Raw genomic sequence first — 55,624 nt, forward strand, 5'->3', positions numbered from 1 at the left:
GCCCCTCAAAAGGGCCCTTTTTGCGTCTCCATAAAGACGCCCATGGTGACGCGGGGTGGAGCAGCCCGGTAGCTCGTCAGGCTCATAACCTGAAGGTCGTAGGTTCAAATCCTACCCCCGCAACCAAGCACAAAGCAAACACAACGCCCCGGCCGAAAGGTTCGGGGCTTTCTTGCGTCTTGGAACCGAACTTCGAACGGCGGGCAAAGGCAGTGACTGTCAAGGGCAGGTCAGGCTCGGTTGGCCGACGAAAGAAAAGGGGCGCCATTGCGGGCGCCCCTTTGTGCGCCGGCAATCAGGCATTGCAAAAAATGGGGGCGCCCAACCAATTTTTTTGAGTAAAATGGGCGAGGCAGGGGCATCCGTATTACCCGATAGCAATCGTTTCACGAATCTTGATGCGCCGCGCGTCGTCTTGTTGCTGGCGCCGATCGCAAGAGTGGCAGAAGCCAAGGGCAGTGCATGGTTTCAGTGGATTGCTTAACGCCTGAGTGCTGCGTGTCTTCGGTAACGATGGAAAAGTCAGGGTCCTTACCTGACCAATCATTCTCGCCAAAGTGTTAACGCTGAGGCAATTCCGTTAACTGCGGCCGGAGGGATTGCGGTAGCGGTTGTCGCGCTAGAGCTACGAACAACACCAGTGGAGTGAATGGTCGTGCTAACTTCCACCCTTGCCGATGCCCGCGTGAGCGAGCCAGCGTTGATTGAAATGGCGATTGAAATGGCGGTCGATCGCGGCGAGCTCGAGTTGCCGCAAGTTCGCATTTCGGGCGTGCTGCGCGGATTGCTTGTCGCAGCCCCCATGTCACTGCTGCTTTGGGCGGGAATCTTTGCCCTGATCTTCTGATGAGGGGATCGCGAGGTCAGCCGAACGGTGGCGCGCCAGCCCAGAGCCAGCCGGCAAGCATGAGAGCGGCGGCGAGGCAGGCCAGCGCTCGCCAGGCCGGAACCGGAACCATTCCCGAGCTGTCCTTGGGCATGGGACGACGGCCCGTCAGCATCGGCTTGACCAGGTTGTCTCGCTTGAACAGACGATAGAAGACGATTGCGGCGAGGTGTAGCCCGACGACGGCAAGGATCACGTTGAAGATGATCTTGGTATGCCACTCGGTGGCGTCGTAGGCGAGTTCATACCCCGCGATATCGTATAGCGGGCCAGCTGCGCCGTAATCGGGATCGCCGCTGATCAGACCAAGGCCGACCTGCAGCACCATTGCGCCGAGCAGGGCAAGCACGCTCCATCCGCCTGCGGCGTTATGGCCCGCGATCGGGACGTGTGGTTCCCTGCCAAGCGAGCGCAAGTAGCCAAGGACGGCTCCAGGCCCACGCACGAAAGAGGTGAACCGGGCTGTCGAACTGCCGAAGAAGCCCCAGAGGATGCGAAAGGCCAGCAGGGCAGCGAGGGTCATCCCCAGCCGCATATGCCAATGCATCTCGTCGTTTTCCGCCGTCCACCAAAGCGCCGGGATCAGGATCACGAAGCTCCAGTGGCACAGGCGAACGGGAAGATCCCAAAGCCGGATCGAAGTGGCAGTGGGATCTTCCATTGCGATCAGTCCTTGTCTTCCTTGCGGAACTCGTCGTGGCAGCCCTTGCAGGCCATGCCAGCCTGGCCGAATGCGGCCTTGGTCGCAGTGAGATCCTTGGCTTCGGCCGCTGTGCGCAGCGCCATCGAGGCGTCGATGAGCTTGGTCGAGGCCGCCTTGAAATCGTCGGGCTTCTGCCAGATCGTGGCCAGCGCTTCGGTCTTCTCGCCGGATTCGGGGCCGGTGCCGGCGGGGAAGAGGGCGGGAATCTTTTCCGCGTTCTCGACCATTGCGGTGGCGTTCTTGGCGATCGCGTCGAAATCCGGAGTGGACTTGTCGAGCTCGGCCTTGTTGGCCTTCATCGACTTGGCAATGGCCTTGAAGTTGTCTTCGCGGGCCTCGATCGTGTCACCGGCATCAACGGCGCCAATCGAGGAATCGACGACGGCGCCGGTGCTGGCGTCGGCTTCGGGCTTCGAGCCGTTGCAGGCAGAAAGCGAAAGAGCAAGGACAAGGGCGGAAGCGGCAAGTCCCGCTGAAGACTTCAAGGCCATGGATGGTTCTCCTGTTGCTATTTTTGCCGGGTTATACCGAAACGCCGAAACGAATGAACCTCGAAGATGTTGCACCTGCGAAGTTTATTGCGGGATCGCAAGAAGCACCACCGCGGAAAAGTGCCTGAGCTGGCGGCAGCCGCAACGGTCAGGTCACCGCGCCCTTGAGCAGGTTCAGCACGTCATCTCCACGCCCGGCCAGCACGGCCTTGGCGGAATAGAGCGCGGTCCCCAGCACCTGGGAGGTTTCGACTTTGGGCGGCATCACCAGTTCCATCCGGTCGGTCACCACGTCGAGCAGCGCGGGGCCGGGGGCTTCGAGCCATTTCGCCACGGCCAGTTCCAGCTCGCTCGCCTTTTCGACCCGGCGCGACCAGAATCCCATCGCTTCGCCGACCTTGGCGAAATCAGGGTTTTCAAGATTGGTATAGCTGTCGAGCAGGCCTTCGACCTTCTGCTCCAACTCGACGAAGCCGAGCGAGGAATTGTTGAACACGCACACCTTGATCGCGAGCTTCTCCTGCACGGCCGTGATCAGGTCGCCGAGCAGCATCGTCAGGCCGCCGTCGCCGCTCAGCGAAATGACCTGCCGATCGAGAAAGGCGCTCTTGGCGCCCAGAGCCTGGGGCATGGCATTGGCCATCGTACCATGGGTGAGCGAGATCACCCGCCGATTGCGGCCGGTCGATGGCACATGGCGCAGGCACCAGACCATCGGCGAACCACCGTCGGCGGTGTAGATCGCATCGTCGGAGGCGTGGCGCGCGATCGTTTCGGTGAGAAATTGCGGATGGATCGGGCGGCTGTCGTCGGCGATCGCGTGCCGGTCCTGACGCGCTTGCGCCTTGGCGTGATGCGCGCGGCATTCCTCCAGGAACGTGGTGTCGCTGCGGGGCATGACCCGGGGCAGGAGAGCTTCGAGGGTCGAGCGGACGTCGCCCACGGCGGCGTGGTGTACGGGATGACGGCGACCAATGTGACTGCCGTCGATGTCGACCTGAAGGATCGTCGCCTTCTCGGGATAGTACTGTTTCCAAGCGAAATCGCAGCCGAGCAGAAGCAGCGTGTCGCAGGACATCAGCGTGTGGAAGCCGGCTTCCGATCCGAAGATGCCGGTCATCCCGACATCGTAGGGATTGCCGTGCGCAAGGAAATCGGTCGCGCGCGAGGTGTGGGCGATGGGCGCCTTGAGCTTTTCGGCGAGAGCCATGAGGGGCGCGTGCGCATCCTCGCAGCCCGAGCCGCCGTAGATAGCAACGCGCTTGCCCTCGTTGAGAGCTTGCGCGAAGGCGGCAAGCTCGTCCTCGGCGGGCAGGACGCGCGGGGCAGTGCGGTGGACGGTGAAGGGCAATTCGTCGCCAGCGGGGGCGGCGGACACGTCGGCGGGCACGATCAGGACGGCGACGCCTTTCTTCGCCAGCGCCGCCTGAGCGGCCATCGCCGTCATCCGGCGGGCCTGTTCGGGCGTGCGGATTTCCTCGCAGAAGACCGAACAGGTCTGGTAGATCGGCTTGTAGTCGACCTCCTGCGGAAAATCGAAGCCGAGTTCCTCGCGCACGATCTGGCTGGCGATGAGCACGACCGGCGCACGGTTGCGGTGGCTTTCGAACAGGCCGTTGACGAAGTGGAGGCTACCCGGGCCACACGAGCCCGCACAGGCGGCCAGTTCTCCGGTGAGGAGCGCGTCGGCTCCTGCGGCGAAGCCACCGGCTTCCTCATGGCGCACGTGGATCCAGCGCATCTCGCTGCGGCGGATCGAATCGGTGACGTGGTTCAGGGTGTCGCCCGGAACGCCGTAGCAGCGGCGCACGCCCGCCTGTACGAGGGTTTCGACGATGACGTCGGCAGTGGTCCGCTTCGAACCGGGAAAAGGCTTGGGCAGGGGCATGGCAAATCTCCGTTTGCCCAATGCAAACCGCAGGAAGGCTTCGGGTTGCCTGCAAGCTTGGCAAGTCGAGGTGAGCGCCGCTCAACTTGCGGGCCTTGGCCGAAGAGCGTGACGTGTCGACCTCATGCGAAAGGGGGGCCACCTGTCCCGGCGTCCCCCCTCCTGCATTCCCCCTGGCGGGAGTACGTGATGGCTGCCAAGCTCGTTACAGGGCGATTACGCCGCCATCGTCCTTGGTGATGGCCACGATGGCCGAACGCGGGCGCGATGTGGCGCTGGCGTCGCTCTGCGAGGCCGGCCAGTGGCTCGTGATGTCCGAAGGCTCTCCGCCTTCGCCCGGGTGCTGGATGCCGACGAAGAGGGTGCGCCCATCGGGCGTCATGTCGATGCCGGTGATCTCGCATTCGGTGGGGCCGACAAGGAAGCGGCGCAAGTTGGCGGTGGTGGCCGAGGTACCCACCCAGGTTGCCTGTGTTCTGGTATTGGTGCCGTCGGTGTTGGTGACGGTGAAGGAGCCGCCGTCGCGCACGCCGCCGGGCATCGCGGCGAGCAGCATGCAATTGGTGACGTCGGTCATCGCGCCGTCGTCGGTTTCGATCCACAACACCGGGTTGAACTGGCCCGAGATGGCCGAGGCGCGCGAGAAATAGGCGCCGTCGGGGCTCGAGAAGTCGTTGCTCGTATCGAGGTCGGAGATGTTGATGTTGGTCTGTTCGAAGGCGGTGTCGCAGTCGAGCGTGTCGGCGCCGAAGAGATAGATGTCCCAGCTGAAGGTGGTGGCAGAGGTCGTGTCGCCATCCTCGCGCAGACGCACGATGTGCCCATTGGGGTTGCCCGCGTTCCAGTACGAGCGCGGGTTGGCCGCGTTGGTACCGGTGACGGGGCGGTTGGAATTGTTGGAGTTGGTGAGCGTCAGGTAGACTTCGCCGGTCACCGGATTGCCTGCAGTCCACTCGGGCCGATCCATCGGCGTCGCGCCCAGCGCGTCGGCGGCAAGGCGTGCGTTGATCAGGATGTCGGCCTGGTCGGCGAACGTGTACTCGGTGTAGCTGCCCGAGGCCGGGCGTGCGGGAACCTGGCCGTAGACGAGCGGGAGCCAGACCCCGGTGCCGTCGGCATCGAAACGCGCTACGTAGAGCACGCCCTCGTCGAGGTACTTGTCGCCCACCGACAGCCGGTCGGTGGCCGAGGCGTCGTCCGCGTCCCAGTTCTGGTTCGAGACGTACTTGTAGAGATATTCGCCGCGCGAATCGTCGCCCATGTAGGCGGCGACGGGCTGCCCTGCGACCACGCGGCAGAACGCACCTTCATGGCCGAAGCGGCCGAGCGCGGTGCGCTTGCGCGGGGTCGAGGCCGGATCGTAGGGGTCGATCTCGACCACCCAGCCGAACTGGAACGGCTCGTTGCGGAAGTCCTCGGTGGCCGAGGCGCCCGAGATCGTCGCGTTCCAGCGGGTGATCGTGGTGTCGGTGGACGAGGCGGTCGACCAGGCGTAGTTGCCGGTCGTGCTGGTCACGCCGTAGCGACGCAGCGAGTTCTGCTGTGCGGCCGAGCGCTGCGCCATGTCGGCGGCGTCGCGGCGGAAGTAGCCGGCCCAGTTTTCCTCGCAGGTGAGGTTGGTGTGCCAGCCGGTGATGCCGTTGGCGCAGTTGTTGATCGTGCCGCGACCCGCCGTGCCCTCGTTCGAAAAGGCGGTGAAGAGCCAGGCCGAACCCGCAGCGGGGCCGGCGAAATCCATCGGCGTGTTGGGCGTGATGCGGCGGTTGAAACTGCTGCCCTGCACGTACGACCAGCTGCGCTCGCCCGCATCGACGTATTCGCTGATCGAGACGCCGTGGCACTCGATTTCCTTCTGCACTTCGGCGAGCGGGCGCGCGCCGCCGACCGTGGTGGGGCCATCGACGTGGAGGTAGCTCTCGGTGATGTTCTCGTGGTTCTGGACCATGAGGCCGCGCGCGTTGGCGCTGTCGTCCGGATCGCCGGCGCTCGAGAGGCCGAAGAAATGCAGGGCATCGCCGTGGTCACCGATGCGGCTGGCGAAATCGGTGTCGGTGCCGTCGTTGGCGTAGGCGGCGGTGCCCGCGCTCAGCGGATCGCCGAGGCGCGTCATGACGGTGACCGAATAGCCCTCGGGAACGGTGACGATGTCCTCGAGGCTATGTTCGACGGCGGAGAAGCCGAGCACTGCGGGCGAGACACGGATCGTGGTCGTCGCGGTGACGGCCGATCCGTTCTGCGGAGTTACGCTGAACGTGAAGACGAGATCCTCGGCGCTCGCGACGGCGGGGGCGAGGAAGGTGACCGGGTTGCCGGTGCCGACCAGATCGACGTCCGTCCCGCTCGTCTGCGTCCAGACCATCGCCGCGCCCACGCTCGAGCCCGAAGTCACGCTGCCCGACAGCGTGACCCAGCGCCCGGCGCTCGTCGCGCCATTCGATCCCGCGCTGACGACGAGCGAGCCGTTCGAACCCGAATTTTCGTCGTCGCCACAGGCGGCCAGCATGCCCGTGCCCATCAGCGCCAGGCTGGTGGCCTTGGCGCCGCCGAAGATCGTCTGGCGACGCGAGAAGCGGTTCTCGGCAAGTACTTCCAGCGAAGGTTGGGTAGAGTCGTTGGTGTCGACATCGCCGTCGTCGTAGCGTGCGGCGGGATCGTAAGTCGTCATGAGAAGATGGCCCCCTGGGAAATTCGATGGGAGGCTAGCTACGTCTCGTTTGTGTCAACAACGCTGAGGTTTGAAGACAACTTGATGACGGTTGTATTTCTGTCGTATTTCTGGATCGCGATGAGTTTGTACTATTCGCGAGCGCATGCCTCCGCTCGGGAGGCATGCGCTCATCCGGCGGATCAGACTTGCGTGAAGCCTCCGTCCATCACCAGTTCGTCGCAGGTCATGAAGCTGGATGCTTCGCTGGCGAGGAACACCACGCCTCCGGACATTTCGTCGGCGCGGCCCATGCGGCCGATCGGATGCGCTGCGTTGTTGGCGGCGATGGCGGCCTCGACCGAGGGCGCGGCGCCCAGTTCGACGTAGCGCTCCATGATCGAGCCGAGCATCGGGGTATCGATCCCGCCCGGATGCAGCGAGTTGACGCGGATGTTGTAGCCGAGCGCTGCGAATTCGGCGCCCAGGCACTTCGAAAGCATCCGGATGCCCGCCTTGCTTACGCAGTAGGCGGCGTTGAAGGCGGCGCCGTTGATGCCGCCCACGCTCGACACGTTGATGACCGAGGCGCCCGAAGCGCGCGCCTTGCCGCCTGCCTTGAGCAGGTCGAGCAGGACTTGCGTGCCGATGATCGCGCTGTCGACGTTGATCGCGTTGAGCTTGTGGAACTGCTCGAGCGGGGTGTCTTCGAAGCGGGTTACGATCGACATGCCTGCGTTGTTGACGAGCACGTCGAGGCGGCCGTGGCGCTCGCGCACGAGTTGCGCGAGAGCCTCCCAGTCCGCGCGGCTCGTGACGTCATGTGCGAGGTAGTGATCGGCGCCTTCGATCGGTGCCTCGCCGATTGCGGCCTCGCTCTTGAGGTCGGTGGCAACGACGGTCGCGCCCGCGGCCTTCATCGCCTTGACGATCTCGCGGCCGATGCCGCCGGCGGCTCCAGTGACGACGGCGATGGTCTGGGGGAGGGCAATAGTCATGTGATTTCCTTGTCTTTCGTGTGCGTCGGACCCAGCAGCACGCTGTAACGAGCGCGGCGGGGCACCGGCGCGGGGGAGGGGCAGGTCGGGGGCGAACTGTCTTGCTCCAAGTGTCCAAACCTTCGGGCGAAAGATGGTTTCCATCCCTTGCAAGCCAATTTCACGGATTGACGAGGGCCTTGTATTGACTTGGAAATACGCTGTTTTTCGGGATTTTCTTGACTTGTGGGGCGCTTTGCCATAGGGGCCATCCTTTCAGGAAAAACAGTTTCTTACGGAGTGCCCATGGCGCGCGTTACCGTCGAAGATTGCGTCGACAAGATTCCCAACCGCTTCGATCTCGTTCTGCTTGCCGCACAGCGTGCGCGCGAGATTTCGGGCGGCGGCGAACTCACCGTCGACCGCGACCGTGACAAGAACCCGGTCGTCGCCCTCCGCGAGATCGCCGAGCAGACCGTCGTGCCCGCGATCCTCAAGGAATCGCTGGTGACCTCGATGCAGCGCGTGCTGCCCGACGACGATGACGAGATGGACGAGATCGGCTCGCTCAGCCAGTCGGCCGAAGCGCTGCGCATCACGGCTTCCGCGCCGACGCGCAACACCTCTATCGGTGGCGACTACGACGGCTGATTGGTCGCCTTGACCTTCTTCCCCTGAAGCGCGACACATGGTTGTGTGGCAGGGAAGAAAAAGATTTTGGCCCGCATCGCGGGAATGTCCGGGGGATCGCCTGTAGCAACGGGGGATCCCTCTGGCGTATCGGGCGCGACCATCGCCGTCTACAGCGTCAAGGGCGGGGTCGGGAAAACCACCTTCGCGGCGAACATGGCCTGGTGCTCGGCGCATGTATCGGGTCATCCGACGCTGCTGTGGGATCTCGACGCGGCAGGAGGTTCGGGCTTTCTCTATGGGCTTGAACCAAGGGGCTCGCGGCCGGCCGAGGATGTCTTCTCGCGCGAGCGCAGTCCCGAACGGTTGATCCAGAAAACCGCCTATCCGCGTATCGACCTCCTGCCGGCGGACGAATCCATCCGCTCGCTCGACGCGCACCTGACCGCGATCGGCAAGAAGCGTCGGCTGGCGAAGCTGACCGGCGCACTGGCGCAGGATTATGCGCGGGTGATCCTCGATTGCCCGCCGGTCATCAACGAGCTTTCCGCCCAGATCGTGCGCGCGGCCGACCTTATCATCGTGCCGCTGCCGCCTTCGCCGCTGTCCTCGCGCGCGCTCGATCTGGTGGTGCGCGAGATCGCGGGCAACACGCGGCGCCATCCTCCGATCCTGCCCGTTCTCTCGATGCTCGACATGCGACGTACGCTCCATCGCGAGGTGAAGGCGCAGCATCCCAACTGGCCCTGCGTTCCGTATGCGAGCGCGATCGAGCAATGCGCCGTCCAGCACAAGCCGGTGGGCGAGATCGCCTCCCAGAGCCCGGCTGCGCGCGCCTTTGCCAATCTGTGGGCGGCAATCGAGAAGAAACTTGCCGAGCGGCGTGGGTGAAATTGCGGGCAAATCGAGGTGAATCGATTGTACCCGCGCGCGCCGGTTCGGGCGCAGTAGGCAGGATCGCGCCAAGTGGTTAGACTTTGCCCCCTCTTGGTGGGGGTGAACGATGAACGGACTATCCGAAGGGCTTGGCGATTTGGTCACGGGGGCGGCGAGTGCACGCGCGCTGGAGAACCGGGCGGGCGAAGCGCCAGGCACCCTCGTGGACGAGGCGGCGGACGGGGACCATACCCACGAGAGCGCTTGCCTCAATTGCGGCACACGGCTTGTCGGGTCGCATTGCCATGCCTGTGGGCAGGCGGCGCATGTTCACCGAACCCTGGGCGCTTTCTTCCACGATCTGCTTCACGGCGTCTTCCACTTCGAGGGCAAGTTCTGGCGCACTTTGCCCCTGCTGGTCTGGCGTCCCGGCCGCCTGACGCGCGAGTACATCGATGGGCGGCGCGCAAGTTATGTCTCGCCGATCGCGATGTTCCTCTTCACCGTGTTCCTGATGTTCGCCGTCTTTCACGCGGTCGAGGAGCATGACGTTCTGCCCGAGGGCGTCGACCCTGCAAATCTGGAGGTCAGCATCGCGGCGTCCGAAAAGGCCCTCGAGACGCTGCAGGCCGAACGCACGAAGTTGCGCGCGCAGGGCCGCTCGGTCGAGGATATCGACAGCCGTATAGACGGGCAGCGCGAGGCCCTCGACCTCATGCGCGAGTTTCAGGAGGACGGCTCCGGCAAGCCGGCGGCGAAGGCTCCGCAGAGCGCCAAGCCCTACAGCGACATTCCCGCGATCGACAAGGCGGTGCGCAAGTTCCGCACGAACCCCGAACTCGCCGCCTACAAGCTTCAGACTTACGCCTACAAGTACAGCTGGGCACTGATCCCGATCTCGGTTCCGTTCCTTTGGCTGCTGTTCCCCTTCAGCCGGCGGTTCCACTTCTACGACCACACCGTGTTCGTCACGTATTCGCTGTGTTTCATGAGCTTGCTGGTGATCGCCGCGATGCTGGCCAATGCGGTGGGCGCGACCTGGCTGGCGGGCCTCTTGTTCTTCGTACCGCCTTTCCACATGTACCGACAACTGCGGGGTACGTATGGCGTGGGCACCTGGGGCGGTGTGTCGCGCACTTTCCTGTTGTGCCTGTTCGCGAGCACGGCGCTCATGATCTTCTTCATGATCCTGATGGCGCAGACCAGCTTGTGATCTGCCGCTGTGAGAGGCGGGCAGCAAAAAGGGGCGTCAGGATAACCCGGCGCCCCTCCTGCATTCCCCTCTCGGGAACCGATGTAGTGATCAGCGCGTGATCACGCCCCTTGCGGCGCGGTGCTGCTGGAAAAGCGCCGGCCCGACTTGGGGATCGAGGAGCCGGTCAGCGGGCGCGTCGTGGTGGGGCCACGCGGATCGCTGGGGCGCTCGATATGGCCCTTTTCCATAAGCTCGGTGATTTCCTCGCCCGACAGGGTCTCGTACTCGAGCATGGCCTGGGCCAGGAGTTCGAGCTGGTCGCCCTTGTCGGTCAGGATCTGGGTCGCACGCTGGTGTGCGTTATCGACGAGCGCGCGGATCTCGCTGTCGATCAGCTTGTTGGTCTCGTCCGAGGCCATCGTGCGCTGCGAGCCGCCCATGCCGAGGTAGCCTTCCTGGCTTTCCTCGTACTGGAGCGGGCCGAGCTTGTCCGACATGCCCCACTTGGTCACCATCGAGCGCGCCAGGCTGGTGGCGTACTGGATGTCCGAGGAAGCGCCCGAGGACACCTTGTCGTGCCCGAAGATCAGTTCTTCCGCGACGCGCCCGCCCATGGCGACCGAGAGGTTCGCCAGCATCTTGTCGCGGTGGTAGGAATAGCTGTCGCGTTCAGGCAGGCGCATGACCATACCCAGCGCGCGGCCGCGCGGGATGATCGTGGCTTTGTGGATCGGGTCCGAAGCGGACTCGTTCAGCGAGACGATCGCATGGCCCGCCTCGTGGTAGGCGGTCATCTTCTTTTCGTCCTCGGTCATGACCATCGAGCGGCGTTCGGCGCCCATCATAACCTTGTCCTTGGCATCCTCGAATTCCTGCATGGCAACGAGGCGCTTGTTGCGCCGCGCGGCGAGCAGGGCCGCCTCGTTGACGAGGTTGGCAAGGTCGGCACCCGAGAAACCGGGGGTGCCACGCGCGATCACGCGGGCGTTGACGTCGGGGGCCAGCGGCACCTTCTTCATGTGCACGGCCAGGATCTGCTCGCGGCCCTCGATGTCGGGCACGGGCACGACAACCTGGCGGTCGAAGCGGCCCGGGCGCAGCAGCGCGGGGTCGAGCACGTCGGGGCGGTTGGTCGCCGCGATGATGATGATGCCCTCGTTGGCCTCGAAGCCGTCCATTTCGACAAGGAGCTGGTTGAGCGTTTGCTCGCGCTCGTCGTTCGAATTGCCCAGGCCATGGCCGCGGTGGCGGCCGACCGCGTCGATCTCGTCGATGAAGACGATGCACGGCGCGTTTTTCTTCGCCTGTTCGAACATGTCGCGCACGCGGCTGGCGCCGACGCCTACGAACATCTCGACGAAGTCGGAGCCCGAGATCGTGAAGAAGGGCACGCCCGCTTCACCCGCGATGGCGCGGGCAAGCAGGGTCTTGCCGGTGCCGGGCGAGCCAACGAGGAGGGCGCCCTTCGGGATCTGGCCGCCAAGCTTGGAGAAGCGCGTGGGGTCCTTGAGGAATTCGACGATTTCCTCCAGTTCCTCGCGCGCCTCGTCGATCCCGGCGACATCGTCGAAGGTGACGCGGCCCGAACGTTCGGTCAGCATCTTGGCCTTGGACTTGCCAAAGCCCATCGCGCCCGAACCGCCGCCCTTCTGGACCTGGCGCAGCGCGAAGAAGGCGATGCCGATAAGGAGCAGGAAGGGCAGGGTGTTGGCAAGGATGTAGAGCAGCATGCTGCCCTGTTCGGGGGCCTTGCCCGAGACCTGCACGCCCTTGTCCTCGAGCAGCGGAAGCAGCGAGGTGTCGGTGCCGATCGGAACGGTCGAGAAGCTGTCGCCATTGCGCATCTTGCCGTCGATCCGGTCCTGCCCGATCTCGACCTGCGACACGCTGCCGGCGGCAACCTTGGCGCGGAAATCGGAGTAGGGGATCGTCGTTCCGGTGGTCTCGCGGGCACTGAACATGGATACCACCATGAGCAGGGCCAGGAAGATGCCGCCCCATACGAGAAGGCTCTTGACCCATGGATTGCCGTTAGGCTGGTCGTCGTTCATTATCGCAGTACCTGTCCTTTCCTCCCCAATGTAGGCGAGCGGGGGTGAATCGCAAGTTGGCGAGGGGGCACAGATTGATCGAATGCGCAGATAATCCGCCCGGTTGCCGGAAAGGGCTGCGACCATTGCGGCGGGCCGAGTGCCGGGCGCCCTAAAATATCCGACACGTGGTCAGGTTTTTGGCGTTTGACTTGCGCGGGCCCCGCCTTGCAGCATGCTGTCGCCAACAAGGCCAAGGACAGGTGGGGAAACGTGGCAAACGCTCAGCATTCGCTCTGGAACGAGGATTTGGCGCCGAGCGGCGCGCACCAGCGCAACTGGCGCTGGTACCATTTCGCGGCACTCTGGGTGGGCATGATCGTCGCGGTGCCGACCTGGATGCTGGCGGCCGGGCTGATCGAGCAGGGGATGTCCGCGCTCCAGGCGACCTCGGTGGTGCTGCTGGGCAATCTCATCATCCTGGTGCCGATGTTGCTGATCGGGCATCCCGGCGCGCGCTACGGCGTGCCTTTCGCGGTGCTGGTGCGCGCCTCGTTCGGGACCATCGGCGGGCGGCTTCCGGCGGCCGCGCGCGCGCTCGTCGCCTGCGGCTGGTACGGCATCCAGACCTGGATCGGGGGCGAGGCGCTGCTCACGCTGCTGGGCATTTTCCTCGACACCGACATGCGCGGGAGCCCGCTGCCTTTCTTCGGCATAGGCATCGGCGAACTGGTCGCGTTCCTGGCCTTCTGGGCGATCCAGCTGCTCTTCGTGCGCAAGGGCATTCTGACGATCCGCCGCCTCGAGACCTGGACCGCGCCGCTCAAGGTGCTCGCCTGCATCGGGCTGATGTGGTGGGCGATCGATGCGGCGGGCGGCGTTGGCCCGATCTTCTCGAGCCCTTCGGCCTTCGCGCCGGACGGTGCGAAGGAGGGCCAGTTCTGGGCGGTCTACCTGCCTTCGCTGACGGCCATGGTGGGCTTCTGGGGCACGCTGGCGCTCAACATTCCCGACTTCACGCGGTTCGCGAAGAGCCAGAAGGACCAGGTCCTGGGACAGACGCTGGGCCTGCCGCCGATGATGGGCATCATCGCGCTCATCAGCGTGATGACGACTTCAGCTACTGTGGTGATCTACGGCGAGGCGATCTGGGACCCGGTCAAGCTGGCGGGAACGCTCTCGGGGCCGTTCGTACTGCTCGGGCTTATCGTGATCGCGGTCGATACCGTCTCGTGCAACATCGCCGCGAACCTGGTGTGCTCGGCCTACGATTTCGCCGCGCTCAACCCGAAGCGGATTTCCTACCGAACCGGGGCGCTGTTCACCGCCTTCATCGGGCTGTTCATGATGCCCTGGAAGCTGCTCGAGAGCACCAATGGCTACATCTACACCTGGCTGACGGGGTACGGCGCGCTGCTGGGGCCGATCGCGGGCATCCTCATCGCCGACTACTGGCTGGTGCGTGGCACCAGGCTCGATGTGGAGGGGCTCTACGACGAGAACGGGCCCTATCGTTATTCGGGCGGCTGGAACGTGAAGGCGCTGGTTGCGCTGGCAGCGGGCATTGCCCCCAACGTGCCCGGGTTCCTCGAGGTGTCGTTCCCGGCAAGCTTCGCAAACCTCGGCTGGATCTGGGGGCAGATCTACACTTACGCCTGGTTCGTGGGCGTGCTGGTGGCGTTGGGCGTCTATGCTGGCCTGATGCGGCTTCCCTCGCGCATGGAGGGCGAGGAAGCACAGGCCCTGCCGGTCTGAACGAGGCAGGGGGCGGGGCCGGGGTGAAAGCCCCGGAGCCGGCTCAGTCGTCGTCGAAAGCCGCGCGCATGTCGTCGGGCGCGAGGTCGGAGAACTTGGTGATGCGCGCCTCGAACTTCAGGCGCACGCGGCCGGTCGAACCGTGGCGCTGCTTGGCCACGATCAGTTCGGCAAGCCCGGTGACCTGCTCCATCTTCTGGCGCCAGGCTTCCCACTTGTCGATCACGTCCTGCGGGTCGCCCTCGGCAGGGTACTTGGGTTCGGTCGCGTTGACGTAGTAGTCCTCGCGGAAGACGAACCAGACCATGTCGGCGTCCTGCTCGATCGAGCCCGATTCGCGAAGGTCGGAGAGCATCGGCTTCTTGTCCTCGCGGCTTTCCACCGCGCGGCTGAGCTGCGAGAGCGCGATCACCGGAACCTCAAGCTCCTTGGCGAGCGTCTTCAAGCCGCGCGAGATTTCCGAGATCTCGTTCACGCGGTTGTCGTTGGCGCGGCCCGAGCCCGAAAGGAGCTGGAGGTAGTCGATGATGATGAGGCCGATGTTGTAGCGGCGCTTGAGGCGGCGCGCGCGGGTGCGCAGCGCGGCGATCGAGAGGCCCGGCGTATCGTCGATGTAGAGCGGCAGTTCGGCGAGGCGCTGGCTCGCGAAGGAGAGCTGCTGGAAGTCCTCGCGGCTGATCTTGCCCATGCGCAGCGCTTCGGAGCTGATGCCCGACTGCTCGGCGAGAATACGCGTCGCGAGCTGGTCGGCGCTCATTTCCAGGCTGAAGAAGGCGGTGGGGGCGCCCACCGACTTGGCGTGCTCGATACCGTCGCGCACGGTGTCGTCGACGTAGCGCTGCGCGGTGTTGAAGGCGATGTTGGTGACCAGCGAGGTCTTGCCCATGCCGGGGCGTCCGGCCAGGATGATGAGGTCGGAATCGTGCAGGCCGCCGATCTTCTGGTTGACCGAGGTGAGGCCGGTGGTCTTGCCCGAGACGTTGCCGCCCGAGTTGAACGCCTTCTCGATGTTGAAGATCGCGGTGCGCGTGGCGGCCGAGAAGGTCTTGGCCTCGTTGGCCGAGGCGGCACCTTCGGCGACCTGGTAGAGCGCGGCTTCGGCCTGTTCGATCTGCTGCTGCGGATCGACCGATTCGGAGGTGTCCATGGCCCCTTCGACGAGGCCGCGGCCCACCGTGATCAGCTCGCGCAGAAGCGCGAGGTCGTAGATCTGGTCGGCGAGTTCACGCGGGGCGAGCAGGCCCTGGCCGTCGGCAGTCAGGCGCGCGAGGTAGGCAACGCCGCCCAGCGCCTTCAACTGCTCGTCGGCCTCGAAGTAGGGGCGCAGCGTGACCGGGGTGACCACCGCCTTGCGGTCGAGCAGGTTGAGCACGCGCTCGTAAATGCGCGCGTGGACCGGTTCGAAGAAGTGCTGGGGCCCCAGCTGGGTCTGGAGTTCCTCGATGACGCGGTTGTCGATCAGCACCGCACCCAGGAACGCGGCCTCGGCCTCGACGTTCGAGGGAAGGGTGCGCGCGGCTTTCGCGCCATCGTCCGATACCTCGGCGAGTCTGAGTACGTCCTGCTGTGCCATAAGCTGCCTTCAATGGGCTCCTCCCCGCGATGCGACAAGGGGCCAGCGGCGTGAATTTTTTCCCCAGCTTGTGGATGGTGGCACCGCGCCCTCCAAAGCTCAGGGTTGCCCGGCAATGCCGCAAGCGCGTAAGGCCATTGAACCATGGCGGACCCGCGCATCTCTCATATCGAACTCGACGATACCACGATCCTGTGGCGCAACGCCGATATCGAGCAGGAGCGCCGGATCGCGATCTTCGACCTGATCGAGGACAACCTGTTCAAGCCGCTGCGCCCCTTCGAGAGCGGCCATGAGGGACCTTACCGGTTGCTGCTTTCGGTGCGCGACGGGCGCCTGTCGATGGAAGTTTCCGACGAGGCGGGCACCGAACTCGAGACCCTGGTCCTTGGCCTCGCGCGTTTCCGTCGCCCGATCCGCGAGTACTTCGCGATTTGCGAGAGCTACTATCAGGCGATTCGCAAGGCTACCGCGCAAGAGATCGAGACGATCGACATGGCCCGGCGCGGTATACATAACGATGCGGCCGAACTTCTGATCGAGCGACTCGAGGGGAAGGTGGAAACCGACTTTCCCACCGCAAGGCGCCTGTTTACCTTGATCTGCGTCCTGCATATACGCGGTTGAACAGCCAGAGTACCGGGACGCAATTTACCATGACAGCGCGAACGAAGAAGGGCACGGCCGTATCCGTCGGCTGGCTGCTGCGGTGCATCGCGGTGTTGCTGGCGATGGCGCTCGCGGGTGGGGGCTGGGCCTGGTACCACGTCCATCACTGGCTGCCCGACCGCGCGATCTACCCTACACAAGGCGTCGAGATCGGCGCGCAGGACGGGAACGTGAGCTGGAAGTCGCTGAAGGCAATCGGCGCGGACTTCGCCTATATCGATGCCAGCGCGAGCGCCAGTGGACGCGACCCGCATTTCGTGGCCAACTTCGAGGCGGCGCGCAGTGCGGGCATGCAGGTGGGCGCGGTCCACCGCTACGATCCCTGCCAGCCGGCCGAGAAACAGGCGGCCAATTTCGTGACTATCGTCCCGCGCGAGGCAGACTTGCTGCCGCCCGCCGTCGAACTCGACGAACTGGCCGACGATTGCCCGCAGAACGTCTCGGACGCGCGTGTCGAGAGCGAGTTGATGACCTTCCTCAACCAGGTCGAGGCGCATACCGGCAAGCCGACGATCCTGAAGGTCACCGCGCGCTTCCAGGCGCGCTACACGATCGCGCGCAAGCTCGATCGCAACTTGTGGCTGGTGCGCGACCGTTTCGTGCCCGACTACGCCGGACGGGCCTGGACCTTGTGGACCGCGAACGGGGCGCTGGCGACCGAGATCGCCACGAGCGATCTGCGCTGGCTCGTGCTAAGGCCCTGACCATGAGCGAAATGACCGATTCCGAGTTGGCGGACCGCCGCGAGAGCCTCCTGGAAAGCGCGCGCGAGGCGGCTGGCGGGGCCTATGCCCCCTATTCGAAGTTCCACGTCGGTGCCGCCCTGCTGATGGCCGACGGCACGGTGGTGACCGGCGCCAATGTCGAGAACGCGAGCTATGGCCTCTCGCTTTGCGCCGAGACCGTGGCGGTGGCCAAGATTCTCTCGGCAAAGGGCGAGGCTCGCCAGTTGCTCGCCGTCGCGGTAACGGGTGGGGCACCCGGCGCGCCGGGGCAGGGGATGACGGTGACGCCATGTGGCCGGTGTCGCCAGATGCTCAACGAAGTCGCGCAGCTTGGCGGCACCGATCCGGTGGTCTGGAGCGACGGCGCGCAGGGTATTCTCGAAGAGCGCCTTTCGACGTTGATTCCCCACGCTTTCGGCCCTGCGAACCTCGCCTGACAGGCGTATTCCCGCCCAACCGCGCGGCTTCCGACTGGCTTTCGAGCTGATCGCTTGGCCGCAAACACATTGTCTACTTTTTGAATTGATAATATGGCTGTCCCCAGTCGGGACGTATACCGAGTCGACCGGCGAATCCCCTTTCAACAGGATGGAGATTCCAATGACTCCTTATCGCCATTCCGCTTTCGATCCGCGCCGCACCGACGTGGAGGTGCTGCTCATCCCCGCTCGACCGCTGACGCCCGCGCACTGGATGTGGCACTGGGCCCAGCGCAACCGGCACTGCCGCATCGTCGAACTGGGCATGTGGGACGAGCCCCATCGCAACACCTGGGTCAACAAGCTCAACCTCGCCATCGGGCGCAGCGAGCGACCGGTCGTCCTCGTCACCGAGGACGTCGCCGCGCTCGCGCTCGCCTGGTGGGTCGAGTACGAGAGGGTCGGATCGCAGAGCCCCGTGGTCGGGGCCTTCGTGGTCAATCCGCCCGATGTCGACCGGCCTGGCCTCGACCCGCGCGTCGCCCGCTTCGGCGCCATCCCGCGCCAGGAAATGCCCTTCCGCACGTTCGTGGTCGCGCATGCTCTGGGCGACAACTACTACCAGCGCGCGATCATGCGCCTGACCCGCGACTGGGGCGCCTGCCCGGTGTGCGATTTCGCGCAAGGGCCCTGGCCGCGCGGCTGGGCGATGCTGCAGTCGGTCCTCGGTTTGTCGCTCGACGAGCCCGAAAATGCGATCGTGCGGCCGCGCCCCGTCCGCGAGGCGCCGCTGCGACCGGTCCATGCGCGCACCCGCGGGCGGGCCGGACTGCCCGACCCGCTCGCGCACGTGGTGTGGTGCTGATGCGCTGAAAGCGTGGTTCGTGACGTCGCCGGGTCAGGCGGCGTCACGTTCCTCCAGCCATTCGAGCAGCGTGGCCAGGCAATCGCGACCCAGCTGCATCGAGCGTTCGGGGCTCCAGCCCTGGCGCGCGTCGGCGGCGGGGGCATGGTCCTTGAACGGCATTTCCAGCGTCATCGCGACGGCGCCGAAGCGTTCGGCGACCTGGTTGGTCGACATCGCAAGGTTGCCCTTGCCCGCCGGTGCCACCGGGTAGCCGAGCTTGCGCTGGAAATCGGGCGTGCGTCGGTCGAGCAGCTCGCCAAAGCGGTCGTAGCCCGCCTTCTGCTCGGCGGTCAGCGAGGGGATGCCTTCGAAGCCGGCGAGGAACACCGCCGGGATCGCCTCGTCGCCGTGGACGTCCATTGCGAAGTCAACGCCGGTCTCGTCCATCGCCCCCCGGATCGCGAGCACTTCGGGCGATTTTTCGGGAGTGGGCTGGGCCCATTCGCGGTTGAGGTTGGTGCCCACCGCGTTGGTGCGCAAGTGGCCACGGGCCGAACCGTCGGGATTGCAGTTGGGCACGATGTGGAGCGTTGCGCGCTTGCGCAGTTCGCGGCCCGTCGAATTGGACGAATCGGTCAGCAGGTCGAGCGCCCCTTCCATCCACCATTCGGCCATCGATTCGCCAGGGTGCTGGCGGGCGTAGAGCCAGACGCTGACGGGGCCTTCGCCCATCTCCAGGCAATCGATCGGCTGGCCGTCGAGCGTCGTGCCGAGCGTGCGCAAGGTCACGCCATCACACTGCGCGGCGTCGGCGACGAGGTCGTGGTGCCGCTCCATCGAATAGGGAGCGAAGTAGGCGAACCAGGCAAGGTCGTCGGTGGGCGTATAGCGGATCGTCAGGCTGCCGCCGTCGTCCTGCTCGCTCCAGGTCGAGGGGGTGCGGGTCCACAGCGCCCGGTCTTCCGAGACGCAGGCGTCGTAGCCGGGCCAGCCCATCGGATAGGCCGAGCCGTTGAGGCCGGTGATCGTCAGTGTCAGTTCGCGCCCCGCGGCGCCCGAGACGCGAAAGTGGAACCACTGCGCGAAATCGGACTGGTGATCGCGCCGAATTGCCAGGCGAGCGCTGGCGCCGTCGATCGAGAGGACCTCGATGTTGCCGGAATCGAAGGCGGAGTGGATCTGGATGTCGCTCATATTCAACTTTTCTGTCATTTCACGAGGATGGTCTGGCCCGATTGTCCGGGAAAGCCTTCAAGCAGGGCATGCGCCATGCGCGCGGCGCTGGCGTCGGGCTGCGCCATGGCGGACTTGCTCGAGACGACCTGCTGCGCGCGGCCTTCCCAAAGGCGTTCGCCGCTCGCGGCATCGTCGATGGTGAGCGAGAGGCGCGTGGCGATCTGTTCGGCGGGCGGTCCGGAAAGGTCGATGCTGAGGCCGAGGCCCACGCCCGAGCCATAAGTGCCGGTGGTGCCCGCTCCGCCCACCGCGACGCGCGAGCCGTTGCGCTCGGGCCGGTGGCGCTCTTGCAGCAGCGTTAGGCGCGCCACGCGCGTGGTCGTGGTGTTCGCGGCGGGCAGGATGCGAAAGCCGATGCGCTCCAGCTCGTGAGCGACGGCTTGCGCGTAGATGTTGTCCTGCGGACCAGCTTCCGGGGTCTCGGCGATCACCAAGCGTATCGTGCCCAGGTTCGCGGCCGGTGCGCTCATGCGGTGAAAGCGTGTCACTTCGACCGGGCCGGGGGCAGGCGTCGTCGCGCAGGCGGAGAGAAGGGCGAGAGCGCCACCCGCGCTCAGCGAACGGAAGAAAATAGGCAGCCTTTGCATCGCGTTCGTGCTTCCGCTCGAGGAATGGGCGCACCGCTCGAATGGAAGCGGTGGTCTCCTCGATGTGGGGGAAGCGGGCAGGGGATGCAAGTCGTGTCAGTCGTGCCTGGCGGCCTCTGCGGGGATCTCCTCGGGGCTTGCGCCGAAGTCGTCGCCCTGCGCCCGGGTCTGCGGAGGGATGCCGATCTCGGTGACCGGCACGGTGACCGGCTGGCCATCGGGGAAGCCGTCGAGAAGGGCATCGGAAAGCTTGGTCGCGATCGCCGCATCGCTCCACTTGTCGTCACCTTCGTAGGTGGCGATTTCGGCATTGCCTTCCCACAGGACCTTGCCGTCGGCGCGGTCGCGGATGCGCAGGTCCATGCGGGTGGAGACGAGCGCGGTGCGTGGCTTGGTTAGGTCGACGTTGACGGCCAGGCCATAAGACTGCCCGTACGTGCCCACCGACATTGCCGCCGCGCCGCTGACCGGATTGCGCTTGCCCTCTGCAGGGACGAGGACGCGCTGGTGAATGGTCACTTCGGCGACCTGGGTATCGGCGCCGGCGGTGTTGAGCGTGTCGTAGCCCGCGCCGACCAGCGAATTGACGACGGCCGCCTCGAAGCGCGAACGCCGGTCGGGACCGACCCAGTCGGTTTCGGGGCCATCCTTCTGTTCGGAAACGACCTTGATCGAGCCGTGGCCGAGAATTTCGGCGGCGCCGTCCGCGCGCACGAAGCGGCTGACCTGGACGCGGCCGTCGCGCGGATCCCGGGAACTGGCGGACGAGCGGGGCATCGGCATCGGCGAATCCCAGGCCGATCGGCCCCAGCCGCCGCGTCCTCCCCATCCCGATCCACCCCAGCCACCCCAGCCGGGCTGGGCCAGGGCGGGCGTGCAGGCCAGCGTTCCCAGCGCCAGGGCCAGGCCCGTACGGGCAAGGCGGGGCAGGCGGCGGCGCACGGTCTTGTCTTCGACCCGGCGATTCGTATCTGGCACGGAAGGTTCTTTCCTTGGCTTGGCCAATGTTCGGCTTGTGGAGGCACCCGAAGGTGGCTTAGCATCGATCCGCCTTGATGGCCGATGAATAAGCCCCGGCGCGACGGTTTTGCGACAATTTCATCGCTGCTGGGCTCTCGCGGGCGTGGCGTCAAGCTTGACTCCGCGCCAGCCAGCCAGTAACGGGCCGACTTCAAATTTCCGGCGGTCGGTAACCGCCTGACCAACCTGGACGAGACAAGACATGAAGATTCGCAACAGCCTCAAGTCGCTCAAGGGCCGTCACCGCGACAACCGCGTGATCCGTCGCCGTGGCCGCACCTACGTCATCAACAAGACGCAGCCCCGCTTCAAGGCGCGCCAGGGCTGATTCGAATCGCCTGACCCCGCTGCAGTCCTGCGGCGGGGATTTCACGGCGGTCGGTCTATGCGTTGACATATCAGGCCCCCGCCATCGCGCGGGGGTTTTGTCGTGTCGCAAGTTCGTGTTTCCATCGATGCCGTCGTCTTTGACGTCGGTCGCGTCATCGTCCAGTGGGACATGCGCCTTCTGTTCGCGCAATTGATCGCGGATCCCGAAGAACTCGACTGGTTCTGTTCGACGGTGATCACCGAAGCCTGGCACCACCAGCACGACGAAGGGCGCGAGCTCGCCGAACTCGTCGCCGAGCGCAAGGCCGAGTTTCCCGGCTACGATCACCTGATCGACGCTTACGCGACCCGCTTTCTCGAGACGATACCCGGCAACGTTCCGGGCACCCACGCCATCGTGCGCGAACTTGCCGCGGCGGGGCTGCCGCTCTTTGCGATCACCAATTTCGCTTCGCCCTTCTGGCGTGAATACCGTGCGGGCGAACCGTTGTTCGATCTCTTCGGTGACATCGTCGTCTCGGGCGACGAGAAGATCGCCAAGCCCGACCGGCGCATCTTCGACCTTGCCGCCGCGCGCTTCGGGCATGCACCCGAGGCAATGCTGTTCATCGACGACAACCCGCCCAATATCGCCGCTGCCGCCGCGCTCGGCTGGAACGTGCACCACTTCCGCGATGCGCCCACGCTGCGCGCCGACCTCGTCGCGCGCGGGCTGCTGGGCTGAGTTCCCGCAATTCCCCGACCTTCGTCCGGAACCCGTTCCGGCCTCGCGTTTTACCCTGTCGCTGCGCCTGCGGAATTTTAATTTCGCACGCGCAGCGAGGGTCCTTGGCAAGTCCCGTTCGATGTTGCATCACATGGTCAAACGGGAGTCACGATGTCGACGACGAACGCGCCGAAATTTGACGAAATGCTCAATGAGGATGGAACAGTTCGTTCCGCCTATGCTGATTTTCGCAATTGGTACGATGCGCAGGACAAAACTTGGCTAAGACGTCAGGACGGCGAAGCCGAGCGTTTCTTTCGTCGTATTGGCATTACTTTCAATGTTTACGGTGAAGCCGACGCCGAAGAGCGTCTAATACCTTTCGACATGATCCCCCGGATCATCACGGCACGCGAATGGCGCAAGCTCACCAAGGGCATCGAGCAGCGCGTTCGGGCCATCAATGCCTTTCTCCAGGACCTCTACCATCGCCAGGAGATCATTCGCAGCGGACGTCTGCCGATCGAGGCGCTGCGCAACAACGAGGCGTTCCTCTCGCAGATGATCGGCTTCACGCCGCCGGGCGGGGTCTACACGCATATCGTGGGCATCGATCTGGTGCGGACCGGGCCCGACGAATTCATGGTGCTGGAAGACAACGCACGCACGCCCTCGGGGGTCTCCTATATGCTGGAGAACCGCGAGACGATGATGGCGATGTTCCCCGAGCTTTTCACCAAGATCCCGGTGCGCCCGGTTTCGGACTACCCGCGTCGCCTGGCCCGCTCGCTGCGTGCCTGCGCCCCGGCGGCCTACAAGGGTGCGGGTGGCAAGCGGCCGGTGGTGGCGGTGCTGACGCCGGGCATCTACAATTCGGCCTATTTCGAACACGCCTTCCTGGCCGACCAGATGGGCGCCGAACTTGTCGAGGGCAGCGACCTGCGCGTCATGGACGGGCGCGTCGCGATGCGCACGACGACGGGCTACAAGGCGATCGACGTGATCTACCGCCGCGTCGACGACGACTATCTCGATCCGCTCACCTTCAATCCGGATTCGGTGCTGGGCGTGGCGGGTATCATGGATGTCTACCGCTCGGGCGGCATCACCATCGCCAACGCGCCGGGAACCGGCATCGCCGACGACAAGGCGATCTACAGCTACATGCCCGAGATCGTGGAGTTCTATACGGGCGAGAAACCGATCCTCGACAATGTGCCGACCTGGCGCTGTTCGGAAGCCGATTCGCTCGCCTATGTGCTCGACAATCTCAAGGATCTGGTGGTCAAGGAAGTCCACGGTTCGGGCGGCTACGGCATGCTGATCGGACCGACCTCCTCGAAGAAGGAGCTGGCTGCATTCGAGGAGAAGCTGCGGGCGCGTCCGGCGAACTACATCGCCCAGCCCACGCTCTCGCTCTCGACCGTCCCCATCTTCACGCGCGAAGGGCTGGCCCCGCGCCATGTCGACTTGCGCCCCTTCGTGCTGGTTTCGCCCGATGGCATCGACATCACGCCTGGCGGGCTGACGCGCGTCGCGCTCAAGAAAGGATCGCTGGTGGTCAATTCGTCGCAAGGTGGCGGCACCAAGGACAGCTGGGTGCTGGAGGACTGATGCTTGGTCGTGCAGCCAATGGCGTCTACTGGATGGCCCGCTACCTCGAGCGGGCGGAGAACACCGCGCGCCTGATCGACGTCGGCTTCCATCTCGCGCTGACCAGTTCAAGCAAGGATTCGCAATACGACGAGTGGCGCTCGGTGCTTACCACCGCAGGCCTGATCGAGGGTTACGAGGCGAGCCATTCGGACTTTTCCGGCGCGCAGGTGTTCAACTACATCCTGCGCGACCGCGACAACCCCGGCTCGGTGCTCAACATGCTCGAATACGCGCGTACCAACGCGCGGGTGGTGCGCACCAGCATCACCAACGCGGTGTGGGAGGCGACCAACGAAGGCTGGATGACGCTGCGCGACATGCTCTCGCGCCCGGTGCGCGAGACGAACCTGGGCGAAGTGCTCTCCGCGATCCGCCAGACCGGACAGATGGTGCGCGGCGCACTCGACGGCACGATGCTGCGCAACGAGGTCTACAACTTCGCGCGCATCGGCACCTTCATCGAGAGGGCGGACAACACCGCGCGAATCCTAGATGTGAAGTACTACGTGCTGCTTCCCTCCACGGCCTGGGTCGGCTCGAACCTCGACAACCAGCAGTGGGACACGCTGCTGCGCTCGGTCGCCGGCAACCGCGCCTTCTCGTGGCTCAATGCAGGCTCGATGGACCCGCGCGAGATTGCCCGCTTCCTGATCCTCGACGCGCAGTTCCCGCGTAGCCTGGTGTTCTGCGCGGAGAACCTCCAGGCGAGTCTCGCGGGACTGGCCAAGGAATATGGCTGCGAGACCTCGGCGCACGAACTCCTGCGCGATTCGCTGACGCGGCTCCACCAGCTCGACGTCGACAAGATCTTCGAACAGGGGCTCCACGAGTTCCTCCAGGAATTCATTACCGCGACCAACGCGGTCGGCGCCGTGATCGCGGCCGACTACCGCTTTACCGAGTAAGGAGACCCGTGCTTCTCAGTGTTTCGCACAAGACCCGTTACCTCTTCGAGGAACCCGTCGCTCACGGCCTGCAACGCCTGCGCCTAAAGCCCAAGTCGACGCACGGGCAGGAGATCCTCGAATGGTCGATGGAGCTCGTCGGCGCTACGGTTGAGGCCGAGTACGACGATCAGCACAACAATCATGCCGCACTCGTCGCGCTGAAGCCGGGTGTGCAGGAAGTCGTCGTGACCTGCCAGGGCCTGGTCGAGACCTCGGGCAACGACGGGGTCATCGGCCCGCATACGGGGCTCGTTCCCTTGTGGTATTTCCTGCGTCCGACCGCACTGACGAAAGCCGGGAGCAAGCTGAGGCAGCTCGTCGCCTCGGTCGATGCCGACCGCGCCGATCCGCTTGCCTTCCTGCACGCGCTTTCGCGGGTCGTGGCCGATCAGGTCGCCTACGTCCCCGGTGCGACGGACAGCGCGACCACGGCCGAGGACGCGCTCGCGGCGGGCAAGGGGGTGTGCCAGGACCACGCGCACATCTTCATCAGCGCCGGTCGCCTCGCCGATATCCCGATGCGTTACGTCGGCGGCTATCTGAAGATGGATGACCGCGAGGAGCAGGAAGCCGGGCACGGCTGGGCGGAAGGCTACGTCGCCGGTCTCGGCTGGGTGGGCTTCGACATTTCCAACAAGGTCTGCCCCGACGAAAGGTACATTCGCGTAGCTTCGGGTTGCGACTATGGCGAGGCCGCCCCGGTTACAGGTATTTCGCGTGGCGGCGGTGCGACGAGTCTCGATGTGCATTTGTCGGTCGCGGAGAAGCTGCTAGGGAGTCAGCAGCAGCAGCAATCCAGTGATGGGTCGCAGCGGCAGGCGGGTTCGGGTCCTCTATGATGGGCTTGCGCGCCCGTTGATACGAACAGGGGCGTAAGCTTCGCCGAAACCTCGGCGAGGACTTGAAAACAATGCAGGATCAAGACGTTCGATGACCTATTGCGTGGGCATGATGCTGGAGCGTGGGCTCGTGTGCATGAGCGATACCCGCACCAATTCGGGCGTCGACAACATCTCGACCTTCCGCAAGATGTACCACTGGCAGGTTCCCGGCGAGCGAATCATCTCGATCATGACCGCGGGCAACCTCGCCACCACGCAGTCGGTGATCAGCCAGCTCGAGGAGCGCAACAAGGCGCCCTGCGAGCGGCACAATTCGTTGCTCGATGCCGACACGATGTTCCAGGTCGCGACGATCGTGGGCAATCTGCTCCAGGAGACGATTGCCAGCCGGGTCGAGGACACCGGCCAGCGCGCCGCAGCGGGCACCTTCAGCGCGACGATCATCGTGGCGGGGCAGATCGCCGGCATGGAGCCGCGCCTTTTCATGATCTACCCGGAAGGCAACTTCATCGAGGCGAGCTTCGACACGCCCTTCTTCCAGATCGGCGAGACCAAGTACGGTCGCCCGATCCTGCTGCGCGGCTACCAGCGCGACATGAGTTTCGAGGCTGCGGTCAAGTTGCTCACCGTCTCGTTCGACTCCACGCTCAAGGCCAATCTTTCGGTCGGCCTCCCGCTCGACCTGCTGGTGATCGAGCGCGACCGCTTCGAGCCGCTTCACGAGCGCCGCATCGAGGCGGGCGACCCTTATCTGCAGGCCGTTTCGGACGGTTGGGGGGAGGCGCTTCGTCAGGCGCTCGACGCCTTGCCCGACTATCGCATGGACCCGCTCCTGCAGGACATCGCGTCCTGACCAGGTCGTTCGCGGGTCTCGTTTCGATCCATTTTGGCTGCGAAGACGTTTAACTGCGTAAACTAATTCCTTGTCAGGGCTGCTAACCTGCCGTCTTCACTCCAGATGGGAAGGGGACGCAGGATGGGCCTAGGTCTGTTTCGGTTGGCACGGGGGAGGAGGCACGCGCCGACGGCGGCCCCGGTCTGTTTTCTGGGGGACGTGCAGGGCAAGGGAAAAGGCTATTTCCTCAACGGGCGTGGGCAATACACCCACGAGGTCGTCTGCCTCGAACGACGCCATCCCGCGCTCGCCTGTGGCGAAGGGGTGGGGCGGGTTCTTGTCGGTGGTTCGGGCCTGGGGGAAGGGCCCGGCGTGCTGGGGCGCGATTTTCTCGCCCGGCTTGTCGAGACGCGGGGCGACAGCCTCTGCCGCAACCGGATCGCCGTTCATATCGCGGGCGACTGTATCGGCTATCTGCCTCCCAGCCTCTCGACGATCTACGCCGAATGGGCCGAGGACTGGCGCCTGATCGACACCCTGATCCTGTGCCGGGCGCGGGTCATGATCCGAACGCGTCCCGCTTGCCGCGCCAAGGCGACGGCGCAAGTCATGCTCGACATCGCCCGCCCGTTCCAGTTGCGCGCGTTCGGCAGCTGACCCGGACCTTCTGGCCGCAGCCCGAGCGATCAGCGGCAGTAGCTGCCGCCGCTCGCCTCGAGATGGAAGTGGTTGGTGTGGGCCGAATTGTAGTCGGGGCCGAGCACCATTCCGAAGCGCTTGCAGGCACTTTCGTGCACAACGCGCAGGAAGCGCTTCTCGGCCGGGGTACCGCCGTTCCAGTCGTTGAGGACGGTTATCCGGCGTCCGTCGTCGAGCACGAAACCCGAGACATCGATGGCGTTTGCGGTCGCGTGGCCCGAGCGCTTGCTGGTGCCGGCCACGTTGCGGCAGTTGTAACTGCCGAAGGTCTCGATCCGTGCGATCCGGCTGCCGAGGATCTGCTCGGCGGCGCGGTCGACCCCGAAACGCGCCCAGCCGGCGAAGCCGGTCGCCATCGAGCAGGTGACGGGGCCTAGGTTGGTAAGGCCGAGCGAGGCGGTGTCGCTGGCCAGGCTGGAAAGGCGCACCGCATTCACATTCGAGCAGCCATTGCCGAAATACTGGTCGGGCAGGGGCTGGTAGCTCACGTGTTGGGCGCTCAGCGAACTGAGGCACTGGCCATAGGCAGGACTGGTGCTGAACGTGCGCGTCGCCTCGTGCGCGGTCTTGCGCGTGGGCGCCGGCGCTTGCGGGCTGCCGATGCAGGCGCTGAGCGTCGCCACGAGAGGCAGGATGAGCAGATGTCTGCGCATGGCCGCAGGGTATCGCATCGAGGTGGTTAACGCGAGGTTACTTCGTGTCTGGGAAAATCATGAAAATCAGCCCCTTGGTATTCGGTTCGTCCGGATGAACTTTCGTCCGGGCGCGGGAATCGTTTGACAAGATCGCCAGACCAACTAGATGCGGCTGCGGGCCACGCGGTCCCAACGCCGCGCGTGCTCTCTGTGAGGAGAGTCTTAAATGACTGATATTACGGTTCCGGCGCGCAAGCCTGCGCGTCCGCATTTCTCGTCGGGTCCCTGCGCCAAGGCGCCGACCTTCGCCCCCGAAAAACTCGCTATCGAATCGCTGGGCCGCTCGCACCGCGCCAAGATCGGCAAGACGCGCCTTCAGTACTGCATCGATCTGATGCGCGAAGTGCTGCAGCTTCCCGATACGCACCGCATCGGCATCGTCCCGGGTTCCGATACCGGCGCCTTCGAGATGGCCATGTGGACCATGCTTGGTGCCAAGCCGGTGACCGCGCTGGCCTGGGAAAGCTTCGGCGAGGGCTGGGTGACGGACGTGGCCAAGCAGCTCAAGTTCGATCCCACCGTGATCCGCGCCGACTACGGCCAGCTGCCCGACCTGACCCAGGTGGATTGGAGCAACGACGTGCTCTTCACCTGGAACGGCACCACTTCGGGCGTGCGCGTTCCGAACGCCGACTTCATTCCCGCCGACCGTGAAGGCCTCGCCTTCGCCGACGCGACCTCGGGCGTCTTCGCCTATGACATCGACTGGTCGAAGATCGACGTCTGCACCTTCTCCTGGCAGAAGGTGCTGGGCGGCGAGGGCGGCCACGGCGTCCTGATCCTCGGCCCCCGTGCGGTCGAGCGCCTGGAAAGCTATACCCCCGATCGTCCGCTTCCCAAGATCTTCCGCATGACCAAGGGCGGCAAGCTGATCGAGGGCATCTTCAAGGGTGAGACGATCAACACCCCCTCGATGCTGGCGGTCGAAGACGCGATCTTCGCGCTTGAATGGGCCAAGGATCTGGGCGGCCTGGAAGGCCTCAAGGCGCGTTCGGACGCCAACGCCGCAGCGCTCGACAAGATCGTCGCCGAGCGCGACTGGCTCGGCCACCTGGCCGCCGATCCGGCAACCCGTTCGAAGACTTCGGTCTGCCTCACCGTCGAAGGCGCGGACACCGACTTCATCAAGAAGTTCGCGGCCGCCCTCGAGAAGGAAGGCGCCGCCTTCGACGTCGCCGGCTACCGCGATGCGCCCGCCGGCCTTCGCATCTGGTGCGGCGCCACGGTCAATACCCAGGACATCGAGGATCTCGGTCCCTGGCTTGACTGGGCCTACGCCACCGTCAAGGCCGCTGCCTGATTTTGTCGCTGTGTCCCGGCCCTCCGTGCCGGGACCGCTTTTCCGCAGGCACTGCACGATGCGGCCTGTGTTCCCTGCCAGCCGTCCGCTTCAGGACGCGCGGGACGACGACAAGGAATTTGTAAAATGACCAAGCCCAAGGTTCTCATTTCCGACAAGATGGACCCCAACGCCGCGCGTATCTTCGAAGAGAACGGCTGCGACGTCGACGTCATCACCGGGGAAACCCCCGAGCAGCTGATTGCCCGCATCGGCGAATACGATGGCCTTGCCATCCGTTCCTCGACCAAGGTCACCAAGGAAATCCTCGACGCCGCGACCAACCTCAAGGTCATCGGCCGCGCCGGCATCGGCGTCGACAACGTCGACATCCCCTACGCTTCGGGCAAGGGCGTGGTCGTGATGAACACCCCGTTCGGCAACTCGATCACCACCGCCGAGCACGCCATCGCGATGATGTTCGCGCTGGCCCGCCAGATCCCCGAAGCCAACGCGCAGACCAAGGAAGGCAAGTGGCCGAAGAACGCCTTCATGGGCGTCGAAGTCACCGGCAAGACGCTCGGCCTCATCGGTGCGGGCAACATCGGCTCGATCGTCGCCAGCCGTGCGCTCGGCCTCAAGATGAAGGTCGTCGCCTACGATCCGTTCCTGACGCCCGAGCGCGCCGTGGAAATGGGCGTGGAGAAGGCCGACCTCGACACGCTGCTTGCCAAGGCCGACTTCATCACGTTGCACACGCCGCTGACCGAGCAGACCCGCAACATTCTCTCGGAAGACAACCTGGCCAAGACCAAGAAGGGCGTGCGCATCGTCAACTGCGCGCGTGGCGGCCTGATCGACGAGCACGCGCTCAAGACCCTGCTCGACAGCGGCCATGTTGCCGGTGCCGCGCTCGACGTGTTCCAGACCGAGCCTGCCAAGGAATCGCCGCTGTTCGAGTGCGCGAACTTCATCTGCACTCCGCACCTGGGCGCCTCGACCACCGAAGCGCAAGTCAACGTGGCTCTGCAGGTTGCCGAGCAGCTCTCGGATTACCTCGTCAACGGCGGCGTCACCAACGCGCTCAACATGCCCAGCCTCTCGGCCGAGGAAGCGCCCAAGCTCAAGCCCTACATGAAGCTCGCCGAACAGCTCGGCAGCCTCGTCGGCCAGCTGACCCGCGATTCGGTTCCCCGTATCTCGATCCACACCGAGGGCGCGGCGGCCGAGCTCAACATGAAGCCGATGGTCGCGGCGGTTCTCGCCGGGTTCCTGCGCGTCCAGTCGGACTCGGTGAACATGGTCAACGCCCCCTACCTCGCCAAGGAGCGCGGCCTGGAAGTGCGTGAAGTGAAGACCGAGCGCGAAGGCAACTACCACACGCTGCTGCGCGTTTCGGTCAAGACCGATGCGGGCGAGCGTTCGGTTGCCGGCACGCTGTTCAACAACACCGACCCGCGTCTCATCGAGCTGTTCGGCATCAAGGTCGAGGCCGAGCTCACCGGCGACATGATGTACATCGTCAACGAGGACGCGCCGGGCTTCATCGGCCGCATCGGCACGCTGCTCGGTGAAAACGGCATCAACATCGGCACCTTCAATCTGGGGCGCCGCGAGACCGGCGGCGAAGCCGTGCTGCTGCTCTCGGTCGACAGCGCGGTTCCCGAAGACGTGCTCAAGGCCGCCGAAGGCCTGCCGGGCGTGAAGCTGGTCAAGGCGCTCAAGTTCGTCTGACCTGCGTGCGGCGCTGACGCCGCACGAGCCTAAACGACAGGAAGGGGCGTGCCTGCGACGGGCGCGCCCCTTTCGCGTATGTTGCACGGGAGCAAGGGCCGGCTCGCAACGTTGCAACCTCGATGAAACGCGTTGCAATACCTGCGCAATCGTTGCGTGTGACCACTCGCCCCATGGTTTGGGTCCGAGCAATGCAGGCAGGCAAGTCCGGTCTGAACAAGGTGATCGCCTCTTCGCTGGGCGTCCGGCTGGTCAGCGACGTGCCCGAGCGCATGGCGCGCTGGCCGGGCCCGACGCCGATCGACGCCAAACGTCGCCGCATGATCGAGGCGATCCGGGAGCGCGGGATCCTCTTCATCCACGTACCCAAGAACGCGGGAACATCGATCTGCGAAACCCTGTATGGGCTTCAGGTCAAGCACAGCACGGTTGACTATTACCGCCAGGTTGCGCCCGACGTGCTTGCGCTTCCCAGCTTTGCGATCCTGCGCGATCCGGTCGAACGCTTCGTTTCGGCCTTCCATTACGCCAGTGCCGGCGGCACGCGCGACCGGCAGGTCGCAACGCCGTTCCGCGCGCGCTACGCCCGTTTCGAAAGCTTCGACTGCGCTATCCGGCACATGGAAAAGTGCCGTGATCTCTTCGCGATGGACCATATGTTCCGACCCCAGTCCTGGTACGTGACGAAAGGGTGCGGTACGCTCGGGGTCGACCATCTTATCTGCTACGACCAGATCGACCGTATCCGCGAGTACGCTGGCCTCGAGACGATTCAGGAGGTTCCTTGCCTCAACAGCGGGCGCAGGGCAAAAGTCGAACTGACCGCGCGCCAGAAGGCGTTCGTGCGCGATTTCTACCGCGACGACTACGCGTTGATCGCGGCGACGCGCAACTGAAACGGGGCAAGGCGGCCCTCGCGCGAACAGAATTGCGCAGCGTGGGCTCTTGGCTTGCTGAATCCGCCTTGCTGGCCCTATAGGCTCGACCCGAACAAGGGCGTGGCCGCTTCCGGCCCGCGCCCGGCGCCGTGAAACGGAACGGGCGTGAATGCCTCTTTCCGGATCGGCCAGTGGAGTTTGGAAACGTTCAGATGCAGGATACCGACCGCGACCTGTTGCCCGAAGGCCTTGGTGACCGACTGCCCGCGCAGGCACAGGCTGCCCAGCACGTGCGGCGCGTGGGCCACGACGTCCTGGCGGGCCACGGCTACGCGCGGGTCGAGCCGCCCCTGCTCGAATTCGAGAAGTCGCTCGCCAGCCGGATGGCGGGGGTCCAGGTGCGGCGCATGTTCCGCTTCGTCGATCCTGCCTCGCTGCGGCTCCTGGCACTGCGCTCGGACATGACCGCGCAAGTCGCGCGCATGGCCGCCACCAGCCTTTCCAACGCGCCGCGGCCGCTGCGCCTGTCCTATTCGGGGTCGGTGAGCACGATCAAGGGTGATGGGCTCGATCCCGCGCGCGAACGCCTCCAGATCGGTGCCGAACTCATCGGTACCGACACCGTGGCCGCGGCGGCCGAGATCGTCGAACTTGCCATCGAGACACTGGCGACGGCGGGGGCCACGGGCATTTCGGTGGATTTCACGCTGCCCGACCTCGTCGACACGTTGAGCGCGGGGCCGCTGCCACTGCCCTCGGCGAAGATTGGCCAGGTGCGCGAAATGCTCGACGCCAAGGACGCGGGCGGTCTCGTCGATGCGGGCGGCGAGGGCTATCTGCCGCTGCTCTACGCGGTGGGGCCGTTCGAAAGCGCGATAGAGCGTCTCGCCGACTTCGACGCAGGCGGTGTTCTTGCCGGCCGGATCGAGGGGCTTCGCGCCATCGCCGGACGCGTTGCGGGCAAGGCGCGCCTCACGCTCGACCCCTCCGAGCGGCATGGCTTCGAATACCAGTCCTGGTTCGGCTTCACGATCTACGCCGAGGGCCTCTCGGGGAGCCTGGGCCGTGGCGGTACCTACCAGATCCTGGGTCAGGCTGGCGAAGAGCCTGAGGCCGCAACCGGCTTCTCGCTCTATCCCGAGCCGTTGATCGAGGCACTCGCCGCGCGCTCGCAGGAGCCCAAGCGCCTGTTCCTCCCGCTCGGCCACGACCCGCGCATCGCCGCCCAGCAGCGCGCGGTGGGCTGGATCACGCTGGCCGCGCTCTCGGATGCGGACGATGGCAAGGCGCTCGGGTGCAGCCATGTCTTGCAAGGAGCCGAAGCCGTCCCGCTTTGAGCGGGAGGCGCCGGGGTGATTCGCGCCGGTGCGAGGGGGCAAGACGCAGCACCTGACGCATTTACGGCAATACAATCGCACGGGGGATGGGTTTCGTGGCAATTCTATTGCAGATAGTGGCCCGCGAACCTTGCTCTGGAGGGCGCCTTGGCTTAGGGCGCGCGACGGTACTTCAATCAGCAGTGAAAGCGTGAAGCGTTGGCAAACGTAACGGTGATCGGCGCCCAGTGGGGCGATGAGGGCAAAGGCAAGATCGTGGACTGGCTGGCTAGCCGGGCCGATGCGGTCGTGCGTTTCCAGGGCGGCCACAACGCTGGGCACACGCTCGTCGTGGGCGAGCAGGTCTACAAGCTGTCGCTGCTGCCTTCGGGCATCGTCACCGGCACGCTGTCGATCATCGGCAACGGCGTGGTGCTCGATCCCTGGCACCTCAAGTCCGAAGTCGAGAAGCTGCGCGGCCAGGGCGTCGAGATCAACGCGGACAACTTCGCGATCGCCGACAACTGCCCGCTGATCCTTCCCGTCCACCGCGAGCTCGATGGCCTGCGCGAAGCGGCCGCTGGCGCGGGCAAGATCGGCACCACCGGCCGCGGCATTGGCCCGGCCTACGAGGACAAGGTCGGCCGCCGCGCGATCCGCGTCTGCGACCTCGCGCATCTCGACGCGCTCGAGCCGCAGCTTGATCGTCTTTGCGCGCACCACGACGCACTGCGCGCCGGTTTCGGCCAGCCGCCGATCGACCGCGAGGCGCTGCTGAACGAACTGCGCGAGATCGCGCCGTTCGTGCTCCAGTTCGCCGGGCCGACCTGGCGCCGTCTCAACAAGGTGAAGAAGGCAGGGGCCCGTATCCTGTTCGAGGGCGCACAGGGCGTGCTGCTCGACGTCGATCACGGCACTTATCCTTTCGTCACCAGCTCCAACACCGTTTCGGGCACCGCGGCGAGCGGGTCGGGTCTCGGCCCTTCGGCGACCGGCTTCGTGCTGGGCATCGTCAAGGCCTACACCACGCGCGTCGGCTCGGGCCCGTTCCCGACCGAGCTTGAGGACGAGACCGGCCAGCGGCTGGGCGAGCGCGGCCATGAATTCGGCACCGTCACCGGTCGCAAGCGCCGCTGCGGCTGGTTCGACGCGGTGCTCACCCGCCAGTCCTGCGCCATTTCGGGCGTGACGGGCATCGCGCTGACCAAGCTCGACGTGCTCGACGGCTTCGAGAAGGTGAAGATCTGCACCGGCTACCGCCTCAATGGCAAGGTGCTCGACTACTTCCCGAGCCACGCCGCCGACCAGGCCGGTGTCGAGCCGATCTATGAGGAAATGGACGGCTGGCAGGGCACTACCGCGGGCGCGCGCTCGTGGGCGGACCTGCCTGCGCAGGCGATCAAGTACATCCAGCGCGTGCAGGAACTGATCGAGACGCCGGTTGCGCTGGTCTCGACCAGCCCCGAACGTGAAGACACGATCCTCGTGCGCGATCCTTTCGCGGACTGATCACAACCGGGTGCTTGGCGGTCCGTGCGCTTACGCACTGGCGAGCCGGTTCGTAGCTGATAGGATCGGGACATGCCTGGGCGTGTTCCGATCCTTCCGATTCTGGCGGCTGGCCTGCTGACGGGACCGGCTATGTCGCAGGCTCCCACCGATCTGCCCGCAGTCGATTATCTGCGCGTCGAGAAAGCGGCGCGGCGGCTTGAACTCTGGCAGGGCGTGCCGGGCGAGGGCGGGCACCGCGTCCGGGTCATCGAGGGTATCCAGCTCGGCGACGCGCCGGTTGGCCCCAAGCGTTTCGAAGGCGATGAGCGGACCCCCGAGGGCCGCTACGTGATCGATTGGGGCAATCCCCGCTCTGCCTACAATCTTTCGCTGCACATCTCCTATCCCAACGCCGAGGATCGCGCCTATGCACGGGCGCAAGGCCGCTCGGCAGGCGGCATGATCATGATCCACGGACAGCCCAACGACCGGGCTGGGGGGCGTGTACCGGGCGACTGGACCGACGGCTGTATCGCGGTCTCGAACGCCGAGATCGAATTCCTCTGGCAGGTGGTGGGCGACGGGACGCCGATCGAGATCGTGCCCTAGCGAGCTCAGGAAGGCATGCGGCTCGATTGCATAAAGCGGCATCAACAAGCACCAAATTGCACCGCGTGCACGATTGCCAAAAATAGTTAGATGCCTAACTAAGCGCTCATGCCGAACCGCGAAACACTTTCCGCCGCTTTGCCGGCGCATGTCATGACCTTGGGTCGGATCTGGCGCCAGCTGGCGGACCGTGTGCTGGCCTCGCTCGAGATTTCGAACTCGACGGGCTATGCACTGCTCCACCTCGAGCGCCTCGGCCTGGGGGCGCGCCAGTCGGATCTTGCGCGTGAAATCGGCATTACCGAGGCCTCGCTCGTACGCACCTTGCAGCAACTCGAACGCGCCGAACTGGTCGAGCGCGAGGCCGATCCCGACGACGGCCGCGCCAAACGTTTGCTGCTTACGCCGGAAGGGGCGCGCCTGGCGCGCCGGATAGATGCCAGGTTGATGGAATTGCGCGCAGAATTGCTCGAGGGTATCAGTGATGATGAACTCGGGGCAGTGGTGCGCGTTCTCGAGCGCGTATCGGCCCGCATAACCGAGAGGCGGGGGCGAGCGTGACGCAACGTTGGGGGATCAATGCCGCGCTGTTCAGCCTGAAAGGCTTCGCGGCTGCGGTGCTGGCGATGTACGTCGCCTTCTCGATCGGGATGGAGCGTCCCTACTGGGCTTTCCTGACCGCTTATATCGTGTCCGGCCCCTTTGCAGGTGCGGTCGTCTCGCGCGCGCTGTTCCGCCTGATCGGCACGTTCGTCGGGGCGACGATGGCGGTGGTGATCGTGCCGCCGCTGGTCGCCAATCCGCCAGTGCTGGTGCTGGCCATGGCGACGTGGACGGGGTTCTGCGTCTTCGTCTCGATGCTCGATCGCAAGCCGACCTCCTACATGTTCGTGCTCTCGGGCTACACGGCCTGTCTGATCGTCTGGCCGACGGTGGGCGCCCCGCAGGAGATCTTTACCATCGCCGCGCTGCGCACGCAGGAAATCGCCATCGGCATCCTGTGTTCGGCGCTGATCCACGGCGTGGTCTTTCCCAATTCGATCTCGAAGTTCCTGCTCGGCCGTGCCGACGATATCCTGCGCGATGCCGAGACCTGGAGCCGCGATGCCCTCCAGCTCGATCCGAGCGCCGAGCTGGAAGTCGAACGTCGCCGCCTGGCCCAGGACATCACCGAGTTGCACCAGCTCTCGATCCATCTTCCCTTCGAGACCAGCCGCCCCGCGCCGCGCATCCGCGCCGTGCGTGCGTTGCAGGACAATCTTTCACAGCTCCTGCCCTTGTGCGCGGCGATTTCAGATCGCGTGCGCACCTTGCGTGCGAGCGACGCGCTAAGCAGCGAGGAGGAAGCGCTCCTTGCCGACGTTCGGAACTGGATCGCCAGCCTTGAGGACGCTTCGCTCGAAGCGAGCGAGGCGACCGGGTTGACCCTGCAGCAGCGCAGCGCCGCGCTCGAGCCGGAGATTTCGGAGCAGAGCGACTGGCTCGCGCTGGTGCGCGTCAGCCTTCTCGCGCGGGTGGGGCAGATGATCGACGCGCACCTCAATTGCCGGGTGCTGGCGCGCCAGATCGCCACGCTCGACCGTCGTCCGGTCTCCGTGCGCGTGGGGCCGCTTCTCGAAGGGGCGGGCGAGCGGCCGCTCCACCGCGACTATTGGGGGGCGCTGCGTGGCGGGGCCGGAGCCTTCATCACGATCGTTCTGGGCTGCACGCTGTGGATCGGCCTCGGCTGGGACGAGGGTGGGACTTTCGTCATGCTCGCGGCGGTTTTCCTCTCGCTTTTTGCCGCGATGGACAATTCCCTGCCGCCGGTGCTCGGCTTCTTCAAGGGCACCGCGATCGCCACGGTGCTGGGCGCGCTTTATGGCTATGCGATCCTGCCCATGCTCAACGGTTTTCCGGAAATGGTCGCGGCGATGGCCCCGCCGCTGCTGATCCTGGGCGCGATGATGACAGTGCCGCGCTACCTGGGCTTCGCCTTGCCCGCGCTGCTGGGCCTCGGCAGTCCGTTCATCGTCTCGGAATCCTTCCGGATCATCGACTTCTCCACGTTCGTGAATGGGCAGATCGCGCAGCTCGGCGCGGTGCTATTCGCGCTCGTCATGGTCCGTCTTCTTCAGGCGGCCGGGGTGGAGCACGCCATCGCGCGCACGATGCGCGCGGGCTGGCAGGACATGGCCGATCGCGCCAACCGCATGGCGCCCCCCAACGTCAACGCCTGGATATCGCGCATGCTCGACCGTCTCGCGCTGCTGACCCCGCGCCTGATGGCGACGGGCAAGGCGCCGGGCGAACCGCTTTATGACGTGCTCCAGGATTTGCGGACGGGCGTGGCGGTGGGCGAATTGCGCCTGCTGAGGCTCGATATCCCGCCCGCCGAGCGGCAGGGCATTACCGATGTGCTCGCCGGGGTCGCCGGTTACTACCGCGCGCTCGAACCCGACGAACGCCGCGCCGCCGATCCCGAGCTGCTCGCACGCATCGACGCGGCGCTGCACCAGTTCTGCGCGGCGGCCCAGCAATCGCTGCGCCGGCGCGCGGCGCTGCCGCTCGTCACCTTGCGCCGAAATCTCTTCCCCGACGCCCCGCCGTTTACGGCCATGGCCCCGCTGACCGGAGTCCTTGCATGAACGGAGAATATTCGCTGAACGGCATCTTCGTGCCGTCGCTGCTGGTCTTCGGGATCATCGCCTCGCTGTGCACGGTGCTGCTGATCCGGGTGATCAACCACTTCGGGTTCTACCGGTTCGTCGCCTACCGCGCTCTCGTCGATCTCGCGCTCTACGTCATCGTCTTTGGCGCCGTCGCCTTCCTTGCCCCCCATTTCGGGTTCGCTCCATGAAAAACACACTCGCCATGCTCGGCCGCAGCGCGGCCACCATCGTCATCGTCCTCGTCGCCATCGTGATCGCGGTTTGGATGTGGAACCACTACGAGAACACGCCCTGGACCCGCGACGGACGCGTGCGCGCCGACGTGGTGCGGGTTACCCCCGACATCTCGGGCCTCGTCACTTCGGTCGAGGTGCGCGACAACCAGCTGGTCAAGGCCGGGGACCTGCTCTTCGTGATCGACAAGCCGCGCTACACGCTCGCGGTCCAGCAGGCGCAGGCCAGCGTCGCGAGCGCGCAGGCGACCCTGGCGCAAGCGCGCCGCGAGGCCAACCGCGACCGCGCGCTCGGCGATCTCGTCGCCACCGAGACCCACGAACAGAACCTTGCCCGCGTGCAGACCGCCGAGGCGGCACTGGCCGAGGCGCGCTCCGCGCTCGACGGGGCCGAGCTCAATCTCCAGCGCACGCAAGTCCACGCCTCGGTCGACGGCACGGTGACCAACCTCGACCTGCACCCGGGCGATTATCTCGCCGCGGGCAAGCAGGCGATGGCGCTGGTCGACCGCTCCTCGCTGCGCGTCGAGGGCTATTTCGAGGAAACCAAGCTGCCGATGATCCGCATCGGCGCGCCGGTGGTGGTGCACCTCATGGGCGAGGACCGCGACATCAAGGGCCGTGTCGAAAGCATCGCGGCGGGTATCAGCGACAGTTCGCGCGGCGATGCCAGCAATCTCCTGCCCGACGTCGAGGCGACCTTTTCGTGGGTGCGCCTGCCCCAGCGCATCCCCGTGCGGGTCAAGCTGATCGACGTGCCCAAGGACGTTCGCCTGGTCCTCGGGCGCACCGCGACGGTGACGGTCGAGCCCGCGCCGGTCCGGAAAGACCGGCCCGTCGCGGCGAAAGTCGGGAAGGTGCAGCCGTGAGACCAGTGCGCTCCTTCGTTGCCCTGGGCGCGCTCTCACTCGCGCTGGCCGCCTGCGCTACAGCCGGGCCCGACTACCATCCGCCCGAGAACGCCGTTGCCAACAGTCCGTCGGCCGAGGCTCCTTTCGCCTCGGGCAACGACCCGGCCTTTGCGCAGGCGCCTTTGCCCGATCGCTGGTGGCACCTCTACGAGGATCCCCGCCTCGACAGCCTGGTCGAAGAGGCGCTTGGCGCCAACGCCGACTTGCGCGTCGCCGAGGCCAACGTGCTGAGGGCCGAGGCGGTCGTGCGCGAGGCGGGCGGTGCAACGACGATTGGCACCGAGGTCAGCAGCGGTGTCACGCAGGAGCGTAACCATTCGCTGCGCTCGGCGGGGACCAACATGCCCGGCATCCTCACCGGCAATCTCGGCCTGTCGCTGAGCTATCCGCTCGACCTGCGTGGCAAGCTGCGGCGCGCGATCGAGGCGGCGCAGGGAGACCGTGAGGCGGTCGAGGCAGCGCGCGACACGGTGCGCATCACCGTCGCGGCGGCCACGACCCGGGCCTATGCCCAGGTTTGCGCGGCCAATTACCAGATCGCCACCGTGCGCAAGGTCATCGAGCTGCAGGAGCAGACGCTTTCGGCCACGCAGCGCCTCCAGAAGGGCGGGCGCGGCACCAGTTTCGACGTGAGCCGGGCGCGCACCGCGGTCGATACCAGCGCGGCGAGCCTTCCGGCCTACTTTGCCCAACGCAAGAGCGCGCTCTACCTGCTGGCGACACTGCTGGGCCGTGCTCCGGCGGACTACCCCAAGGACGTGGAGAGCTGCGCGGAGCTGCCGCGCCTTTCCCAGCCGTTGCCGATCGGCGATGGCGCCGCGCTGATCCGCCGGCGCCCCGACATTCGCCAAGCCGAGCGCACCATCGCGGCGGATACGGCGCGCATCGGCGTCGCGACGGCCGATCTCTATCCCTCGATCAGCCTGGCCGGCGGGGTTGCGATCTCCAACCAGGTCAGCGAGCTGCCGCGGCAGGAATCGTTCGGGTTCGGGATCGGTCCGCTGCTGAGCTGGAGCTGGCCCAACCGCAAGCCGGTGCGCGCGCGGATCGATCAGGCCGACGCGCGCGTTCAGGCCGATATTGCCCAGTTCGATTCGACCGTCCTCACTGCACTGCGCACCACGGAAACCGCGCTCGATGGTTATGCGCGCAACCGCGAAAGGGCCGCCGCGCTTGGCAAGGCGGCGCAGAGCGCGGGGGTTTCGGCGGCGCAGGCGAACAAGCTGTTCCGCTTCGGACGGGGGGATTTCCTCTCCCTGCTCAGTGCGCAAAGCGCGCTGGCTTCGGCGCAAGTCAGCCACGCGGCAGCGCAGGCCGCGCTGGTCGACAACCAGATCACGGTGTTCCTCTCGCTCGGCGGCGGCTGGGAGAAGGCCCCGGTCCCGGCCGCTGGCGGGCAAGGCACGGCCACTCCGGCTGGCGAGGCGGCGGTGGCCCCGAAGGGCTGATCAGAAGTCGACCGCGATGCCCTTGTGCACCCAGTCACCGTAGCGGGTGGGGGAGAGGCCCTCGGGGTCTTCCTCCTCCGCCGCGTCGTTCGGGATCTTGGGCGCCGGTTGGGGCGCAGGCTCGTTCGTCCAGTGGGCCGGCTTGGTGAAGCCGGCGGGACGGGTGGTTGCGCGCTTGGTCATGGGCCCTCTCTGCGACGGCTGGCGGGAAAAGGCAATCGCCTGTAAGGCGCTGCGATGGATATTCCCGGTCTTCCCGCGCGCCGTGCCGCGCTCAATCTCATCGATGCCGTGCTGCGGCGGGGCGAAACGCTCGACCAGGCGGCCGGCGCGGCGCTTTCACGCGTGCGCGGCGAGCCCGACCGGGCGCTTGCGCGCGCCATCGCGGGCGAAGTGCTGCGCTGGCGGGGCGATCTCGACGACCTGATCGACAGCGCGACGCGCCAGCCGCTCGCCGAGGACGCCAAGGCCCGCGCGGTGCTCGAGATCATGCTGGCGCAAGTCCTGCGCCTCGAGACACCCGCCCACGCCGTGATCGCCACCGGCCTGCCGCTTTTGGCGGGTGGCCCGCGCCGCCTGGCGCATGGCGTCTTCTCGACGCTCACCAAGCGCGGTGTCTCGTTGCCCGAAGTGCCGACCCTGCCCGAGGACGCGCGCGAACGTTGGGGCGCGCGGGCCGAGGCGATCGCGCAAGGCCTCGCCTTGCCCCCGCCGCTCGACCTGGCGCTGCGCGATCCTGGCGAGACCGCGCTCTGGGCCGAGCGTCTGGGCGGCACTTCGCTGATGCCCGGCCACGTGCGGGTTTCACGTGGGAGCGCGGTGTCCGAACTGGCGGGTTTCGGCGAAGGCGCGTGGTGGGTGCAGGACCTCGCCGCGAGCCTGCCCGCGCGGCTTCTGGGCGCAGGCGAGGGCCGCCGCGTGCTCGACTTGTGCGCCGCGCCGGGAGGCAAGACCATGCAATTGGCGGCGGCAGGTTGGCAGGTCACCGCGCTCGACATCGCGGGGCGTCGTCTCGAACGCCTGCGCGAAAACCTCGCGCGCACGCGCCTTGAGGCCGAAGTGGTTCAGGTCGATGCGCTCACCTGGACGCCCGATGCGCCTTTCGAGGCGATCCTGCTCGATGCGCCCTGCACGGCGACGGGCACCTGCCGGCGCCATCCCGACGTGCTCCACCGCGTGGGTCTGCGCCAGATCGTGGAGATGACGCAGATCCAGTCGGCTTTGCTCGAACGTGCGGCCAGTTGGCTGGCGCCGGGCGGGACGCTGATCTACGCGGTCTGCTCTATGGAGGCGGCGGAAGGCGAGGATCGCGCGCGCGCAGTTTCGGGCCTTGCCGCAGAGGCGATCACGTCGCCAGAGCTGCCCGAAGGTCTTGCACCGGGCCCGGAGGGCTGGCTGCGCACCGACCCCGGCATGCTCGAGGCCGCCGGGGGCCTCGACGGGTTCTTCATCGCGCGCTGGCGCAAGGCCTGACCGGCCCGATCGTCTCCGCAAGGGAGCGCCCGGACCGGTCCTGGGTCGGCCGGGTCAGGCCTTTTCGGCCTTTACCGCGTTCTGGAAGCTCTTGCGCAGCTTCATCAGCTTGGGCGGGATCACGGCGAGGCAGTAGGGATTGCGCTGGCCTTCGCCTTCCCAGTACTCCTGATGGTAGTCCTCGGCCGGGTACCAGGTCGCCGGTCCCTCGATCGTGGTGACGATCGGCTCGGCGCTGGTCTCGGCCGCGCGGGTGATCGCGGCTTCGGCCTCGGCGCGCTGGTCATCGTCGAGCGGGAAGATCGCCGAACGGTACTGCGTGCCGACGTCGTTGCCCTGGCGGTTGAGCTGCGTGGGATCGTGCGTGCCCATGAACACGTCGAGGATCTGCGCGTAAGAGATCGCGTGCGGGTCGTACGTGAGGCGGATCGCCTCGGCGTGGCCGGTCGCGCCCGAGCAGACCTCCTTGTAGGTCGGATCGGCCACCGTTCCGCCGATGTAGCCGCTCTCGACCTCGGTCACGCCGATCACGTCGCGAAAGACGGCCTCGGTGCACCAGAAGCATCCGCCGGCCACGATTGCTGTTTCCATGATCTTGGTTGTCCTTGTTGTCGGGGGGTAATGGTCGCTAGATAGGCATCGAAACCGTGCTTGTCATTGTCCGGGCGTAAACTAGGTTGCGCACGACGAACGCTCGCCTCAGGGTGGCGGGATGCGGGCCGGCCCCGCGAGGAGGATTTTCATGCGTCGTTTCATGCTTGCCCTTTCCACCGGCCTCGGCCTGATCTCGGCTCCCGTGCTGGCGCAGGACGCGCCCGATCCCGCTTCGGCGGTCACCTGCGAGGGCTGCAAGGAAGCGCTCGAGGCGGCGGTCGCGAACCCCGCGCGCCAGGCGGACGCCGCGCGCGACAAGTACCGCCACCCGGTCGAGACCCTGCTGTTCATGGGCGTCGCACCCGACATGAAGGTGGGCGAATACGCCCCGGGCGGCGAATGGTACTCGCACGTGCTCTCGACCTACCTTTCCGAGGAAGGGCACCTCACTGGCCTGTTCTTCAACCCCGACGTGGTGCCGATGGATGCCGCGAAGCTGAACGAGGCGGCCGCGGCCTTCCCGGGGCTCGTCGCCGGGGCGAGCGGCGCCGATCCCGATTCGATCTCGGCGATGACGCTCAAGGACGTGCCCGAGGCGGAGAAGGGCACTTATGACCGCATCCTGCTCTTCCGCATGCTCCACAACATGTTGCGCTGGAACGCGGCGGACAGCGAGATCCAGACGATGCGCGCGCTGCTCAAGCCAGACGGCCTGCTCGGCGTCATCCAGCACCGCGCCAAGGCCGACGCGCCCGACGCCTACGTCGATGGCAGCAAGGGCTACTTGCGCCAGGCCGACGTCGTCGCGCTGATGGAGCGCAACGGCTTCGAACTGGTCGCCAGCTCCGAAATCAACGCCAATCCCAAGGATACCGCGAATTGGCCGGGCGGCGTCTGGACCCTGCCTCCCCAACTCGCGCTCAAGGAGCAGGACCGCAAGAAGTACGAGGCGATCGGTGAAAGTGATCGCATGACGCTTCTTTTCCGCAAGCGCGACTGATAGCAGCGGCACCCATGAGCACCGTTACCGTCGCCGCACTCCAGCTTCCCCTCGGCTCGTCCAACGAGGCCGAGAACATCGCCGCCGTGTCCGCCCTCGTCGAAGAGGCCGCGGACAAGGGGGCGCAGATCATTCTGCCGCCCGAGCTGTTCTCCGGCCCCTATTTCTGCAAGACCGAGGAAGAGGAGCTCTTCGTACTCGCTCGGCCCACGCGCGAGCATCCCTCGGTGCTCGCGATGCAGGCGCTCGCCGCGAAGCGCAAGGTGACGATCCCGACCAGCTTTTTCGAAAAGGACGGGCACCACTACTACAATACCCTGGCCATGATCGGGCCCGACGGCGCGATCATGGGCACTTACCGCAAGAGCCACATTCCCGACGGTCCAGGCTATGAAGAGAAATACTACTTCCGCCCCGGGAACGATGGCTTCAAGGTCTGGGATGTGCCGGTGGGCGAGCGCACGGTGCGCATCGGCGTCGGCGTGTGCTGGGACCAGTGGTATCCCGAATGCGCGCGGGTGATGGCGCTGATGGGGGCCGAGCTGCTGTTCTACCCCACCGCCATCGGCACCGAGCCCTACGACGCCACGCTCGACACCAGCCGTATGTGGCGCCGCGCGATGATCGGCCATTCGGTGTCGAACTGCATGCCGGTGATCGCCGCCAACCGCATCGGTATCGAGGCCGAGTGCGGCAGCGAGCAGACCTTCTACGGCCACTCCTTCATTTCCGACGAATGGGGCGACTACGTCACCGAATTCGGCAAGGCGGAAAGCGGCGTTCTCGTGGCGACACTCGACCTTGCCCGGGCCGCGAAGCACCGTGCAGGCATGGGTTTCTTCCGCGACCGCCGACCGCAGCTCTACGGCCGTATCGCGCAGGATATCTGAGGCGGCATGTCCGGTTCGGTGCACGACGCGGGCGAGGCGAGGCAGCGCTATCTCCTGGCCCTTGGCTCCAACCGGACACACCATCGGTTCGGTACGCCGCGCCGGGTGCTCGAACACGCGCTTGGCAAGATCGAGCAGGAGCTCGGCGTGCTCGTGGCGGTCTCGCCGCTGATCGAGACGCCCCCGATCGGCCCCTCGCGTCGACGCTACATCAACGCCGCGGCCATCCTCGAGACGGATCGCATGCCGCCCCAGGTCATCGCGACCTTGCTTGCGATCGAAGCCCGCTTCGGGCGAAGGCGGCAGGGGCAGGCGTGGCAATCGCGCGTTCTCGACCTCGATATCGTGCTCTGGAGCAGCGGGCCCTTTGCGCTCGACGACGGGGAAACCTGCCTCGTTCTGCCGCATCCCGCCTACCGCCAGCGCGACTTCGTGCTCGGCCCGGCCCGCACGATCGCGGGCAACTGGCGCGACCCGCTCACAGGTTTGACCATCCGCCAGCAATTCGCGCGCTTGACCAAGCCTCGTCATGCCCTTAGGTGACCCTCCACCGGATGCGTAATCGCCATCGGGGGCCCTTAGCTCAGTCGGTAGAGCAACTGACTTTTAATCAGTAGGTCGCTGGTTCGAACCCAGCAGGGCTCACCATTCGAACCCAAGTCATTTCAATGACTTATGTTTGATCACTCTACCACATAAAGCCGCGGCCGGCCCGAAGTGTGACCATTTTTGTGACCTTGCCCTTCTGACTTTTCAGGCACTTGGCCGATTGGCTTTGTGTCCTCGAAAATCAGTTGGTCGGCAAAAGGCTGCAAATGCTTGACCGACATATGCGCATAGCGACGCACCATCGTGTCCGATTTCCAACCTCCCAACTCCTGAAGTACCCATGTGGGGACATCATTCTGCCGGAGCCAACTCGCCCAAGTGTGACGCAGATCGTGCCAACGAAAATTGGTGATCCCCGCGCGCTTGAGCGCATCTTTCCACGCTTTGGTGTTCACCTGGTTGATCGGCTTCCCCCGATAGGTGAATACGTGGTCCGTGTACTTTTCCTTACGCCTTGTGAGGACCGCCATAGCCAATTCGTTGAGCGGGACACCTAAAGCATTACCGTTCTTTGTCTCGCCATGTGCGATCATCACGATCTTGCGGCGAAGATCGACTTGCTCCCACGTCAGGCGCCTGATGTTGCCTTGCCGCAATCCGGTTGCGAGTGCGAACAGCATCATGTCCCGCTGGTGTTCCGGCAACTCCGCCAGAAGCCGTTCAGCTTGTGCGTGCGTCAACCAGCGCACCCGCGGCTGCTCGTTCCTGACATAGGTCTTGAACGCGGGCATCGTCTCGATCCATTCCCATTCCCGCATCGCGATCCGGAAGATGGCGCGGATGAGCGCCACATAAAGATCCTTGGTTCGCGGTGCGGTTTTTGCGAGATGGCGCGTAATCAAGCCATCGATCATATCCCGGCTTATTTGGTCCAACGTCTTGCCGCGCAGGAAACGAGTGAAAAATCGAATCCGAAACACGTCGTCCATGTAGGATTTCTTGTGCTTCTTTTCCTGCAACCATCGCAAAGCTGCCTCGTCCCATGTCCGCTTTGGCTTCTGCTTGAGCTTGGCAAGATCCCACAGCTGGGCCTTCAACTTGTCGTGGTATTCCTGGGCCTTTTTCCGGTCGGTCGTTCCAGTAGAATGTCTAAGGAGCGTTCCGTCCGGTGCTGTGAGTTTGACGTAGTATATGTCTGCACGCTTCCAGAGTGCCATTGTGCCTCCTTTCGGTCGGCACTCAGTCGCATCCGTGCGGGCGCAGAATATCGTGCCTGCACATCGGCGACAAGGTCGGCCTGCTGAAAGCGCCAGTCCCGCCCCAATTTGGCGCCGCGAATGATGCCTTCGCGAACATAAGATCGAAGAGTGTTCGGGTGGACGCCTATAAAGTCGGCAGCCTGCTTGAGGTTTAGCAGTGCCCCATGGTCAGGTGGTGGACTAACCACGTTCGGTCATTCTGAATTCGCCGTTAGACAAGCCTGTTTGGTGCTCCTGGAAAATTTTAGCGACACCCACGAGGTCAGTGGAGCAATACCTGATGGCTCCGTTTTTAAAGGTTGGCAGGGCGCGGATCTCGATTTCCATTCACACCTCCATCATGTTTTCACTATTGGAAACACAAAAGAATCGGCGATTCAAATGGTATCGGGACCAGTCTCGCTAGGACTGGCTGAGTCTAACTTGTCATCGGTTCGGAACGGGGGACTGTCCTCCATGGTGCTCAGGTCGGCTTGCTCCGGTGAGGTTTCGCTGTCTGTCAATAACATCGTCCTTGGCAAGTCGCGCAGCGCACACCGGTATCGTGGACGTATGGCGCTAGCCTTTTTGGCCGAACAGGTTGGCGAGGAAAACTCCTCCAATATCCGCGGCCTCTCGAGTGACAGTGTGACCAAGGCCGTCAATGACGGCGAGTTCGGCGTTATAGCCTGCATTTACCAGCCGCTCTTCAGCCAGACGGGCTTCTTCGATCGGCATGATCGGGTCGACTGTGCCGTTGATCATCAACAGCGGCGTTTGAGGCGCTGGAAAGGCAAAAGGCGCAGGCGAGGCAAGGCGCCCTGAGAGCGCAAGCACTCCACCCACCGGCCAGCGACCGGATACCACGCCATCAAGTGCCATGATACTTCCTTGCGAGAAGCCCACAAGCGCGACCCGGTCTAGCCGATCGTTCATCCCGTTCGCGGTGACGATCTCTTCCAGCACACGGTCGAACTCGTAACGTGCGGCGACGATTCGCTCTGCGCGATTGGCTTTGTTCACGCCACTCACGCTGAACCATTGTCGTCCTGCTCCGCCCTGGTCAAAAGCCTGAGGGCCGTCCGGTGCGGCAAAGGCGGTGTCGGGAAGACGTGCTTCCCATACCCGCGCGAGACCGGAAATATCCGCACCGCGGCTCCCGACGCCATGAAGGAAGATGACGAGCGTATCGGTCATACGTTCCCTCTCGTCGTTGGTGCGATCACATCATCGAGCCCAGGAAGATGGGGGCCGACAGGAACGATCAGCGTCGGGTTAAGTGCCTTGATCGAATAGTAGCCGCGCTTGATGTGGTCGATATTAACGGTCTCGCGCACGCCTGGGACAGTCAGCATGTGCGTCAGGTACTCGTTGAGGTGCGGGTAATCGCTGATGCGTCGAAGGTTGCACTTGAAGAGACTGAAATAGGCGGCGTCGAAACGCACCAGTGTCACGAAAAGGCGAATGTCCGCTTCGGTCAGATGGCTGCCTGTCAGGAAGGGACCAGTTCGTTCGAGGCGGTTCTCGAGCGCATCGAGCATGCCGAACACGTCCCGGAAAGCCTCTTCATAAGCCACCTGTGTGGTCGCAAAGCCAGCACGATACACACCATTGTTAAGGGCCGGGTAGATCGCCTCGTTGAGCGCATCGATGCTGTCGCGGAGGGCCAAGGGATAAAGGTCGACCGCCTCATCGGCGAGCCCGCCGAAACCGGTATTGAACATGCGCAGGATATCGGCCGATTCGTTGTTGACGATCGTATCGCGTTCCTTGTCCCAAAGCACCGGTACTGTAGCGCGACCGGTGTAGGACGGTTCAGCGCGCGTATAGAGTTCGTGGATGTAGCGCGCATCGTGGAGCGGATCGGAAGTGCTCCCTGGATAGTTGCCAAAGCCCCAGCCGAAATCGCCCAGCGTCGGCTCGACCACGGAGACAGAGATCGAGTCCTCGAGCCCCTTAAGCCTGCGCGCGATCAGGGTGCGCGAAGCCCACGGGCAGATCAGCGCGACATAGAGGTGATAGCGCCCTCTTTCAGCCTTGAAGCCGCCTTCGCCGGTAGGTCCAGCAGTGCCGTCGGGTGTGATCCAGTTGCGGAAACCCGAGACCTGACGCACGAAGCCGCCCTGTTCGTCGGTAGCCTGCACAGGCTGCCATTCGGCCGTCCACTTGCCATTTACGAGCATCGTTCGCTTTCCTTGTTCGTCATTTTCTGGTCGCGTTGAGTGCGACGCTAACCTTTACCGCACCAGCAACCGCCTCGGTCCCAGCGAACTGCCCCTGGCCAATGCCGAACCAACGGCGATCGATTGTAAGGTTGCCATCCATGTGTGCCAGCTTGCCGGTGATCACCAGCTTGAAGGGCAGGCTGGCGCGGCGGCTCACGCCGCGGATCGTAAGTGTCCCATCGGCGACATAGCGACCGTTGCCAAGCGCTTTGAATGCGCTCGAGCGAAACGTTGCCTGAGGAAAGGCACGGGTGTTGAACCAGTCGGGCGTGGGCAGGCTTTGGTCACGCGTTGCATCGCCGGTAGCAGCCGATGCGGTGTCAATGACTGCAGTTACGCTAGAGCCTGCAAGATTGTTCGGATCAAAGGCGATCCTTGCATCGAAGCGGCGAAACGTACCGTTCAACGGTTGCCCGTTCATGGCCGCGGTGAAAGCTACTTTGGAGTGGGCCTTGTCGACGTTCCAGCCGGGCGCGGGAGTGGCGGCGAAGGCCGGTGTACCACTGAGTAGGGCGGCGATGAACGCCAATCTTGTTGTCATTCGCATTGTGAAACCTTCGAGTGCTGTCACCGCGGTGCGGAAGAAAGAAACGGAACCATCCGGCCCAACACGCCATCGCGATTTAGAAACTGATGTTTGAGAGCCGCCGCGACATGAAGCGCGATGAGCGCCGAGCCGCCGAAGGCGAGGGAGACGTGAATCCAGCTGGCCCCACCCTCGACCGCGGTTTTGGGAGCTGCGGGAAGATCATGCAGGACGCCGATGTGCGGCCAGGGGATAGTATGCCAGAGCAGGGTTGGAATATTCAATGCGCTGGTCGAAACGAGGACCCAGCCGGTAAGTGGCATCCCGATCATCAGGGCATAAAAGAAGGCGTGCGTCGCGCTGGCAGCGAACCGTTCGAAGGCACCCATGCCTTCTGGCAGCGATGGGGGGCGATGCGTCAGGCGCCAAGCCAGCCGCACGAAACTGAGCACAAGCACCGTGATGCCGAATGATTTGTGCAACTGGAAGGCATCGAACTGGGCCAGACCTTCGAGAGTGCCCATGCGCCAGCCGAGATAGAGGTTGATGAGGATCATCAGCGCGATCGTCCAATGAAGGACCATCGCCACGAATGAATAGCGAGTGGGGAACTGGGGCTGCATGGCGGGAGCCTTAGAAAAAGGGGGCAGGTAGCCGCTTGATCACGGGCCGGCGGGAAAAGGCTGTTCCTGTTCCCCGCCGGACTTGCATCAGGGCTGCTTTTCGAAGGCGGCGGTGATGTCGATTCGAACTTCGTCGCTGACAGCTGGAACGTATTTGGTCACACCGAAATCCGAACGCTTGAGCGTTCCGGAGGCGCTAAAGCCCACCGTGTAGGCCTTATCCATCATGTTGACGCCGGCGCCGCCAAGCTTGGCGTCGAGCGTGAATGGCCTGCTGACGCCGTGCAGGGTGATCGTACCCGAGATACGCGCGGTGTTCGCGCTCGTCTGAACGACCTTGTTCGAGACGAAGCGGATCGTCGGATAGGTTGCTGCGTCGAACCAGTCGGCGCTCTTGAGTTCACCATCCAAGGTCGCGTTGGTGGTCGAGATTGCAGCCACGGGCAGTGAGACGTCGAGCTTGGTGTCCGCAAGGGCCTTGGGGTTGAGCGTCAGCGTGCCGCTGGCTCCCGGAATGACGCCAAAGAAGTCATTGAAACCGAAGTGGTTGACAGTGAAACGGGCGAGCGTGTGATTGGTCTCGACCTTGTAGGAGCCAGCCTGAATCGTTTCCGGTGCGGCTGGAGCGTCGGCAAAGACACTGCCTGAGAGCGACACGGCGGAAACGGCGGTCGCGGCGAGCAGGGCGGCAAGAGCATGTGACTTCATGATAGGAATTCCTCCGGTGGGCGGCAGCCTGTGCCGCTATTTCGACCGGAGCTTTCCGATCGGTGCGGCCCATATGGAGGAATTACGTCGGGTGTATAATCTGCTATTTTATTACATAACTATAAACCCATAGTTTAAAATGTGTCTGGAACTCCCAGAATGTGTGGCGCTACCAATCTTTCGCCAGGGAAGGCAGACGTTTGACAAGAAAGTCGATCCAGGCGCGGGTTTTGGCGGCCGGGCGGCGCGTGGGATGTGTCACGGTATGAATTGCGCCGAGATCGATTGGAGGGGCATCAAGCGCAAGTTCCACCAATTCACCAGCGGCTAAGCGCTGGGCTGTCATGAAACGCGGGGCATAGATAATCCCCTGCCCATGGCAAGCTGCGATCATCAGGGCTTCGCCGTTGTTGGCGCGCAGACTTCCGCGCACGGGGACCTGTAAACTGCCGTCCGCGCCGAAACCCCACATGTGTGTGCCGACGTGCGGAGCCAGAGTGTATCCGAGGCAATCGTGCACCGAAAGCTCGGCGACCGTGGTCGGGGTTCCTCGACGCGATAGATATTTGGGGGCGGCGCAGACTGATAGTCTGACCGGAGCCAATCGACGTGCGAGGAGGGCGCTGTCGGGTAGCCGTCCTATGCGGATCGCGACGTCCCAACGCTCTTCAAGCAAGTCTACATAACGGTCGTTTAGTCCCAACTCGATGATGACGCCGGGATGAACTTCCGCGAATTCCGCTATAAGGCCGGACAAGTGCATGACCCCGAACGTCGCCGGCGCACTGACCCGCAACAGCCCTTCGATCACGACCGCGCGTGCTGAAACTTCGTATTCGGCTTCGCGCAGATCTGAAATGATCCGTTCGGCTTGTTCCAGAAAGTGCGCTCCAGCCTCGGTCAGTGCAAGACGGCGCGTGGTTCGGTTGACGAGTGTCACACCGAGCCGGTCTTCGAGCGCTGCAAGGTGCTTTGCTGCCATCACGGCAGATATTCCAGCTTCGCGCGCTGCTGCCGAGAGCGAGCCCAACCGCATGGCGCGCACGAAAATTTCGATGCCAGTCAGTCGATCAGCCATTCGTCCTTCCTTTGCGATGCACGCTGTCGGTGCCGCTCAGGGGTATCTCCTGTCGGGTCCGATCGGGCAATCTTTAGAACCAAGCCCCTTCATATGGATGAAGTACAGGCGCCTGGCCGCAGCCAAGCTTGATGGACTATCTCGTCTTGGTGCAGAACCTGGGGATCGTGCAGGCCCTGCGTTCGATCACGGCAGCGTGGCTGCCAGCGTACGCCATCGCATCGAGTGCGCGCCTCAGGGAAGGGTGACCACGATCTTTCCTCCAGCTTGATTGGATTCCATGAGGCGATGCGCCTCGACGATTTGCTCAAATGGAAAAATCGCGCCGATCCGCGCTTCCAGGCGGTTGGCCGCGACAGCATCAAGCAGGTCCTGAAGCGGCAAATCCATGAACTCTTCAACTCCGCCTGAATACGTCGACAGATTGACGCCGGACGGGATGATTTCCATCGGTTCAAAATTCTCGATTACCCATGCATTGCCGACCATCCCAGCCATGCAGACCGTGCCGCCCTTGCGCGCAGATCGCAATGAATCGGCCAGAGTAGTCGTGCCGACAAGTTCGAGGACCTTGTCGACACCTCCCAGCATTTGATTGATGGAGCCTGCAATAGCTCCGTCATCGATGAGTGCATGGTCGGCGCCATTGGCAGTCAAAAGAGCGCAGGCAGCTTCTCTCCGCGTGGTCGCCACAACGTGGACGCCATGGGCCTTCGCGATGGCGCATGCCATCAATCCCACCGAAGTCGTTCCCCCGCGAATAAGCAAAGTTTCGCCCTCTCGGAGCTTCAAGGTGCCGAACAGCGCTCCCCACGCCGTTTGCAGCATTTCGGGCAATGCTGCCACTTGTGCCCACGGCAGATCACTTTGAAAGCTGCGGACCTGGGCTGCGGGAACGCAAGTGAATTGCGCATAACTACCATCGAACGCACGCCCCATTCCGCCCATGACGGTAGCGACCTTGGTTTTCGGGGCGAACTCGCCGCCGGGAGCGAGGGCGACTTCGCCGACCGCTTCGATGCCCAGAACGCGCGGAAATTTGACGTTGGGTGAATGACCCTGCCGGGTGAAAAGCTCTGAACGGTTGAGCCCAATGGCTCTGACTTTGATCAGCACCTCCCCTGCCTTGGGTGTCGGAACAGAGCGAGTTTCGAGCTTCAACGCATCAGGTCCGCCGGGTTGGTACACGACCGCGGCAACCATGGACCTTGGTTGGGAATCTGCTCTCATATCCTGTTCCTTACGTGATCTTGTCCGTTGGATCGCCAGGCGAGCTAAGGCTGTGGCGCCTGGCAAAGCTGGCGGGGAGGAGAACTATGCCTGATGCGCGCGTTTACAATCGACTTTTGGGCGCTGTACCGGATAAAGCGAGGCTCTTTGTCGACGTGAGCGCTCCAATATGATCGAAGATCCCTTGTCAGGAGTGACTGTCTTCGTGACTTGCGCGCGTGCTAGCAGCTTCACCGAGGCTGCCCAACGGCTCGGCATCACGAAATCCGCGGTAGGCAAGGCCATTGCGCGCCTGGAAACCAGGCTGGGTATAACGCTCTTCAATCGGTCTACGCGTGTCGTGCGCTTGACGGCGGACGGCGAGTCATATCTGGCAGCTTGTGTTTCTGCTTTGGAGGAGGTCACCGCCGCGCAAGACGCCTTGGCATCGTCGGGGACTATCTTGAGCGGTCGCGTGCGGATCGACATGCCGGTGGCTGTCGGGCGAAAAGTCTTGTTACCGATCCTGCTGGACATTGTTCAACCTCATCCAGGTCTGCGTCTGGCGCTGAGCTTCACGGATTCCTTGAGTGACTTGCTCGAGGACAAAGTTGATTTGGCGATCCGCTTTGGTGCGCTTGCCGATAGCAGTGTTCTAATCGCCCGCCGCTTGGCGGATCAGAAGCGCGTAATCTGCGCTGCCCCAGAATATCTGGATCGGGCAGGGCGGCCTCACGACTTGTCCGATCTTGATTTGCATGAATGCATTGTCGGATCACTGCAAGGCCCACCTACGGCCTGGCTGGTTAGCAACGGTGATCAAGTGGTAAAGCATGCACCAAGCCACTTCCATAATGTCAGTGATGGAGAGGCCATGGTCGATATGGCTCGCGCGGGCTTTGGGCTTATCCAGGTTCCCGAGGCGATGGTCCGCGACGACATCGCAGCCGGTAAACTTGAGGAAGTGCTGCATGGTTTTACTGGTCCGTCCATCCCCGTGCACGCCGTTTGGCCCCGGCAGGCGCACCTTAGCCCCCGTGTACGCCACATCGTCGATCGGCTTGTGATTGAAGCTGCAAAAGGGCGCCTCGGTTGAACATCTTGCGCAGCTTTCACTCCTTCGACGAACCTCGGAAGGCATGTATTGACGAATTTTGGGATACTCTCTTGTTCTGAGGTAGGGTCTTTATCGCAGCAATTCTACAATTAGATAAGTTGCGCAACGCTTGTGGCAGCCGCCATGCGCGACAAAGGATACCTCCATGAACAATGAAATCTATTCGATCTATCACCTTTCGATCCAGCCATCCGATTTCCCGGAATTCCTTACTCTAATTGGAAAAATCGTGGACGGCAGCTCGCAGGAGCCTGGCACTCTCACGTACGAATTCGTCGTTAACGCAGATAAGACGGCTGTACACATTCTCGAGCGCTATGCCATGGAAGGTCTCATCCCTCACGTCGAGCAGACATTCGCGCCGTTCGCCGAAGAATTCCTGCGTCTCTGCAAGATCGAGGCGCTCTATGTCTATGGCAACCCGACGGCACCCATTCGAGCAAAGCTCGATAGCTTTGGCGCAGTGTATCTTGCTCCTTTCGCCGGATTTACGCGTTCTTGAAACGCCTGCAGGTCCCGGTGTGAGGTTGCCGAGAGGCACGCTCGGGCTCAACCGCTTCGGTTGTCACTGGATTGGGTATGAGCTCGGCGCGTGTCTCCATCGGTCGTGAAGCCGCATCACGGACCGCGCAATCATCGCAATTATTCCAATTTTCGGAAGGCCGTTTCATGGCAGACCCCATTCTTGCAATGCTGGATCAGCGCAGCACAACAAATCTCTTCGATCCGCAGGTCCGTGTCGAGGATGCCCAAATTTCGGAATTGGTCCGTGTGGCCACGAAAGCGCCGACCGCGTTCAACCTTCAGAATTGGCGCTTCATCGCCGTTCGCTCAGAAGAAGGGAAGCAGCGCCTTCGTTCCTTGGCGTTCGGTCAGGAAAAAGTGGAAGATGCAGCCGTCACCTTCATTGTTTGCGGTGTGCTGCCGGAAAGTTCGGACGTACCTGTGCGTCTGGCGCCCATGGTTGAGGCTGGCTATATGCCGTCGGATCTGGTCGCCGGATGGATGCGCGGTGCTGACGGGCTTTATGATGGACAGCCTACGCGCCAGCGCGACGAGGCCGTTCGTTCCGCGACGTTCGGCGCCAGCGCGCTCATGTTTGCTGCCCGCGCCATCGGCTTGGGCTCGGCGCCCATGATCGGGTTTGATGCGGAAGGTGTGTCCCGGGGTTTTGCGCTCAAAGCCAACGAAATCCCGGTGATGCTTGTCGCAATAGGTGGGGCTATGGCGGAAAACTGGCCACAAAAGCCGCGCCGCGCAATCGACGAGGTGCTCGATTTCGTCTGACCTATGTCTGGGTGCGAAACTCCCGTCTCGACTGTATTTTTGCCGCCGACGGCAGGAGTTTCGCTTCAATTGTCTGTCGATTCCAAGCTGTAGTGATTGGTCGCGCATCAGCACCGTGGAGCGCTCAGCCGTCGTGCGGGCTCGACCAAGCCGCGATGAATCAAACCCACCGCAGCGTGGGACGACAAAGCTACGCCAGGCGGTGGCGCCACCCGCCTGGTATGTGTTCAGCCTTTGATCCAGGTTCCATCGCTTTGCGCATCAATCTCTATGTCGAATGTGCGCAGATAGTTTGATACCATTCTGTAGTATCCGGTGACGAGTACAGCATCGCTAAGGACTTCTACCGGAAAATGCCTGAGGGCGTGCTTGAAAAGTACGCCGGATGCTTTGCCTCGCTCAAGAATGGATTTGGCAAAGAGAAGGAGGGTCCGCTCGTCTTCTTCAAATGAACTGCTATCGTCAAGATGGCCTTCGGCAATCGCGATAAATTGTTTTGGGCGTACTCCGGCGGCTTGTCCTATGGAAACGTGTTGCTCCCATTCGTAGGCACAATCTTCAACCGTCGCGACGAGCAGGACAATCAGTTCCTTGTGATAATCTGAGATCGTCAGGTCACGAAAGACTGCATTGGTGAGGTCGACGACTGGAATAAAGGCGCCGACGCTGTGGCCAAGCATACGGAAAAAATTGACC

The 55,624-nt window shown here is 64.2% G+C and carries 58 protein-coding genes, 2 tRNA genes and 1 pseudogene (1 of these 61 cut by a window edge); 37 read left to right on the forward strand and 24 right to left on the reverse strand.

The window, feature by feature from the left end:
• Positions 1-49: 49 nt before the first annotated feature.
• The 3 genes from HT136_RS02540 to HT136_RS02550 all read left to right on the forward strand — a co-directional run bounded on the left by HT136_RS02540 (position 50) and on the right by HT136_RS02550 (position 847).
• Positions 50-126, forward strand: a tRNA-Met gene (locus HT136_RS02540).
• Positions 127-172: 46 nt separating this feature from the next.
• Positions 173-484, forward strand: a complete 312-nt coding sequence (locus HT136_RS02545) for a hypothetical protein (protein WP_214197487.1) — start codon at positions 173-175, stop codon at positions 482-484.
• 171 nt (positions 485-655) lie between these two features.
• Positions 656-847, forward strand: coding sequence for a hypothetical protein (locus tag HT136_RS02550; RefSeq protein ID WP_214197489.1), 192 nt, complete (start codon positions 656-658; stop codon positions 845-847).
• A gap of 16 nt (positions 848-863) precedes the next feature.
• On the opposite strand, the gene HT136_RS02555 is transcribed toward HT136_RS02550, so the two are convergent.
• From HT136_RS02555 to HT136_RS02575, 5 genes are all read right to left on the reverse strand, one after another.
• Positions 864-1,547: a cytochrome b/b6 domain-containing protein gene (locus HT136_RS02555; RefSeq protein ID WP_214197491.1), complete on the reverse strand. Its 684-nt coding sequence runs from the start codon at positions 1,545-1,547 to the stop codon at positions 864-866.
• A gap of 5 nt (positions 1,548-1,552) precedes the next feature.
• Complete coding sequence (locus tag HT136_RS02560) at positions 1,553-2,080, reverse strand: c-type cytochrome (RefSeq protein ID WP_214197500.1); 528 nt, start codon at positions 2,078-2,080, stop codon at positions 1,553-1,555.
• A gap of 148 nt (positions 2,081-2,228) precedes the next feature.
• Positions 2,229-3,968, reverse strand: coding sequence for a thiamine pyrophosphate-dependent enzyme (locus tag HT136_RS02565; protein ID WP_214197502.1), 1,740 nt, complete (start codon positions 3,966-3,968; stop codon positions 2,229-2,231).
• Positions 3,969-4,173: 205 nt separating this feature from the next.
• Positions 4,174-6,633, reverse strand: coding sequence for a PhoX family protein (locus HT136_RS02570; RefSeq protein ID WP_214197504.1), 2,460 nt, complete (start codon positions 6,631-6,633; stop codon positions 4,174-4,176).
• A gap of 182 nt (positions 6,634-6,815) precedes the next feature.
• Positions 6,816-7,610, reverse strand: a complete 795-nt coding sequence (locus tag HT136_RS02575; RefSeq protein WP_214197506.1) for an SDR family NAD(P)-dependent oxidoreductase — start codon at positions 7,608-7,610, stop codon at positions 6,816-6,818.
• A 285-nt stretch (positions 7,611-7,895) separates the two neighbouring features.
• Between HT136_RS02575 and rpoZ the strand changes: the two genes are divergently transcribed.
• From rpoZ to HT136_RS02590, 3 genes are all read left to right on the forward strand, one after another.
• The gene (gene rpoZ / locus HT136_RS02580; protein WP_214197514.1) at positions 7,896-8,240 is read left to right on the forward strand and encodes a DNA-directed RNA polymerase subunit omega; all 345 of its coding nucleotides are present in this window, start codon (positions 7,896-7,898) and stop codon (positions 8,238-8,240) included.
• An 84-nt stretch (positions 8,241-8,324) separates the two neighbouring features.
• A complete protein-coding gene (locus tag HT136_RS02585) occupies positions 8,325-9,110 on the forward strand; it encodes a ParA family protein (RefSeq protein ID WP_214198336.1) in 786 nt (261 codons plus the stop codon).
• Between the two features lie 112 nt (positions 9,111-9,222).
• Complete coding sequence (locus tag HT136_RS02590) at positions 9,223-10,308, forward strand: DUF3667 domain-containing protein (protein ID WP_214197516.1); 1,086 nt, start codon at positions 9,223-9,225, stop codon at positions 10,306-10,308.
• Positions 10,309-10,409: 101 nt separating this feature from the next.
• On the opposite strand, the gene ftsH is transcribed toward HT136_RS02590, so the two are convergent.
• Positions 10,410-12,341: an ATP-dependent zinc metalloprotease FtsH gene (ftsH, locus tag HT136_RS02595; protein ID WP_214197525.1), complete on the reverse strand. Its 1,932-nt coding sequence runs from the start codon at positions 12,339-12,341 to the stop codon at positions 10,410-10,412.
• A 252-nt stretch (positions 12,342-12,593) separates the two neighbouring features.
• Between ftsH and HT136_RS02600 the strand changes: the two genes are divergently transcribed.
• Positions 12,594-14,075: an NCS1 family nucleobase:cation symporter-1 gene (locus tag HT136_RS02600; protein WP_214197527.1), complete on the forward strand. Its 1,482-nt coding sequence runs from the start codon at positions 12,594-12,596 to the stop codon at positions 14,073-14,075.
• 43 nt (positions 14,076-14,118) lie between these two features.
• Here HT136_RS02600 and HT136_RS02605 read toward each other — a convergent pair whose 3' ends face one another.
• Positions 14,119-15,648, reverse strand: coding sequence for a replicative DNA helicase (locus HT136_RS02605; protein WP_214197529.1), 1,530 nt, complete (start codon positions 15,646-15,648; stop codon positions 14,119-14,121).
• A gap of 144 nt (positions 15,649-15,792) precedes the next feature.
• Between HT136_RS02605 and HT136_RS02610 the strand changes: the two genes are divergently transcribed.
• The 4 genes from HT136_RS02610 (at position 15,793) to HT136_RS02625 (ending at position 18,326) form a co-directional block, all read left to right on the forward strand.
• Positions 15,793-16,275 carry a UPF0262 family protein gene (locus HT136_RS02610; RefSeq protein ID WP_214197531.1) on the forward strand — a complete coding sequence of 161 codons (483 nt, stop codon included), beginning with the start codon at positions 15,793-15,795 and terminating at the stop codon, positions 16,273-16,275.
• A gap of 29 nt (positions 16,276-16,304) precedes the next feature.
• Positions 16,305-17,021 carry a glycoside hydrolase family 25 protein gene (locus HT136_RS02615; protein ID WP_214197533.1) on the forward strand — a complete coding sequence of 239 codons (717 nt, stop codon included), beginning with the start codon at positions 16,305-16,307 and terminating at the stop codon, positions 17,019-17,021.
• Positions 17,022-17,023: 2 nt separating this feature from the next.
• Positions 17,024-17,479 carry a cytidine deaminase gene (locus HT136_RS02620; RefSeq protein WP_214197535.1) on the forward strand — a complete coding sequence of 152 codons (456 nt, stop codon included), beginning with the start codon at positions 17,024-17,026 and terminating at the stop codon, positions 17,477-17,479.
• 163 nt (positions 17,480-17,642) lie between these two features.
• Positions 17,643-18,326, forward strand: coding sequence for an RBBP9/YdeN family alpha/beta hydrolase (locus HT136_RS02625; protein WP_214197537.1), 684 nt, complete (start codon positions 17,643-17,645; stop codon positions 18,324-18,326).
• A 33-nt stretch (positions 18,327-18,359) separates the two neighbouring features.
• On the opposite strand, the gene HT136_RS02630 is transcribed toward HT136_RS02625, so the two are convergent.
• The 3 genes from HT136_RS02630 to HT136_RS02640 all read right to left on the reverse strand — a co-directional run bounded on the left by HT136_RS02630 (position 18,360) and on the right by HT136_RS02640 (position 21,109).
• Positions 18,360-19,502 (reverse strand): M14 family metallopeptidase, encoded by a 1,143-nt coding sequence (locus HT136_RS02630; protein WP_214197539.1) that lies wholly within the window; start codon positions 19,500-19,502, stop codon positions 18,360-18,362.
• Between the two features lie 14 nt (positions 19,503-19,516).
• Complete coding sequence (locus HT136_RS02635; RefSeq protein ID WP_214197540.1) at positions 19,517-20,131, reverse strand: DUF4136 domain-containing protein; 615 nt, start codon at positions 20,129-20,131, stop codon at positions 19,517-19,519.
• A 96-nt stretch (positions 20,132-20,227) separates the two neighbouring features.
• On the reverse strand, positions 20,228-21,109 hold the full coding sequence (locus HT136_RS02640; protein ID WP_214197542.1) for a DUF4136 domain-containing protein: 882 nt from the start codon (positions 21,107-21,109) through the stop codon (positions 20,228-20,230).
• A 244-nt stretch (positions 21,110-21,353) separates the two neighbouring features.
• On the opposite strand from HT136_RS02640, the gene ykgO reads away from it, so the two are divergent.
• The 7 genes from ykgO to HT136_RS02675 all read left to right on the forward strand — a co-directional run bounded on the left by ykgO (position 21,354) and on the right by HT136_RS02675 (position 27,124).
• A complete protein-coding gene (ykgO, locus tag HT136_RS02645) occupies positions 21,354-21,479 on the forward strand; it encodes a type B 50S ribosomal protein L36 (protein WP_123152541.1) in 126 nt (41 codons plus the stop codon).
• A 102-nt stretch (positions 21,480-21,581) separates the two neighbouring features.
• Positions 21,582-22,205, forward strand: a complete 624-nt coding sequence (locus HT136_RS02650; RefSeq protein ID WP_343222087.1) for an HAD family hydrolase — start codon at positions 21,582-21,584, stop codon at positions 22,203-22,205.
• A gap of 153 nt (positions 22,206-22,358) precedes the next feature.
• Entirely contained in the window at positions 22,359-23,801 is a 1,443-nt protein-coding gene (locus HT136_RS02655; protein ID WP_214197544.1) for a circularly permuted type 2 ATP-grasp protein, read from the forward strand.
• Positions 23,801-24,748: an alpha-E domain-containing protein gene (locus HT136_RS02660; protein ID WP_214197546.1), complete on the forward strand. Its 948-nt coding sequence runs from the start codon at positions 23,801-23,803 to the stop codon at positions 24,746-24,748. The genes HT136_RS02655 and HT136_RS02660 overlap by 1 nt, the downstream gene beginning before the upstream one ends.
• A gap of 8 nt (positions 24,749-24,756) precedes the next feature.
• Positions 24,757-25,629, forward strand: coding sequence for a transglutaminase family protein (locus tag HT136_RS02665; RefSeq protein ID WP_214197548.1), 873 nt, complete (start codon positions 24,757-24,759; stop codon positions 25,627-25,629).
• 91 nt (positions 25,630-25,720) lie between these two features.
• Positions 25,721-26,485, forward strand: a complete 765-nt coding sequence (locus HT136_RS02670; RefSeq protein ID WP_214197550.1) for a proteasome-type protease — start codon at positions 25,721-25,723, stop codon at positions 26,483-26,485.
• Between the two features lie 201 nt (positions 26,486-26,686).
• Positions 26,687-27,124 carry a hypothetical protein gene (locus HT136_RS02675; RefSeq protein WP_214197551.1) on the forward strand — a complete coding sequence of 146 codons (438 nt, stop codon included), beginning with the start codon at positions 26,687-26,689 and terminating at the stop codon, positions 27,122-27,124.
• 29 nt (positions 27,125-27,153) lie between these two features.
• Here the strand turns inward: HT136_RS02675 and HT136_RS02680 are convergent, their stop codons facing one another.
• Entirely contained in the window at positions 27,154-27,819 is a 666-nt protein-coding gene (locus HT136_RS02680; protein ID WP_214197553.1) for an extensin family protein, read from the reverse strand.
• Positions 27,820-28,027: 208 nt separating this feature from the next.
• On the opposite strand from HT136_RS02680, the gene HT136_RS02685 reads away from it, so the two are divergent.
• The 11 genes from HT136_RS02685 (at position 28,028) to HT136_RS02735 (ending at position 40,411) form a co-directional block, all read left to right on the forward strand.
• Positions 28,028-29,161, forward strand: a complete 1,134-nt coding sequence (locus tag HT136_RS02685; RefSeq protein ID WP_214197555.1) for a phosphoserine transaminase — start codon at positions 28,028-28,030, stop codon at positions 29,159-29,161.
• Between the two features lie 126 nt (positions 29,162-29,287).
• Complete coding sequence (gene serA / locus HT136_RS02690) at positions 29,288-30,874, forward strand: phosphoglycerate dehydrogenase (protein ID WP_214197557.1); 1,587 nt, start codon at positions 29,288-29,290, stop codon at positions 30,872-30,874.
• A 191-nt stretch (positions 30,875-31,065) separates the two neighbouring features.
• Positions 31,066-31,770: a sulfotransferase family 2 domain-containing protein gene (locus HT136_RS02695; protein ID WP_214197559.1), complete on the forward strand. Its 705-nt coding sequence runs from the start codon at positions 31,066-31,068 to the stop codon at positions 31,768-31,770.
• Positions 31,771-31,964: 194 nt separating this feature from the next.
• Positions 31,965-33,089, forward strand: coding sequence for an ATP phosphoribosyltransferase regulatory subunit (locus tag HT136_RS02700; RefSeq protein WP_214197566.1), 1,125 nt, complete (start codon positions 31,965-31,967; stop codon positions 33,087-33,089).
• Positions 33,090-33,287: 198 nt separating this feature from the next.
• Positions 33,288-34,577 (forward strand): adenylosuccinate synthase, encoded by a 1,290-nt coding sequence (locus tag HT136_RS02705; protein ID WP_214197568.1) that lies wholly within the window; start codon positions 33,288-33,290, stop codon positions 34,575-34,577.
• Between the two features lie 72 nt (positions 34,578-34,649).
• Positions 34,650-35,168, forward strand: a complete 519-nt coding sequence (locus tag HT136_RS02710; RefSeq protein ID WP_214197570.1) for a L,D-transpeptidase family protein — start codon at positions 34,650-34,652, stop codon at positions 35,166-35,168.
• Positions 35,169-35,321: 153 nt separating this feature from the next.
• Positions 35,322-35,729 (forward strand): MarR family transcriptional regulator, encoded by a 408-nt coding sequence (locus HT136_RS02715; protein ID WP_246543298.1) that lies wholly within the window; start codon positions 35,322-35,324, stop codon positions 35,727-35,729.
• Complete coding sequence (locus tag HT136_RS02720) at positions 35,726-37,795, forward strand: FUSC family protein (protein ID WP_214197575.1); 2,070 nt, start codon at positions 35,726-35,728, stop codon at positions 37,793-37,795. The genes HT136_RS02715 and HT136_RS02720 overlap by 4 nt, the downstream gene beginning before the upstream one ends.
• Positions 37,792-38,007: a DUF1656 domain-containing protein gene (locus HT136_RS02725; protein ID WP_214197577.1), complete on the forward strand. Its 216-nt coding sequence runs from the start codon at positions 37,792-37,794 to the stop codon at positions 38,005-38,007. Before HT136_RS02720 ends, HT136_RS02725 begins: the two co-directional genes overlap by 4 nt.
• Entirely contained in the window at positions 38,004-38,921 is a 918-nt protein-coding gene (locus HT136_RS02730; RefSeq protein ID WP_214197579.1) for an efflux RND transporter periplasmic adaptor subunit, read from the forward strand. Before HT136_RS02725 ends, HT136_RS02730 begins: the two co-directional genes overlap by 4 nt.
• A 5-nt stretch (positions 38,922-38,926) precedes the next feature.
• Positions 38,927-40,411 (forward strand): efflux transporter outer membrane subunit, encoded by a 1,485-nt coding sequence (locus HT136_RS02735; protein WP_214198340.1) that lies wholly within the window; start codon positions 38,927-38,929, stop codon positions 40,409-40,411.
• Here HT136_RS02735 and HT136_RS02740 read toward each other — a convergent pair whose 3' ends face one another.
• On the reverse strand, positions 40,412-40,594 hold the full coding sequence (locus HT136_RS02740; RefSeq protein WP_214197582.1) for a DUF1674 domain-containing protein: 183 nt from the start codon (positions 40,592-40,594) through the stop codon (positions 40,412-40,414).
• Between the two features lie 54 nt (positions 40,595-40,648).
• Here HT136_RS02740 and HT136_RS02745 point away from each other — a divergent pair, with 54 nt between their 5' ends.
• Positions 40,649-41,884 (forward strand): RsmB/NOP family class I SAM-dependent RNA methyltransferase, encoded by a 1,236-nt coding sequence (locus HT136_RS02745; protein WP_214197583.1) that lies wholly within the window; start codon positions 40,649-40,651, stop codon positions 41,882-41,884.
• Positions 41,885-41,938: 54 nt separating this feature from the next.
• Here the strand turns inward: HT136_RS02745 and msrA are convergent, their stop codons facing one another.
• Complete coding sequence (gene msrA / locus HT136_RS02750) at positions 41,939-42,475, reverse strand: peptide-methionine (S)-S-oxide reductase MsrA (protein WP_214197585.1); 537 nt, start codon at positions 42,473-42,475, stop codon at positions 41,939-41,941.
• A gap of 151 nt (positions 42,476-42,626) precedes the next feature.
• Here msrA and HT136_RS02755 point away from each other — a divergent pair, with 151 nt between their 5' ends.
• The 4 genes from HT136_RS02755 to HT136_RS02770 all read left to right on the forward strand — a co-directional run bounded on the left by HT136_RS02755 (position 42,627) and on the right by HT136_RS02770 (position 45,016).
• A complete protein-coding gene (locus HT136_RS02755) occupies positions 42,627-43,478 on the forward strand; it encodes a class I SAM-dependent methyltransferase (RefSeq protein WP_214197587.1) in 852 nt (283 codons plus the stop codon).
• A gap of 14 nt (positions 43,479-43,492) precedes the next feature.
• The gene (aguB, locus tag HT136_RS02760; protein ID WP_214197589.1) at positions 43,493-44,368 is read left to right on the forward strand and encodes an N-carbamoylputrescine amidase; all 876 of its coding nucleotides are present in this window, start codon (positions 43,493-43,495) and stop codon (positions 44,366-44,368) included.
• Between the two features lie 6 nt (positions 44,369-44,374).
• Entirely contained in the window at positions 44,375-44,911 is a 537-nt protein-coding gene (gene folK / locus HT136_RS02765) for a 2-amino-4-hydroxy-6-hydroxymethyldihydropteridine diphosphokinase (RefSeq protein ID WP_214197591.1), read from the forward strand.
• A gap of 29 nt (positions 44,912-44,940) precedes the next feature.
• Positions 44,941-45,016: transfer RNA gene (locus HT136_RS02770), tRNA-Lys, on the forward strand.
• Between the two features lie 35 nt (positions 45,017-45,051).
• Here HT136_RS02770 and HT136_RS02775 read toward each other — a convergent pair.
• From HT136_RS02775 to HT136_RS02820, 10 genes and pseudogenes are all read right to left on the reverse strand, one after another.
• Positions 45,052-46,134, reverse strand: a complete 1,083-nt coding sequence (locus HT136_RS02775; protein ID WP_246543299.1) for a tyrosine-type recombinase/integrase — start codon at positions 46,132-46,134, stop codon at positions 45,052-45,054.
• Between the two features lie 77 nt (positions 46,135-46,211).
• Positions 46,212-46,364: pseudogene (locus HT136_RS26700) on the reverse strand (helix-turn-helix domain-containing protein); the annotation flags it as partial.
• Positions 46,357-46,503, reverse strand: coding sequence for a hypothetical protein (locus HT136_RS02785; RefSeq protein WP_214197597.1), 147 nt, complete (start codon positions 46,501-46,503; stop codon positions 46,357-46,359). The gene HT136_RS02785 and the pseudogene HT136_RS26700, both read right to left, overlap by 8 nt.
• A gap of 231 nt (positions 46,504-46,734) precedes the next feature.
• Positions 46,735-47,352, reverse strand: coding sequence for an alpha/beta hydrolase (locus HT136_RS02790; protein ID WP_214197598.1), 618 nt, complete (start codon positions 47,350-47,352; stop codon positions 46,735-46,737).
• Positions 47,349-48,338, reverse strand: coding sequence for a glutathione S-transferase family protein (locus tag HT136_RS02795; protein ID WP_214197600.1), 990 nt, complete (start codon positions 48,336-48,338; stop codon positions 47,349-47,351). Before HT136_RS02795 ends, HT136_RS02790 begins: the two co-directional genes overlap by 4 nt.
• Before the next feature lie 19 nt (positions 48,339-48,357).
• Positions 48,358-48,909 carry a YceI family protein gene (locus tag HT136_RS02800; protein WP_214197602.1) on the reverse strand — a complete coding sequence of 184 codons (552 nt, stop codon included), beginning with the start codon at positions 48,907-48,909 and terminating at the stop codon, positions 48,358-48,360.
• A 38-nt stretch (positions 48,910-48,947) separates the two neighbouring features.
• The gene (locus HT136_RS02805) at positions 48,948-49,529 is read right to left on the reverse strand and encodes a cytochrome b (protein WP_214197604.1); all 582 of its coding nucleotides are present in this window, start codon (positions 49,527-49,529) and stop codon (positions 48,948-48,950) included.
• Positions 49,530-49,616: 87 nt separating this feature from the next.
• On the reverse strand, positions 49,617-50,237 hold the full coding sequence (locus HT136_RS02810; RefSeq protein WP_214197605.1) for a YceI family protein: 621 nt from the start codon (positions 50,235-50,237) through the stop codon (positions 49,617-49,619).
• A gap of 169 nt (positions 50,238-50,406) precedes the next feature.
• Positions 50,407-51,315, reverse strand: a complete 909-nt coding sequence (locus tag HT136_RS02815) for a LysR family transcriptional regulator (RefSeq protein WP_214197608.1) — start codon at positions 51,313-51,315, stop codon at positions 50,407-50,409.
• A gap of 234 nt (positions 51,316-51,549) precedes the next feature.
• On the reverse strand, positions 51,550-52,545 hold the full coding sequence (locus HT136_RS02820; RefSeq protein WP_214197610.1) for a zinc-binding alcohol dehydrogenase family protein: 996 nt from the start codon (positions 52,543-52,545) through the stop codon (positions 51,550-51,552).
• A gap of 169 nt (positions 52,546-52,714) precedes the next feature.
• Between HT136_RS02820 and HT136_RS02825 the strand changes: the two genes are divergently transcribed.
• The 3 genes from HT136_RS02825 to HT136_RS02835 all read left to right on the forward strand — a co-directional run bounded on the left by HT136_RS02825 (position 52,715) and on the right by HT136_RS02835 (position 54,928).
• The gene (locus tag HT136_RS02825) at positions 52,715-53,620 is read left to right on the forward strand and encodes a LysR family transcriptional regulator (protein WP_214197612.1); all 906 of its coding nucleotides are present in this window, start codon (positions 52,715-52,717) and stop codon (positions 53,618-53,620) included.
• Between the two features lie 166 nt (positions 53,621-53,786).
• Positions 53,787-54,143: a putative quinol monooxygenase gene (locus HT136_RS02830; RefSeq protein ID WP_214197613.1), complete on the forward strand. Its 357-nt coding sequence runs from the start codon at positions 53,787-53,789 to the stop codon at positions 54,141-54,143.
• A gap of 77 nt (positions 54,144-54,220) precedes the next feature.
• Positions 54,221-54,928, forward strand: coding sequence for a nitroreductase family protein (locus HT136_RS02835; protein ID WP_246543300.1), 708 nt, complete (start codon positions 54,221-54,223; stop codon positions 54,926-54,928).
• A 227-nt stretch (positions 54,929-55,155) separates the two neighbouring features.
• On the opposite strand, the gene HT136_RS02840 is transcribed toward HT136_RS02835, so the two are convergent.
• Positions 55,156-55,624 carry the 3' portion of a carboxymuconolactone decarboxylase family protein gene (locus tag HT136_RS02840; RefSeq protein WP_214197615.1) on the reverse strand. The gene runs 116 nt beyond the window's last position, so 469 of the gene's 585 nt are visible here — the last part of the coding sequence; the start codon falls outside the window, past its right edge; its stop codon occupies positions 55,156-55,158.

This window comes from Novosphingobium profundi (assembly GCF_018491765.1).
Taxonomy (GTDB): Bacteria; Pseudomonadota; Alphaproteobacteria; order Sphingomonadales; family Sphingomonadaceae; genus Novosphingobium; species Novosphingobium profundi.

Bases quoted from the DNA above. Each gene is read 5' to 3' on its own strand.
- HT136_RS02555 (WP_214197491.1), bottom strand. From the start codon at position 1,547: ATGGAAGATCCCACTGCCACTTCGATCCGGCTTTGGGATCTTCCCGTT.
- HT136_RS02560 (WP_214197500.1), bottom strand. From the start codon at position 2,080: ATGGCCTTGAAGTCTTCAGCGGGACTTGCCGCTTCCGCCCTTGTCCTT.
- HT136_RS02565 (WP_214197502.1), bottom strand. From the start codon at position 3,968: ATGCCCCTGCCCAAGCCTTTTCCCGGTTCGAAGCGGACCACTGCCGAC.
- HT136_RS02570 (WP_214197504.1), bottom strand. From the start codon at position 6,633: ATGACGACTTACGATCCCGCCGCACGCTACGACGACGGCGATGTCGAC.
- HT136_RS02575 (WP_214197506.1), bottom strand. From the start codon at position 7,610: ATGACTATTGCCCTCCCCCAGACCATCGCCGTCGTCACTGGAGCCGCC.
- rpoZ (WP_214197514.1), top strand. From the start codon at position 7,896: ATGGCGCGCGTTACCGTCGAAGATTGCGTCGACAAGATTCCCAACCGC.
- HT136_RS02585 (WP_214198336.1), top strand. From the start codon at position 8,325: ATGTCCGGGGGATCGCCTGTAGCAACGGGGGATCCCTCTGGCGTATCG.
- HT136_RS02590 (WP_214197516.1), top strand. From the start codon at position 9,223: ATGAACGGACTATCCGAAGGGCTTGGCGATTTGGTCACGGGGGCGGCG.
- ftsH (WP_214197525.1), bottom strand. From the start codon at position 12,341: ATGAACGACGACCAGCCTAACGGCAATCCATGGGTCAAGAGCCTTCTC.
- HT136_RS02605 (WP_214197529.1), bottom strand. From the start codon at position 15,648: ATGGCACAGCAGGACGTACTCAGACTCGCCGAGGTATCGGACGATGGC.
- HT136_RS02610 (WP_214197531.1), top strand. From the start codon at position 15,793: ATGGCGGACCCGCGCATCTCTCATATCGAACTCGACGATACCACGATC.
- HT136_RS02615 (WP_214197533.1), top strand. From the start codon at position 16,305: ATGACAGCGCGAACGAAGAAGGGCACGGCCGTATCCGTCGGCTGGCTG.
- HT136_RS02620 (WP_214197535.1), top strand. From the start codon at position 17,024: ATGAGCGAAATGACCGATTCCGAGTTGGCGGACCGCCGCGAGAGCCTC.
- HT136_RS02625 (WP_214197537.1), top strand. From the start codon at position 17,643: ATGACTCCTTATCGCCATTCCGCTTTCGATCCGCGCCGCACCGACGTG.
- HT136_RS02630 (WP_214197539.1), bottom strand. From the start codon at position 19,502: ATGAGCGACATCCAGATCCACTCCGCCTTCGATTCCGGCAACATCGAG.
- HT136_RS02635 (WP_214197540.1), bottom strand. From the start codon at position 20,131: ATGCAAAGGCTGCCTATTTTCTTCCGTTCGCTGAGCGCGGGTGGCGCT.
- ykgO (WP_123152541.1), top strand. From the start codon at position 21,354: ATGAAGATTCGCAACAGCCTCAAGTCGCTCAAGGGCCGTCACCGCGAC.
- HT136_RS02655 (WP_214197544.1), top strand. From the start codon at position 22,359: ATGTCGACGACGAACGCGCCGAAATTTGACGAAATGCTCAATGAGGAT.
- HT136_RS02660 (WP_214197546.1), top strand. From the start codon at position 23,801: ATGCTTGGTCGTGCAGCCAATGGCGTCTACTGGATGGCCCGCTACCTC.
- HT136_RS02670 (WP_214197550.1), top strand. From the start codon at position 25,721: ATGACCTATTGCGTGGGCATGATGCTGGAGCGTGGGCTCGTGTGCATG.
- HT136_RS02680 (WP_214197553.1), bottom strand. From the start codon at position 27,819: ATGCGCAGACATCTGCTCATCCTGCCTCTCGTGGCGACGCTCAGCGCC.
- HT136_RS02685 (WP_214197555.1), top strand. From the start codon at position 28,028: ATGACTGATATTACGGTTCCGGCGCGCAAGCCTGCGCGTCCGCATTTC.
- serA (WP_214197557.1), top strand. From the start codon at position 29,288: ATGACCAAGCCCAAGGTTCTCATTTCCGACAAGATGGACCCCAACGCC.
- HT136_RS02695 (WP_214197559.1), top strand. From the start codon at position 31,066: ATGCAGGCAGGCAAGTCCGGTCTGAACAAGGTGATCGCCTCTTCGCTG.
- HT136_RS02700 (WP_214197566.1), top strand. From the start codon at position 31,965: ATGCAGGATACCGACCGCGACCTGTTGCCCGAAGGCCTTGGTGACCGA.
- HT136_RS02710 (WP_214197570.1), top strand. From the start codon at position 34,650: ATGCCTGGGCGTGTTCCGATCCTTCCGATTCTGGCGGCTGGCCTGCTG.
- HT136_RS02715 (WP_246543298.1), top strand. From the start codon at position 35,322: ATGACCTTGGGTCGGATCTGGCGCCAGCTGGCGGACCGTGTGCTGGCC.
- HT136_RS02725 (WP_214197577.1), top strand. From the start codon at position 37,792: ATGAACGGAGAATATTCGCTGAACGGCATCTTCGTGCCGTCGCTGCTG.
- HT136_RS02730 (WP_214197579.1), top strand. From the start codon at position 38,004: ATGAAAAACACACTCGCCATGCTCGGCCGCAGCGCGGCCACCATCGTC.
- HT136_RS02740 (WP_214197582.1), bottom strand. From the start codon at position 40,594: ATGACCAAGCGCGCAACCACCCGTCCCGCCGGCTTCACCAAGCCGGCC.
- HT136_RS02745 (WP_214197583.1), top strand. From the start codon at position 40,649: ATGGATATTCCCGGTCTTCCCGCGCGCCGTGCCGCGCTCAATCTCATC.
- msrA (WP_214197585.1), bottom strand. From the start codon at position 42,475: ATGGAAACAGCAATCGTGGCCGGCGGATGCTTCTGGTGCACCGAGGCC.
- HT136_RS02755 (WP_214197587.1), top strand. From the start codon at position 42,627: ATGCGTCGTTTCATGCTTGCCCTTTCCACCGGCCTCGGCCTGATCTCG.
- aguB (WP_214197589.1), top strand. From the start codon at position 43,493: ATGAGCACCGTTACCGTCGCCGCACTCCAGCTTCCCCTCGGCTCGTCC.
- folK (WP_214197591.1), top strand. From the start codon at position 44,375: ATGTCCGGTTCGGTGCACGACGCGGGCGAGGCGAGGCAGCGCTATCTC.
- HT136_RS02775 (WP_246543299.1), bottom strand. From the start codon at position 46,134: ATGGCACTCTGGAAGCGTGCAGACATATACTACGTCAAACTCACAGCA.
- HT136_RS02785 (WP_214197597.1), bottom strand. From the start codon at position 46,503: ATGGAAATCGAGATCCGCGCCCTGCCAACCTTTAAAAACGGAGCCATC.
- HT136_RS02790 (WP_214197598.1), bottom strand. From the start codon at position 47,352: ATGACCGATACGCTCGTCATCTTCCTTCATGGCGTCGGGAGCCGCGGT.
- HT136_RS02795 (WP_214197600.1), bottom strand. From the start codon at position 48,338: ATGCTCGTAAATGGCAAGTGGACGGCCGAATGGCAGCCTGTGCAGGCT.
- HT136_RS02805 (WP_214197604.1), bottom strand. From the start codon at position 49,529: ATGCAGCCCCAGTTCCCCACTCGCTATTCATTCGTGGCGATGGTCCTT.
- HT136_RS02810 (WP_214197605.1), bottom strand. From the start codon at position 50,237: ATGAAGTCACATGCTCTTGCCGCCCTGCTCGCCGCGACCGCCGTTTCC.
- HT136_RS02815 (WP_214197608.1), bottom strand. From the start codon at position 51,315: ATGGCTGATCGACTGACTGGCATCGAAATTTTCGTGCGCGCCATGCGG.
- HT136_RS02820 (WP_214197610.1), bottom strand. From the start codon at position 52,545: ATGAGAGCAGATTCCCAACCAAGGTCCATGGTTGCCGCGGTCGTGTAC.
- HT136_RS02825 (WP_214197612.1), top strand. From the start codon at position 52,715: ATGATCGAAGATCCCTTGTCAGGAGTGACTGTCTTCGTGACTTGCGCG.
- HT136_RS02830 (WP_214197613.1), top strand. From the start codon at position 53,787: ATGAACAATGAAATCTATTCGATCTATCACCTTTCGATCCAGCCATCC.
- HT136_RS02835 (WP_246543300.1), top strand. From the start codon at position 54,221: ATGAGCTCGGCGCGTGTCTCCATCGGTCGTGAAGCCGCATCACGGACC.